Here is a 51479-nt window from a genome sequence, read left to right on the forward strand (position 1 = left end):
CCGATCTTGGTCTTGCTCTGGCTCCTGCTCTGGATCCGGATCTGCGTCCGGAGCCGGGCGTCGCCGACTCAGACGCCCGTCTCCGCCGCTATGCGGCCCGTGCGGATGGCCGACAGGAGGTCGGCGTGGTCCGCGGTCGTGCGGTCCGCGTAGGTGACGGCGAAGGTGGCGACGGCGTCGTCGAGTTCCTCGTTCTTGCCGCAGTAGCCGGCTATCAGGCGCGGGTCCGCGCTGTGGGCATGGGCGCGGGCGAGCAGGGCACCGGTCATGCGGCCGTAGTCGTCGAACTGGTCGGCGGTGAGGGCGGCGGGGTCGACGCTGCCCTTGCGGTTGCGGAACTGCCGTACCTGGAAGGGCCGGCCCTCGACCGTGGTCCAGCCCAGCAGGATGTCGCTGACGACCTGCATCCGCTTCTGTCCGAGCACCACGCGCCGGCCTTCGTGTCCGGTGTCGGGGGTGGTGAAGCCGACGGCCGGCAGGTGGGGCAGGAGTGCGGAGGGTCGGGCCTCCTTGACCTGGAGGACCAGTGGTTCGCCGCGGTGGTCCAGGAGGAGCACCACGTAGGAGCGGGTGCCGACGCTGCCGGTGCCGACGACACGGAAGGCCACGTCGTGGATGGCGTACCGGGCGAGCAGGGGCCGCCGGTCCTCGGAGACGGTGTCCAGGTAGGGGCCGAGGGCGGCGGCGACGGCTGCGGCCTCGGCGTCGCCGACCCGGCGCAGCACGGGGGGCGCGTCGACGAAGCGTCTGCCGCCGCCGTCGGTGTCGGCGACGGCTTCGGTGGAGCGGGCGGCGAACCGTGCGCTGGTGTTGTTGCGGGCCTTGGCCTCGACGCGTTCGAGGGTGCCTATGAGGTCGCGGGCGTCGGTGTGGGAGACGAGTTCCTCGTCGGCGATGGCGTTCCAGGCGTCGAGGGCGGGGAGCTTGGCGAGCAGCCGCATGGTGCGGCGGTAGGCGCCGACGGTGTCGAAGGCGGCGGCGCGGCAGGTGTCCTCGTCGGCTCCGGCCTCGCGTCCGGCGAGGACGAGGGAGGTGGCGAGCCGTTTGAGGTCCCATTCCCAGGGGCCGACGACGGTCTCGTCGAAGTCGTTGAGGTCGATGACGAGTCGTCCTCGGGCGTCGCCGTAGAGGCCGAAGTTGGCGGCGTGGGCGTCTCCGCACAGTTGGGCGGCGATGCCGGTGACGGGGGCGCCGGTGAGGTCGTGGGCCATGAGTCCGGCGGAGCCGCGGAGGAAGGCGAAGGGGCTGGCCGCCATGCGGCCGACCCTGATGGGCGCGAGTTCGGGTACGCGGCCCCGGCTGGACTCCTCGACGGCGGCCACGGCGTCGGGCCTGCCGTGGACGGCGGCGAGGTGGGCGTGTGCGGAGCGGGGGACGCGGTGCCGGAGCTCCTTGCCCCGCTGCCGGGCGGTGGCGGTGGTCCCGTCGGCCGCGGCGGCGCCGGCGGTGCGTCGGGCGAAGCCGGGAACGTGCGGGATACGGGCCGGGCCGGCCGTGCCGCTGCCGCCGCCGCTCGTGACGGCGGCGCCGACCGTGATGACGGCGGCACGGTCCGCGGTGTGCTCGTGCCCGCGCTGCTCCGGTACCGCTGTCGTGGTCTCGTCCATCGGACGCCCTCCCCCGCTGTTCGCGATCGTGCCTGTGCCGGCCGGCTGAGCAACATCAACTCGGTCGACTGGGCATGACGGTACAGCCGGGGCCATCAGGCCGTCTCCCCCTGTGGACAACGGCCTGTGGACAACTTCGGCGGACGGTTCGCAGTGCTCAGACGCCGACCGCTTCCTCCATCTCCTCCTCGGCCTCGGCGGCAGCAGAAGCAGACACAGAAGCAGAAGCAGAAGCAGAAGCAGCGACGGTGGTCTCGGCGCGGGGCGCGGGCACGGCAGCGGCCCGGCGGCGGCTCTCGGTGAGTCCGGCGACGGCGACGAGGACCAGACCGGCGAGGAACCACAGCGCCAGCACGAGGACGTTCCCGCCCAGCGCGTGGCCGTCGAAGTAGACGTGGCCGCGGACGCCCTCCACGAATCCGGCGCCGTTCCAGAACGCGTGCAGCGAACCGAAGAAGCCGGGCTGGAGTTCGGGCCGGTAGATGCCGCCGGAGCTGGTGAAGTTGAGCATCACGAACAGCACCATCACGCCGAGGGTGGTCCACCGCTTCAGGTACGTGTGCAGTCCGACGCCGACGAAGAGGATGCCCGCGCAGTACAGCCAGGACAGCGCCCAGACGCCGCCGAGGCCGTGGTCGACGAGGTGGAAGAGGGGCCCGGCGAAGACGGCGCCGACGAGGCTGACGACGAAGGACATGCCGGCGGCGAGGAGGGCCCGGACGCGCATGGGCAGAACGGCTCCGGCGCCGCCGATGACGGCCACGGAGGCGTAGGAGCCGATGCTCAGGGCGACGAGGAGGAAGAAGACGCCCTGGCCGGTGGGGTCACCGGAGGAGACCGGGGCGACGTCGGTGACCTTGAGGGGTTCGCCCTGGGTGGCGGCGACCTTGGTGAAGACCTTCTCGACGGCCATGGCGCTGGTGTCGGAGGCGGCGGAGGCGACCAGCAGCTCAGGCGAACGGGCGCCCGCACCCGCACCCGCACCAGCACCCACGCCCGCGCCCGCGCCCGCACCCCCGCCCGCGCCCGGGATGTACGCGCCGAAGCTGGACTGGTCGCGCAGGGCGGCGGTGGCGGTGGCGCGGTCGGGGACCGTACGGACGTCGAGGGCGCCGGCGCCCTTGTCCTGGAGCGTCTGGGCGAGGACCTGGGCCCGGGGGCCGGAGCCGACGATGTCGACGCGCAGGTCGTGGGGTTCGGGGGCGTGGAAGGCACCGAGGTAGGCGAGGCCCATGCCGACGCACATCAGCAGCGGGGTGAGCAGATGCCCGAGGACGTGGCGCAATGCTCCCTTGGTGGTGGGTCCTGCGGACACCTGAACCTCCATGGTTGGCTTTTACAACTAAGGAACCGTTGTACTATACAACCGACAGCGTGGACGTCGCGAATGCGCCCGTCCCCACAGTCCACACAGCACCCCACAGCACCCCCCACGGCAGCACCAAGGAGCCACCATGAGCGGCGGCGCGCGGGAGACCTCCCTCGACACCATCCAGCGGGAACTGACGGCCTTCGCCCGCCGGGCCCGGGCCGCAGCGGCCCGGCTCCACCCGGAGCTGCCGCTGGTCTCGTACACGCTCCTGGCCCATATCGACGACCAGAAGGGCTGCCGGGCCACCGACCTCGCGGCCCACTACCTCCTGGACAAGTCGACGGTCAGCCGGCAGATCGCGACCCTGGAGAAGCTCGGCCTGGTGGAGCGACGGCCCGACCCTGACGACCACCGGGTCCAGGTGCTGCACCCCACCGAGGCGGGCACCCAGGTCCTCGCCTCCACGCAGGCCAGCCGGCTCGCCGCGTACGAGGAACGCCTCAAGGACTGGTCGGCAGAGGACCTCGCCGCCTTCGCCGGGTACCTGCTGCGCTACAACGCGGCGGGCGACGCCGGACTTTCCACCCCCGACACCAGGGCCTGACCGCCCAAGGAGTACGCCGGGGCAGCTACAGCCCCGCGTCCCGCGCGAGCAGCGCCGCCTGCACCCGGTTCTCGCAGCCCAGCTTGGCCAGGATCCGGCTCACATAGGTCTTCACCGTCGCCTCGCTCATGTGGAGCCGCCGTCCCGCGTCGGCGTTGGAGAGGCCCTCCCCGAGCAGCGCCAGCACCTCGCGCTCGCGCTCGCTGAGGGCCGTCAGCCGGCCGCGCGCCTCCTCGGCGCGGGCCGCTTCGCGGCCCGAGGCGAGCCGCTCGACGACATGACGGGTGGCGGCCGGCGACAGATAGGCGTCGCCCGCCGCGGCGGCCCGCACGGCCCGGATCAGCTCGGCCGGGGCCGTGTCCTTGAGCAGGAACCCGGCGCCGCCGTGCTCCAGGGCCCGCAGCACGTTCTCCCGCTCGCCGAAGGTGGTCAGCACGATCACCCGGGTCGCGGGCGCCGCACGGCGCAGCTCCGGCAGGGCGGACAGGCCGTCGAGGACGGGCATCTGGATGTCGAGCAGCAGCACGTCCGCCGCGTGCGCGCGTGACAGGTCGACCGCCTCGCGGCCGTTCACGGCCTCCGCGACGACCTCGATCTCCTGGTCCGAGGTGAGGATCATCCGGATCCCCGCCCTGATCAGCGGTTCGTCATCGGCGATCACGACCCTGATCCGCTGCCCCGCCCTTGCCCCAGTCACAGCCACTCCCCACCGGCTACCGGTACGCCCGGCCGCGCCCCGCAGCCGGCCACGGAGTCGGCGATTGCCGCTCGCTCCCGGCGCCGGTCCGCGCTAGCGCACCACGTCGTACGACTTCTTCTCGATCAGCTTGCCGTCCTTGAAGCAGAACCGGAAAACCGGCTCCCCCTCCGGGTCGTCGCCCATCTCGGCGCTCATCAGCACCAGGCACTTGGATCCCTCGGGCTCCTTGGGGCCCTTTCCGTGCAGGCCGGTGGTGGCGATGGTGTCCCCCGAAGGAAGGCTGTCGCGGACGTCCTTCTCGCTCTGGCCGATGGTGACGGCGTCGTACTGCCCCTGGTCGATCATTCCGTCGCTCATCGCGTTCTTCACCCCGAAGAACAGGCCGAAGCCGGCCGCCACGACCAGCAGCACCACCGCGGCGACCGCTATCCCGCATCCGATCGCGATCCCGGCGCCCGTGCTCCGACCCCTGCCTGCCTGCATCGCCATCGCCAGCTCCCGCTCGCTCACCGTCCAGTCGGACGGTCCGACTGCGACCGGACCACGATGGCCGCGCGGGGGCCCCTTCCTCTGCTGCCGGAAGTCGTCGGCCGCATCGACGAAAGGCGCGACGAATGGAGCCGCGTACGGGTTGTCGGAGGGCGCCGCGTACGGGTTGTGGTCCTCCGGGACGGCGAACGGGTCCATGTACGGCGCGGCCTCCACCGCCCCGTACGGCAGCACGCCGGCGACCCGGAAGCCGCCGCCGTCGGCGGGGCCGGCGTGGATCATGCCGCCGACCAGCCGGGCCCGCTCGTGCAGTCCGGTGAGGCCCTGGCCACCGCTGACGACTCCGACGGGCTCCTCGGCCGGGTCCTCGTTGAAGACCTCGACGATGAACGCGTCCGGCTCGTAGCGCACCTCGACGGCGATCGCGGCCCCCGGCGCGTACTTGTACGCGTTCGTCAGGCCCTCCTGCACGATCCGGTACGCGGCGTGGTCGACGGCCGGCGCGAGCGCCCGGGTGTCGCCGTGCCGGGTCAGGCCGATCGTGGTCCCGGCGTGCCGGGCGGCCGTGACGAGCCCCTCGATGCCGGCGGTGCCGCGCGCCGCCTTGCCCGTCTCGTCGCCGGGCGGCAGAACGGGAACGCCCTGGCCGTCGTCGGGGGCCTCCACGCCGTCGCGCAGGATGCCGACGACCTCGCGCAGTTCGTGCATGGCGTCCACCGATGCGTTGCGCAGCACCGCGACGGCCTGCCGCTGACGGTCGGTCAGGTCCGGGTCGACCTCCAGCGCGCCGGTGTGCACGGAGATCAGGGCCAGCTGGTGGCCGAGGCTGTCGTGCATGTCCTGGGCGATGCGCTGCCGTTCCCGCATCCTGGCCTGCCCGACGAGCATGGCCCGCTCGCGCAGCAGCTGCACGTTGCGCTCCTGCAGCGCGTGCAGCAGCGTCCGCCGCTGGGTCCAGTAGCGGTGGGCGAGGCCGGGCGCCAGCGTCGTACCCAGGAAGTACAGCGTCGAGACGAACGACACCGTCAGCATCCGGTGCTGGTCCCACGCCTCGAGCAGCGTGCCCACGACGTTCACCGCGTACGCGGTGGAGAAGGCGGCGAGCGCCCGCCCGGCGCCCGCGATGTAGCGGCCGGCCGACCAGCCGATGAGGATCAGCAGAGCCAGGAAGCCCGGTATGAACGGCGCGAGGAGCGACGTGACGACAAGCACACTCGCGGGCAGCCGGCGTCGCACCAGCGAGAGCACGGCGGAGGCCACCGCGACCACGGCGGTCTTCCAGCCCTCCCCGCCGATCAGTTCCTGTGTGCCGGCGGCCAGCAGCGCCATGACGACGGCGAGCACCAGCTCGCCTGCTGTCCTGCGGCGCGACCAGTGCCCGGGCACCACGAACCAGTGCCACGCGGCGGCCGGCCACGACCTGACGGTCCGGATGTTCACGACATCGCGGATCTTCGTACGAGCTTCCACGCCCGAACGATAGGCACCGGCCCCACCCCTCCGCGTTCCTCTTTCGTCGTTCGCCGCACCGACGAAGGTCGACGAACTTCGCGCGGACGAGAACGCGCGGAACGCACGGGACGCGCGGAACACACGGACCGCGCGGGGCGACAACAACGCGGAAGCCCCGTAGGTCTTGGACCTACGGGGCTTCCGTCTGGTGCGCGAGGGGGGAGTTGAACCCCCACGCCCTTGCGGGCACTGGAACCTGAATCCAGCGCGTCTGCCTATTCCGCCACCCGCGCATTGGGTGGTCTCCCGGCTCCCTCCCCTTTCGGTTCGTTCGCCTGGCGACATCTGAAGATTAGCACGTCGCAGGCCGTGGATTCACATCCGTTGTTTCGGCCCCGCCCCGACCGACCAAGGACAGAGGCAGGGAGAGGGATGGGAGGGCAGGGGAAGGGGAGAGGGATGGGACGGGAGAACGGGGTGAGACGGGGGGGAGACGGGAGGAGAGGGTGAGAGAGGTGACGCATCAGACCCTCCTGCTCCAACGCCCGGTGCGGGACACTGTCCACAGGCCGCCTCTACGATCCGTGGGGAGAGCCTGGCGGAAGGTCTGTGAGAGGTGACACTCGTCCACAGGGCAGAGAAGGGGAACCAGCCGATTTCCCGACGCGTGGATACGATCAGTAAGCAGTACCAGGACGACAACGACGGAGGAGGTGCCCCATGGGAGTCCTGAAGCGGTTCGAGCAGCGGCTCGAAGGTCTCGTGAACGGCACCTTCGCCAAGGTCTTCAAGTCCGAGGTCCAGCCCGTCGAGATCGCCGGCGCGCTCCAGCGCGAGTGCGACAACAACGCGACGATCTGGAACCGCGAGCGGACCGTCGTCCCCAACGACTTCATCGTGGAGCTGAGCGCGCCGGACTACGAGCGCCTCAGCCCCTACTCCGGGCAGCTCGGCGACGAGCTCGCCGGCCTGGTCAGGGACTACGCCAAGCAGCAGCGGTACACCTTCATGGGCCCGATCAAGGTCCATCTGGAGAAGGCCGACGACCTCGACACCGGTCTGTACCGGGTGCGCAGCCGCACGCTCGCGTCGAGTTCGTCACAGCCGCAGCCGCCCACCGGCCAGCCCCAGCACCCCGGCCAGCACCCCGGCCAGGGCCACCCGCAGCAGCCGGCCCGCGGCGGCTACGGCTACCCTCCGGCCGGCGCTCCGCCGATGCCCGCGGCACCACCGCCCGGTGCTCCGGCCATGCCCGCGCACCGTCCGCCCGCGCCCACCGCGGGCGGCGGCGGTCAGGTGCGCCGCTGGATCGAGATCAACGGCACGCGTCACCAGATTTCCCGCCCGACCCTGGTCCTCGGCCGCAGCACCGACGCGGACGTGAGGATCGACGATCCCGGCGTCTCGCGCCGGCACTGCGAGATCCGGACCGGCACGCCCTCGACGATCGCGGATCTCGGGTCCACCAACGGCATCGTGGTGGACGGGCAGCACACCACCCGCGCTACGCTCCGCGACGGCTCGCGGATCGTCGTGGGCAGCACCACCATCGTTTACCGGCAAGCCGAAGGGTGAAGCGGGGGCAATGTCAGAGCTGACCCTGACGGTCATGCGGCTGGGTTTCCTGGCCGTTCTGTGGCTGTTCGTCATCGTGGCCGTCCAGGTCATTCGTAGCGACCTGTTCGGCACGCGGGTCACCCAGCGGGGTTCCCGCCGTGCCGAGGCGCGCCCTCAGCAGGGCGGGCGGCAGCAGGCCGCGCCCCCGCAGCAGCGCGGCGGCCAGCCGAGCGCGGCGGGCGGGCGGCAGCGCCGGGGCGCGCCGACCAAGCTCGTCGTCTCCGAGGGCACCCTCACCGGCACGACGGTCGCCCTGCAGGGCCAGACCATCACGCTGGGCCGGGCCCACGACTCGACGATCGTGCTGGACGACGACTACGCCTCCAGCCGGCACGCCAGGATCTTCCCGGACCGGGACGGTCAGTGGATCGTCGAGGACCTCGGGTCGACCAACGGCACGTATCTCGACCGGACCCGCCTCACCACCGCCACCCCGATTCCGCTGGGCGCGCCGATCCGCATCGGCAAGACCGTCATCGAGCTGCGGAAGTAGTACGACAATGAGCGAGCGGAGCAGGCGCGCCGGGACGGTCCCCACGACGGGCCGCCCCGAGGACCGCGCGGCAGCCCGGGCAGCGGGCCAGGGCGGGTACGGGCTCCCGACCGGAGCGACCGGAGGGTGGGCAGTGTGGCTCGAGACCGGCGGCACCCCCAGGCGGCGCCGACAGGGCAGGTGGGCATGAGTCTTTCACTGCGTTTCGCCGCGGGCTCGCACAAGGGCATGATCCGCGAGGGCAACGAGGACTCCGGCTACGCCGGTCCCCGGCTGCTCGCGATCGCCGACGGCATGGGCGGCCAGGCCGCCGGCGAGGTCGCCTCGTCGGAGGTGATCTCCACGCTGGTGACGCTCGACGACGACGTCCCCGGCTCCGACATCCTGACGTCGCTGGGTACGGCGGTGCAGCGCGCCAACGACCAGCTGCGGATGATGGTCGAGGAGGACCCGCAGCTGGAGGGCATGGGCACCACGCTCACCGCCCTGCTGTGGACCGGCCAGCGCCTCGGCCTGGTCCATGTGGGCGACTCCCGCGCCTATCTGCTGCGCGACGGCGTGCTGACGCAGATCACGCAGGACCACACCTGGGTGCAGCGGCTCGTCGACGAGGGCCGGATCACCGAGGAGGAGGCGACCACCCATCCGCAGCGTTCGCTGCTGATGCGGGCGCTGGGCAGCGGCGACAACGTCGAGCCGGACCTCTCCATCCGCGAGGTGCGGGCGGGCGACCGCTATCTGGTCTGCTCCGACGGCCTGTCGGGTGTCGTCTCGCACCAGACGCTGGAGGAGACCCTCGCCAGCTACCAGGGCCCGCAGGAGACCGTGCAGGAGCTGATCCAGCTCGCGCTGCGCGGCGGCGGCCCGGACAACATCACGGTGATCATCGCCGACGTCCTCGACGTCGACGGCGGTGACACCCTCGCCGGTCACATCAGCGACACCCCGGTGATCGTGGGCGCGGTCGCCGAGAACCAGCCGCAGCTGCACGACGGCGGCGCCATGCACACGCCCGCGGGCCGGGCCTCCGGCCTCGGCCGGCCGGCCCCGCACCAGCAGCCGCCGGCCGGCAGCTTCGGCCCGCCCGGCAGCGGCGAGGACCACGGCTACGGGTACGGCGGGATGCCGCCGCGGGGCTCCTTCGACGCGTACACGGACGACGACTTCGTGAAGCCGCGTTCGGCGGGCCGGAAGTGGCTGAAGCGCTCCTTCTTCCTGGTGCTGGCCCTCGCCGTCGTCGGCGGCGGCTGTTACGGCGGCTACCGCTGGACGCAGACGCAGTACTTCGTGGGCTCGAAGGACGAGCACGTGGCGCTGTACCGGGGCATCAGCCAGGACCTGGCGTGGGTGAAGCTCTCGGAGGTCGAGACCGACCACCCCGAGATCGAACTCAAGTACCTGCCGGCGTACCAGCGCAAGCAGGTCGAGGACACCATCGCGGGCGGCAGCCTCGACAAGGCGCAGACGAAGATCGCCGAGCTGGGGCTGCAGGCGTCGGCGTGCAAGAAGACCGAGGAGCGTCACAAGGCCGCCGCGGAGGCCGCGGACAAGGCAAGCAACCCGCCGCCGACCGACGGCGCCGCCTCGCCCGGCTCGTCGAACAAGAAGCCGACCACGGCCGCGCCGTCGCCCGGACCGACCCTGTCCGCGGAGGAGCAGAAGCTGGCCTCGAACTGCGGCAAGCAGTAAGCAGACCCGTAGGGGGCCTTTCACCACCATGAGCGTTGTCACCAACACGACCACCATCGGCGCCATCGAGGCGCCGAGCCGTCGCAACACCGAGCTGGCGCTGCTCGCGTTCGCCGTCGCCATCCCGGTGTTCGCGTACCTCAACGTCGGTCTGGCGATCGACGGCAAGGTGCCGCCGGGCATGCTCGGGTACGGGGCCGGCCTGACCCTGCTCGCGGGCGTCGCGCATCTCGTGGTGCGCAAGTGGGCGCCGTACGCGGACCCGCTGCTGCTGCCGCTGGCGACGCTGCTCAACGGGCTCGGCCTGGTGCTGATCTGGCGGCTCGACCAGTCGCCGCGGATCATCGCCCGGTCGATGTCGCAGTTCGGCAGCTTCAGCCCGGACGCGCCGAAGCAGATGATGTACTCGGCGATCGGCGTCGCCATGTTCGTGGGTGTGCTGCTGGTCCTGAAGGACCACCGCGTCCTGCAGCGCTACACGTACATCTCCATGGCCGCGGCCCTGGTGCTGCTGCTCCTGCCGCTGGTGCCGGGCCTCGGCTCCGACGTGTTCGGTGCCAAGATCTGGATCCACATCGGCGGCTTCTCCATCCAGCCCGGTGAGTTCGCCAAGCTGGTCCTGGCCGTGTTCTTCTCCGGCTATCTGATGGTGAAGCGGGACGCGCTGGCGCTGGCGAGCCGCCGGTTCATGGGGCTCTACCTGCCGCGCGGCCGTGACCTGGGCCCGATCCTGACGATCTGGGCGATCAGCCTGCTCATCCTGGTCTTCGAGAACGACCTCGGTACGTCGCTGCTGTTCTTCGGCATGTTCGTGATCATGCTGTACGTGGCGACGGAGCGGACCAGCTGGGTCGTCATGGGTCTGCTGATGTCGACCGCGGGCGCGGTCGTCGTCGGTTCCACGGCGAGCCACGTGCAGTCGCGTGTGGCCGCGTGGATCGACCCGTTCGAGTGTCTGAAGACCGCCGGCGAGGGCACGAACATGGCCATGGCCTGCGACCAGATGACGCAGGTGCTGATGTCGTTCGGCTCCGGCGGCATCCTCGGCACCGGCCTCGGGCAGGGCAACTCCGACCTGGTCGGCTTCGCCGCGAACTCCGACTTCATCTTCGCCACCGTCGGCGAGGAGCTCGGCCTGACCGGCGTCATGGTCTTCCTGCTGCTGTACGGCCTGATCATCGAGCGCGGTGTGCGCACCGCGCTCGCGGCCCGCGACCCGTTCGGCAAGCTGCTGGCGATGGGCATGTCCGGCGCGTTCGCGCTGCAGGTCTTCGTCGTGGCCGGCGGTGTGATGGGCCTGATCCCGCTGACCGGTATGACGATGCCGTTCCTCGCCTACGGTGGCTCGTCCGTGATCGCCAACTGGGCGCTGATCGGCATCCTGATCCGCATCAGCGACACCGCGCGCCGCCCCGCGCCCTCCCCCGCCCCGAACCCCGACGCCGAGATGACGCAGGTGGTCCGTCCGTGAACAAGCCGCTGCGCCGGGTCGCGATCTTCTGCGGCCTGCTGGTCCTCGCCCTGCTGCTGCGGGACAACTGGCTGCAGTTCGCCCGCGCCGAAGAGCTCAACGCCAACCCGAAGAACAAGCGGGTGACGATCGAGCGCTACTCCAACGCGCGGGGCAACATCATCGTCGACGGCAAGCCGATCACCGGCTCGGTCGACTCCGGTGACGACTTCTACGCGTTCAAGCGGACGTACGTCGACGGCCCCATGTGGGCCCCGGTGACGGGGTACGCCTCGCAGGCGTTCGACGCCAGCCAGATCGAGAAGATCGAGGACGGCATCCTCACCGGCAACGACGACCGGCTGTTCTTCGACCGCACGCTCGCCATGTTCACGGGCGAGAAGAAGAAGGGCGGCGACGTCGTCACCACCCTGAGCGGGGAGGCGCAGAAGGCCGCGTTCAAGGGGCTCGGCTCGAAGACGGGCGCCGTCGTGGCGATCGAGCCGTCGACGGGCAAGATCCTGGCGCTCGCCTCCACGCCGTCGTACGACCCCGGGTCCTTCGCGGGCTACCACAACAAGGACTCCGAGGCGTGGAACGCCCTGGAGAAGGACAAGAACAAGCCGAAGCTGAACCGCGCGCTGCGCGAGATCTACCCGCCCGGCTCCGTCTTCAAGGTCGTCACGGCCGCGGCGGCGCTGGAGAGCGGCAAGATCACCGACATCAACGCGCCGACGGACACCCCCGAGGGCTGGAAGATCCCGCTCTCGACGGTGCCGATGAAGAACCACGCCAACGGCTGCGCCAACGCCAGCATCAACGAGGCGCTGCGGATCTCCTGCAACTCGGTGTTCGCGAAGCTCGGTGACGACGTCGGCCGCGACAAGATGCTCGACATGGCGCAGAAGTTCGGCTTCAACTCCGAGCAGTTCGTGCCGGTCCGCGCCGTCGCCTCGGTCTACGACAAGAACGCCGACCGCGGTGGCAACGCGCTCTCCTCGATCGGCCAGTTCAACACCGCGACGACGCCGCTGCAGATGGCGATGGTGACGGCCGCGATCGCCAACGACGGCAAGCTGATGAAGCCGTACATGATCGACGAGCTGCGGGCGCCGAACCTCGACGTCATCAAGAAGACCGAGCCGGAGGAGCTCAGCCGCCCGATCTCGCAGAAGACCGCGCAGCAGCTCCAGGCGATGATGGAGAACGTCGTCGAGAACGGCACCGGTCAGAACGCGGCCCTCGGCGGCGGCGTGAAGGTCGGCGGCAAGACGGGTACGGCGCAGCACGGCGAGCGGAACTCGAAGCGTCCGTACGCGTGGTTCATCTCGTACGCGAGGACCGACCAGGGTTCGCCGGTCGCGGTGGCCGTGATCGTCGAGGACTCGGCCGGTGTCGACCGCGAGGACATCACGGGTGGCGGTCTGGCGGCGCCGATCGCCAAGGCCGTGATGAAGGCGGTGCTCAAGAGCCGGAACTGAACCCGGCCGAAATCCGACGGAACCGGGCGGACTGGACGGAAGCGGACGGAACCGTGACCGATACCACGCCCGCGGCCGGAGCCCGGCCCACGACCTGGGAAGGGAGCGTTCCGGAGCGGTTCCGGGCCGCTCGGGGCCGTGTACCGGTCGGGTATCAGGTGGCGGTCGGCGGGCCAAGCGCCTCCGCGCGGCCGGTAGCGTATGCGCGAACAGCACACCGCCGGACCACACACGGGTGCGGTCGGGACAGACGGAGAGGGCTGGAGTAGCTATGGAAGAGCCGCGTCGCCTCGGCGGCCGGTACGAGCTGGGCTCGGTGCTCGGCCGTGGTGGCATGGCCGAGGTCTACCTCGCGCACGACACCCGGCTCGGCCGCACCGTCGCCGTGAAGACGCTGCGGGCCGACCTCGCCCGTGACCCGTCCTTCCAGGCCCGGTTCCGCCGTGAGGCCCAGTCGGCCGCCTCCCTGAACCACCCCGCGATCGTCGCGGTCTACGACACCGGCGAAGACATGGTGTACGACGGCGCCGCCGGAGCGGGCGGCGTCTCCATCCCGTACATCGTGATGGAGTACGTCGACGGGTCCACGCTGCGCGAGCTGCTGCACTCCGGGCGCAAGCTGCTGCCCGAGCGCACGCTGGAGATGACCGTCGGCATCCTCCAGGCGCTGGAGTACTCGCACCGCGCCGGGATCGTGCACCGCGACATCAAGCCGGCGAACGTCATGCTGACCCGCACCGGCCAGGTCAAGGTCATGGACTTCGGCATCGCGCGCGCCATGGGCGACGCGGGCATGACCATGACGCAGACGGCCGCGGTGATCGGCACGGCCCAGTACCTCTCCCCGGAGCAGGCGAAGGGCGAGCAGGTCGACGCCCGCTCCGACCTCTACTCCACCGGCTGTCTGCTCTACGAGCTGCTGACCGTACGGCCGCCGTTCGTCGGCGACTCGCCGGTCGCCGTCGCGTACCAGCACGTGCGCGAGGAGCCGCAGCCGCCGAGCGTCTACGACCCCGAGATCACGCCCGAGATGGACGCCATCGTCCTGAAGGCGCTGGTCAAGGACCCGGACTACCGCTACCAGTCCGCCGACGAGATGCGCGCGGACATCGAGGCGTGCCTGGACGGCCAGCCGGTCGCGGCGACCGCCGCGCTGGGCGCGGTCGGCTACGGCGCCGGCTACGGCGGCTACCCGGACGACCAGCCGACGACGGCGCTGCACCCGGCGGAGCCGGCGGGCGCGCAGACCACGATGCTGCCGCCCATGAACCCGGACCACGGCGGCTACGGCTACGACGACCGCGCGGGCGGCCGCCGCCAGAACCGCCAGAAGAAGTCGAACACCTCGACGATACTGCTGGCCGTCGCCGGCCTTCTGGTCCTCGTCGGCGCGATCCTCATCGGCCGTTCGCTGACCTCCGGCAACGACAACGCGGACCAGGTGCCCGTACCGCTGCTCGTCGGCAAGACGTTCAAGGAGGCCCAGGGCCTGGCGACGAACTCGCAGGTCAAGGTCGAGCAGAGCGGCAGCGAGCGCTGCGACCAGCCCAAGGGCGCGATCTGCAGCCAGAACCCCGCGTACACGGCGGACGCGAAGATGGACGTCGGCGCCACGGTCTCCGTCGTGGTCTCGGAGGGCGCGCCGCAGGTCGAGGTCCCGGACGTCACGGACAAGTTCCAGGACAAGGCCGAGGAGCTGCTCAAGGAGAAGGGCTTCCAGGTCTCCGTCGAGGAGGAGGAGTCCGACCAGGAGCCGGGCCGGGTGCTGAAGCAGAACCCGGCGGGCAACTCGCAGGCGGAGAAGAACTCCAAGGTCACGATCACCGTGGCGAAGAAGCAGAAGTCGAACCTGCCGGACGTCACCACCCGCAGTTACGACGTGGCCGTCCAGCAGCTCCAGACGCTCGGCTTCACCAACATCGCCCGGCAGGACGTCGACTCGGACCAGCCCGCGGGCACCGTCATCGACCAGACCCCCAAGGGCAACACGGGCCAGCCGAAGGACGTCCAGATCACGCTGAAGGTCTCCAAGGGCCCGCAGCAGCCGACGGGGCAGCCGGTCCCGCCGATCACGGGCATGACCCTCGACCAGGCCCGCGCCACGCTCGCCGCGTTCGGCTACCAGCTCGGCACCGTCGACGGCCCCAACGGCGGCGACGCCAAGGTCAAGGAGCAGGACCCGCAGCCCGGCACGCCGGGCCAGCCGAACCAGGCGGTCAACGTGAAGACGGAGAAGAGCGGCGGCGGCTGGTTCGGCCAGTAGGAGCCCCGCTCCGGCTGGAGTACCCCCGTTCGTGAAGTAAGCCCCGGCATCCATGGATGCCGGGGCTTACTTCGTGCCGCGCGGTGGTTACCGCAGCTCGGCCGGCGGCGTGCGCGCCGCGTCGACCTTCTGGGTGCGGACCAGTTCGCCCCACACGATGTAGCGGTAGTCCGAGGTGTACATCGGGGTGCAGGTCGTCAGGGTGATGTAGCGGCCCGGCTTGTGCTTGCCGGACTCCTCCGGGACGGCCTTGAGGACGTCCACGTTGTACTTCGTGGTCTCCGGGAGGATCTTGTAGACCTTGTAGACGTACCAGGTGTCCTTGGACTCGAAGACGATCGGGTCGCCGGTCTTGATCTTGTGTATGTTGTGGAACTTCGCGCCGTGGCCGTCGCGGTGCGCGGCGAGCGTGAAGTTGCCCTGCCTGTCCTGCGGGAGGGCGGCCTTGACCGGATCGGTGTAGTACCCGGCGACACCGCCGTTGAGGACGTCGGTGCCGGTGCCCTTCTTGACGAGGACCTCGCCGTCGCCCATGGCGGGCACGTGCAGGAAGCCGATGCCGTCCTTGGTGTCGAGCGCGCCGGGGCCGGCGGCGGCCCAGTGGTCGCGGACCTGGTCGCCTTCCTTGTCGGCGGCGCGGTCGGCGACGACGTTGGTCCACCACAGCGAGTAGACGACGAAGAGGCCGAGCACCAGGCCCGCGGTGATGAGGAGTTCACCGAAGACGCTGATGATTCCGGCGATCCGGTTGCGCGCACGTGCCACTGCGTCGTCCCGTCCTGAATGACCTGAGCCTGAGCCTGAGTGTGAGGGGTCAGCCGGTGAGCGCGGCCGGTTTCCCCTTGCTGCGCGGGCGTTCCTCGACCATCTTGCCCCACACGATCAAGCGGTAGGTGCTCGTGAACTCGGGCGTGCAGGTGGTGAGCGTGATGTAGCGGCCGGGTCCCTTGAAGCCGGACTGCTTCGGCACGGGCTCGATGACCGTGACGTTCGACGGCGAGGTCTGCGGCAGCATGCTCGTCATCTCGTACGTGTAGTAGGCGTCGCGGGTCTCGACGACGATCGGGTCGCCCGGCTGGAGCCGGTTGATGTAACGGAACGGCTCGCCATGGGTGTTGCGGTGGCCGGCGACGGCGAAGTTGCCCTGCTTGTCGGCGGGCATGGCGGTCTTCAGCCTGCCCTCTCCGTAGTGGCCGACCATGCCCTTGTCGAGGACCTCCGTCTTGCCGATGCCCTCGGCGATGGGGACGACGACGTCCAGCTTGGGGATGTACATGATGGCGAAGCCCTTGCCGGGTTCGAAGGCGCCCGCCTGGTCGCCGCCCTGGTCGAAGGAGTTCTCGATCTGCTTCTTCGCCTCGTCGGTCTCCAGCCCGGCGCGGACGTTCGTCCACCACAACTGGTAGGTGACGAACAGGAGCATGACGACGCCGAAGGTGATGAAGAGCTCGCCGACGCCCCGGCTGAGGACGACGCCGAAGGACTCCTTGGCGGCGCGGGCGGCGCGCCGGGCCTCCACACGGGAGAGCGGCCGGGCGGGCTGCCCGTCCGCGACGGCCGCGGTGGCGGTGGGGACCGGCTCGGGTGCGCCGCGGCCCTTGCGCCGGGCGGCGCGGCGGCGCTCGGCCCGCCCGGGCCCGGGCAGCGGCTCCGGGAGTGGCTCGGGGAGCGAGTCGGTGGCCGGCGCGGGAGGCTCCTCGTCGGCGGCGGGCTCGTACGAAGAGGTCCCGTACGAGGTCTCGTACGGCGTCTCGTACGCGGGTGTCTCGTACGCGGTCTCGTACGCGGGTGTCTCGTACGGGGACGTCTGCTGCTGCGCCTCGTAGGGCGGCGTCTCGTACGAGGGCGACTGGTACGCGGAAGGCTCGTGCGACGCCTCGTACGTCGGGGCCGCGTAGCCCGGGGCCTCGTACGGGGCCTGGTAGCCCTCCTGGGGCGCCAGGGGCGGCTCGGTGGCCCCGTGGTCGCCCGGGGCCGGTATCGCCCCGTAGACGGCCGTCTCCGCCTCGTACGGCGGCTGTGACGGCGGTACCGGGCCGGGCTCGCCTTCCGGTCCGGGCGGGTTCGTCGCCCGGAACCACGGCGACCCGGCCGTCACGCGACGGCCTTGCCCACCACCGGGGCGAGCCCCGCGGACCGCGCGACCGCTCCCTTGTCGCCGCACTCCACCAGCCAGTTGGCGAGCATCAGGTGGCCGTGCTCGGTGAGCACGGACTCGGGGTGGAACTGCACGCCCTCGACCGGCAGTTCACGGTGGCGCAGCCCCATGATGATGCCGTCCTCGGTGCGCGCCGTGACCTCCAGCTCGGCCGGCAGCGCGGCGGGCTCGGCGGCCAGCGAGTGGTAGCGGGTCGCGGTGAACGGCGACGGGAGGCCGGCGAAGACGCCCTTGCCCTCGTGGGTGACCGGAGAGGTCTTGCCGTGCAGCAGCTCGGGGGCGCGGTCGACGACCCCGCCGTACGCGACGGCCATCGACTGCATGCCGAGGCACACGCCGAAGACCGGCACCCCGGTCGCGGCGCAGTGGCGCACCATGTCGATGCACACGCCGGCCTGCTCGGGCGCCCCGGGACCGGGCGACAGCAGCACGCCGTCGAAGCCGTCCTGCGCGTGCGAGAGCTCCACCTCGTCGTTGCGGAGCACTTCGCACTCGGCACCGAGCTGGTAGAGGTACTGAACGAGGTTGAAGACGAAGCTGTCGTAGTTGTCGACGACGAGAATTCGCGCGCTCACTGGCCGTCCACCGTCACATCGTTGAACGGAAGCAGCGGCTCCGCCCAGGGGAACACGTACTGGAAGAGGACGTAGACGACCGCGAGGACCAGCACGACCGAGATCAGCGCCCGCACCCAGGCGTTGCCCGGCAGATGCCGCCAGATCCATCCGTACATGACGTCCGCAGCCCCTTCCGTTCGTTACGGGGACCAGAGTACGGGTCGGAGCGGCGGTCAGGGGTCAGCTGTCCAAACCCTGTGGACGACCGGCCGTGACCGGCCGGGTGGCGTCCAGGTGGCCCCAGACGATCAGCCGGTGGCTGCTGCCCCACTCCGGGTCGCAGGTGGTGAGGGTGAGATAGCGGCCCGGGCTCCGGAAGGGCGACTTGCGCGGTACGGGGTCGATGACGCCGGTGTCGGTGGGGACGGTCCGGTAGGGCGCGCGGTCGATGCGGTACGTGTACCAGGTCGTCCCGTCGTTGAGGACGACGGCGTCGCCGGGGCGCAGCCGGGGGAAGTCCTTGAAGGGGTCGCCATGGGTGCGGCGGTGGCCGGCGACGGAGAAGTTGCCGGTGGCGCCGAGGCGGGCGGTGCCGGCGTAGTGGCCGAGGCCCTTGTTCAGGACGCCCGTTCCGGTGCCTTCCAGGACGGGCCACTCCCAGTCCGCGCCGAGCCGGGGCACGTACATGACGGCGATGCCCTTGCCGGCGGTGTACGGCTCGGGCGCGGCCTGCCGTGCCCGGCCGTCCCGGGGCGGGGCGGGCGCGGGGTCGACGGGGCGGGCCGCCCATTCCTGCTGGAGGGTGTCGAGCTGTCCGGCGACGGCGGCGTCGGCCTGGACGCCGGTCCAGTACATGACGTACGCGACGAAGAGGACGATCAGGGCTCCGGCGGTGATGCACAGCTCGCTGAGGGTCCGTACGACCAGTCGCACCGTCACCGGATCCGGCTCCCCCCGGTCAGCCCACCGGTCAGCTCACCGGCTTCGCGTAGTGGAGGTCCACTGTGCCGGAGTAGCCGGGAAGAGTCACCGCCTTGTGCTCGTCGACTTTCCAGCCGAGCCCGTACGCCTTCACGTAGAGCCGGTAGTTCTGGATCGCGGGGGAGTCGGCGAGGGCCTTGTTCAGCCGGTCGCGGTCACCGACGGCGGTGATCCTGTAGGGCGGCGAGTAGACGCGGCCCTGGAGGATCAGGGTGTTGCCGACGCAGCGCACGGCGCTGGTGGAGATGAGCCGCTGGTCCATGACCCTGATGCCCTTGGCGCCGCCGAGCCACAGGGCGTTGACGACGGCCTGGAGGTCCTGCTGGTGGATGACCAGGTCGTTGGCCTGCGGCTCGGGGTAGCCGGGGGCGGCCTGGGCGTTCGGCGGGGCGTCGTTGAGGGTGACGCTGAGGCCGGGGCCGGAGGTCTCGGTGGTGCCGGCGGCGTTCTCCAGGGCGCGCAGGCGCGCGTCCTGGGCCTTGGTGGAGCCGTCGTCGCGGGCGGCGAGGGCGTCTACCTGGTGGCGCAGGCCGGCGGCGTTCTCGTCGAGCACGGCGTTCTTGTGGCTGCGCTCCTCGATCAGGTCGGAGAGCCGGAGCAGCGAGGCGTCGGTGCGGAGGTTGGTGCCCTTCGCGGCGAGGAAGCTGGTCACGAAGATCAGTCCGGCGAGGGCGAAGACGGCAGCGGTCAGCACCCGGACCGGGCGCCACCTGAGGCTTCGGCCCGGCCGTTCGGGAGAGTCGGCGGAATTGCTCAACGTACCCTGATCCCCTTCGGTGCCGCGGAACCACTACGCTAACGGACGCCCGGGGGGACTCAGCGGTCCGCTTCGTCACGTCCCGCCCCCGTCCCGTCCCGGCGCCAGCCACAGTTCCCTGCGCGGTCACGCAGCGCATCGACAGGAGAGTCCCTCGTGCCGAAGTCACGGATCCGCAAGAAGGCCGACTACACGCCGCCGCCCGCGACGAAGCAGGCCGCGTCCATCAAGCTGACGAACCGCAGCTGGGTGGCGCCGGTGATGCTGGCGATGTTCGCCATCGGGCTGGTGTGGATCGTGGTCTTCTACGTCACCGACGGCACTCTGCCGGTCAAGGCCATCAACAACTGGAACATCGTGGTGGGCTTCGGTTTCATCGCGGCCGGGTTCGGCGTCTCCACGCAGTGGAAGTGACTCCGTAAAGCTCTGCCCTGAGTTATCCACAGTGTTGTGCACAGCACTGGATAACTTACGACGATCTGTGGATAACTCGCACCAGGTTGACGCCGGTACGACCGCGAGCTCACTGATCGAACGTGTTCGTACACGCACTTCGCCCTCCGTTTCTGACCGATAATCGCTGGTCAGAGGCGGAGGGCTTGGTCATGTCCAGACCAGGGTGACCCGATCGGCACACACTGTGGATAACTCTGGGGAAAGCTTTCGCGGAAGCTCGTCCACAGCCCTCCACGCTCAGGTGAGCGCGGCGGTCCGGCCGAGCACGATCCCCAGGTCGATCAGCAGCATCAGGGCGCAGACCCCGTACTGCACGAGGTCCCGCCTGCCCCGCGGCGCGTGCACCAGCCCGTACGTCACCAGCGCACCCGCCACCAGCCCGCCGATGTGCGCCTCCCAGGAGACCGCGGGCCGGGCGAAGGTGAAGACGAGCGAGATCGCCACGAAGAGGAAGACCGGCCGCATGTCGTAGCGCCGGCGCCGGGCGAGCACCACCCAGGAGCCGATCAGTCCGAAGACGATCCCGGAGGCGCCGAGCGACGCCTGGTTCGGGGCGTCGAGCAGATAGACCAGGGCCGAGCCGGAGAGCCCGGAGATCAGGCACACGGCGGCGTAGCGGATCCGGCCGAGCTCCGGCTCGACGATCCCGCCGATCACCCACAGACCCAGCATGTTGAAGACGAAGTGGGGGATCTCCTGGTGCAGGAAGGCCGAGGTGATCAGCCGGTACCACTCGCCGTCCGCGACGCCGACCACCTCGCCGAGCGCCGGGTTGTAGGCGTAGCCGATCATGACCAGCTGGTCCACGAAGCGGTTGCCCGCCGCCTGCACCGCGATGAACAGCGCCAGGTTGACCGCGATGATGATCTTGGTGACGAGCCGCCCGTCCGCCGCCACCCGGCCCCCCGCGATGGTCCGCGGCTGGTTGGCGTGCGGCGCGTGGCCGGTACCGGAACCGTTCCTGACGCAGTCCGGGCACTGGAAGCCGACGGAGGCCGGAACCATGCACTCCGGGCAGATCGGCCTCTCGCAGCGGGTGCAGCGGATGCCGGTCTCGCGGTCCGGATGGTTGGAGCAGTGCATCGAGGTCCTCCGAGGACGGACGGGTCTGCGGGCGGCGGGCGCGGTCAGCACGTCGCCCCGCCCTCCTTACGGACGGGCGGGGCGCGAAGGTTCCCGGAAGGCGGCCGGAACGTGCCCGGAAAGCCGGAGCGGTGCCGGCGTCAGCGGCTCTCGACGACGACGGTCTCGATGACGACGTCGTCCACCGGACGCTCCGTGCGCGGGTTGGTCTCGGTCGCGGCGATGGCGTCCACGACCGCCTTGCTGTCCTTGCCGACGACCTCACCGAAGATCGTGTGCTTCCGGGTGAGCCAGTTCGTCGGGGCGACCGTGATGAAGAACTGCGAGCCGTTGGTGCCCGGGCCGGCGTTGGCCATCGCGAGCAGGTACGGCTTGTCGAAGAAGAGCTCGGGGTGGAACTCGTCGGCGAACTCGTAGCCCGGGCCGCCCGTGCCGTTCCCCAGCGGGTCGCCGCCCTGGATCATGAAGCCCTTGATCACCCGGTGGAAGACCGTGCCGTCGTAGAGCGGGGCCGAGGACTTCTCGCCGGTCGCCGGGTGGGTCCACTCGCGCTCGCCGCGGGCGAGTTCGACGAAGTTCCGGACCGTCTTGGGAGCGTGGAACGGCAGCAGCCGAATCTCGATGTCCCCCTTGTTGGTCTTCAGGGTCGCGTACAGCTGCTCAGCCACGTTCTGCCTTCCTCCACCACTGCGGGCACTACACGTTCGTGCGCATCCTCGCATGGCCGCATGCCCCGGATGCCCGCCCCGCATGCCGGGGAGCGGCCGGGCAGGCATGATTCCGAAAAGGATGGAAAGGTGAAAAACCGACATCGCCACCGAGGAGGAGGAATCCCGTGACCCGCATGGAGAGCGTGCGCGCCGCGACAGGTTCGGCGAAGGAGAGCGTTCTGCACGCCGCGGAAGTGGTGGCGCCGTACGCCGGCACGGCCAGGGACCAGGCCGTTCAGTACGCACACGAGGCGCGCTGCTACCTCGCGCCGAAGGTCTCGAAGGCCGCGTCGCAGGCCCGTAGGCAGGCACGACTGCAATACGGCGCGTACGTCGCGCCACACGTGCCGCCGCGGGTCGACGAAGCCGCGCAACGCGCCGCGGCCGTGACCCGCAAGGCCGCCCGTCAGGCGACCGACTACACCGTTCCGCGTGTCGAGCACGCGGTCGCCGCGACCGGTCCCGTCCTCGAGGAGCTCTACGAGGAGGCCGGGTCGCGTTCGGCTGCCGCCTGGGCCGCGCTGCGCGGTCAGGTGACGCCGAAGGACGTTCAGAAGATCATCAGGAAGCGGGAGCGCCGGACGAGGGCCGGACGCGTCGCCAAGGGTCTGCTGATCCTCGGCGTACTGGTCGGCGGCGCGTTCGCCGCCTGGAAGTGGTGGGACAAGCAGGCCAACCCCGACTGGCTGGTCGAGCCGCCCGCACCCACCGAGGTGGACGAGGGGAGTTCACCGTCGTCGGTCGACGGGGACGCGTCCCTCGATCCCGAGGTGGAGGCCAAGGAGGCCGAGGCGAAAGCCGATACGGAAGGGGCCGGGGACCGCGACGAGGGCCGGCGCTGAGCCGACGTCACCGTCGCTGAACCGGAGGGCCGGAGGGCCGGAGGGCCGGAGGGCCGTGCGAGGCCGGAAGGCCGGAAGGCCGTGCGACACCGATGAGGCCGATGAGGCCGACGAGCCGTAGGGCGTGGCGGAGCTTCCGCCACGCCCTACGCGGCCGCGGAGCCGGCGGCCGACCGGGCGGTCGCGCCGGCCGGAGAACCGGCCGAGGAGTCGGCCGTCGAACCGGCCGAAGAACCAGCCGTGGCACCGGCCGTCGAACCGGCCGTGGCGGCCAGCGCCAGGCCGGTCAGGTCGACGCCTTCGGCCGCGGCGTCCGCACGCAGGTGGCGGACGGCGGGGGAGGAACCGTGCGCCTCGGCGCGGATGCGCTGCTTCATCGTGGGCGGCAGGGCGCGGCCCTGGGCCCGGTGCCAGTCGGGGGACCGCTGTGCGGGTACGGAGACGGCGGGGCGCGCTGCGGCGGCCGCGGCGGCACCGGCGAGTGCCGGCTCCTCGCCCTGGGCGAGCGCGGGCTGGGCGGCGGCGGTGGCGGGAGTCGCGAGGCCGAGGGAGGCGAGAAGGGCGAAGAGGACGGAGACGAGGGCGGTCCAGAACTGCTTGGCGGCGGCCATGACCCCTCACTTTCTTTCGGGTTCCGGTGTGGGCGTTCCGAGAGCCTCAGGAGTTCCGGGTGTTCCGGGCGTTCTCGGATGGTTCATTTCGGATTGCGCGCTTTTCGTACATTCCTCATGATGGGGAAGCGCGACCGGAATGCCCGGAGCGACGCCGTCGTCGTGCAGTTCTTCCGATGAACACCACTCGTCCGGCGCAGTACGGCTTGCGCTGCGCTCGGCCCACCGCACCGCGGGGCCCGTGGCGAGCGCCGCCACCAGGAAGATCCCGCCCAGGACCAGCCAGCCCACGGCGCCCTGCCCGATGAGCAGCGTGGTGACGAGCAGCGGGCCCAGCGTCCTGGCGACCGGCACGCCCGTGCCGTAGAAGCCCTGGTACTGGCCCATCCGGTCGGCCGGGGCGAGCCCGAAGCCGATCTGCCACGAGCCCGCCGAGTGGCGCATCTCGGCGACGACCTGGAGGACCGCGCCCAGGACGAGCACCCCGACCACCGGCCAGGTGCCGAGGCCGGCCGCCGCCGTCACCGCGAACACCGCGCACGAGGCGAGCATCACGAAGCCGGAGCTCCGCACCGCCCGTACGGCCTCCGGCAGCCCGGTCACCGAGCGGGCGGCGCGCACCTGAAAGAGCATCACCGCGCCCGTGTTGACGACGAAGAGGGCCGAGACCGTCCAGCCGGGCGCCGCCGTGCGCTCCGCGATCCACAGCGGCAGGGCGAGGCTGAGCAGCGGCAGCCGGAGCAGCAGGGCCGCGTTGAGGAGGGTGAGCAGGGCGTACGGACGGTCCCGCAGCACCACGAGCCGCGGCCCGTCGCCCTGACCGGTCGCCTCGGGGCCGCCCTGGACCGGCGGCAGGCCGCGCAGCAGCACGGCGCAGAGCAGGAAGCCGAGCGCGTCGAGGGTGAAGACGGCGAGATAGGCGGAGCGGGTCCCGGCGCTCAGTGCGAAGCCGCCGAGCGCGGCGCCGACGGCGAGGCCGGCGTTGAGCGTGGCCTGGAGCCGGGCCAGCATCGCGACCCGGGCGCCGGGTTCGACCAGGCCGGCGAGCAGGGCCTGGCGGGCGGCGGCGAGGCCGCTCTGCGCGGTGGCGTAGGCGACGGCGGCGAGCAGGAAGGGCAGGAAGGAGCGGATGACGAGGAAGGAGGCGACGGCCGCCGAGGTCGCCAGGGCGAGCAGTACGGCGCTGCCGCGCGGTCCGCGCCGGTCGGCGAGGGCTCCGAGCGGCACCCCGGCGAGCGAGCCGACGCCCCAGGCGACGGCGAGGCCGGCGCCGATCTGCGGGGCGGAGAGGCCGATGATCTTGGAGAAGTAGAGCGCCGAGGTGGTGTAGAAGGCTCCGTCGCCGACGGAGTTGCTGAGCTGGGCCAGGAGCAGGACCCGGTGCGTGGCCCGGGGAGTCGCCTGAGGAGTCGCCCGAGGAGTCGCCTCTTGAGTTTTCGCCATGGACACGACTTTATGGGCCAGTGGCCCAGGAATTCTGGTCCATTGAGCCCTTGATCCCGCGGGCCACTTTGCCCGCCCGTAGGCCGTTTCTTTCGGATCGGGCCGGAGACACCCCCTAGGTCCCGCCGAGCCCTGGCGCGCCCCACACCGGGAACCACCGCTCCAGCTCCGGCTCCATCGCCAGATCACCCGCGAGCAGCGCCCTGACCTGGAGTTCCAGGGTGTTGTCGCGGTTCTCGGAGCCGTCCGAGCGGGGCGCGAAGGGGTAGAAGGTACCGCGCTTGTAGAGGTAGACGAGCGCCAGGTCGTGTGCGGCCCCCGCGTCGCGGAAGGCGGTCAGGGAGCACAGCAGGTGCGGGCCGAACCCGGCCTCCTCGAGCAGCGTGTTGACCGCGTGGAGATCGTTGACCAGCGCCGCGAGGTCGTCGGCCGGGCGGTGGGCGGCGAGCCAGGTGTAGCCGTACGCGTCCTGCGTGAACGCCACCCGGGAGCCCGCGTCCCTCTTGTCCACGTCGAGCAGCTCCCGTACCTCCTCCTTCAACTGTGTGAACGCGCCGCCCTCCACCCCCGCGAAGCAGACCGACCCGGCGCCCGTGGGCGCGTAGCCGGTGCCGGCCTGGAGGGTGAGCGCGGCGGCCGGCAGCGCGAACAGCCGGTCGAGGTCGGGCCGTACCGGCCTGCTCCGTCCGAGGATGCTGTCGAGGAGTCCCATCGGCCCTGGTCCCCGGCCCTCAGCCCTCAGCCCTCGCCCAGCTGGGCCGAGATCCGGGCCAGCTGGTCGAGCCGCTGCTCCAGGGTGGGGTGGCTGGAGAGCAGCCGGCTCAGGCTCTCCTTCGAGGAGAAGGCGGGCGCGAACCAGAAGGCGTTGTACGGCTCCGCCTTGCGCAGGTCCTGGGTCGGGATCCGGGCCATCTGGCCGGTCACCTTGGTGAGCGCGGAGGCGAGCGCCGACGGGCGGCCGGTGAGCAGCGCGGCGGCCCGGTCGGCGGCGAGCTCGCGGTAGCGGGAGAGCACCCGGGTCAGCAGGAAGCTGATCACGTACACGAAGCCGCTGACGACCGGGATCAGGATCACCGCGATGGCCGTGTTGCTGTCCCGGCTGCGGCCGAGGCCGCTGTAGAGGGCGACGCGGGTCATCATCCCGGCAAGGACGCCGAGGAACGAGGCGATGGTCATCACCGCGACGTCGCGGTGTGCCACATGGGACATCTCGTGGGCGAGGACGCCCTCCAGCTCCTCCGGCTCCAGGCGGCGCAGCAGCCCGGTCGTGACGCAGACCAGCGCCGTCTTCTCGCCGCGGCCGGTCGCGAAGGCGTTGGGCACGTCGCTGTCGGCGATCGCGACCTTGGGTTTCGGCATGTCGGCGAGCGCGCAGATGCGGTCCACGGTGCCGTGCAGGTCCGGGGCCTGTTCCCGGGTGACCTCGCGCGCCCCCATGCCCAGGGCGGCGATCTTGTCGCTGAACCAGAACTGCGCGACGAACAGGGCGCCCGCGAGCAGCAGGATGACGGGCCAGGATCCGCGCAGCAGCACCATCAGGACCCCGACGAACACCACGTACAGCAGTCCGATCAGGAACATCGTCGTCGCCATGCGCGTGGCGAGCCCCCGGTCCGGGGCGTAGCGCGACCCTGATCGCGTTCTGGCCATCCGAGCACCCTCTTCCGAAGCTGCCCCCTCCTGCCAGTGTGCCCCCACCCTCGCGGAAGTGATCCGGGTCACAGCATGTCACGCCGGGAGGTCCCCCGGTGTCTTGAGGCCGACCCCCCGGAAACGGACGGGGAGACGGAGGAGACAGACCATGAGCGACATCGAGCAGGGCACCACCGAGGTGGTCGTGATCGGCGGCGGTTACGCGGGCGTCATGGCCGCCAACCGCCTCACCCAGCGGCCCGACGTGCACGTCACGCTGGTCAACCCGCGCGCGGTCTTCGTCCCGCGGCTCCGGCTGCACCAGCTGGTGGGCGGGACGCACGACGCGGTCGTCGCGTACGACGAGGTCCTCGCCACCGGCGTACGGCTCGTCGTCGACGAGGTGACCCGGATCGACGCGGCCGCCCGCCGGGTGAACCTGTGGAGCGGCGGGACGCTCGGCTACGACTACCTGGTCTACGGGGTCGGCAGCCACGGCGCCGAGCCGCGCGTCCCCGGCGCCGCCGAGTTCGCCCACCAGCCGGTCACCCTGGAGACGGCCCGGGAGCTGCGCGCGGCCTTGGACGCCACGCCGGCCGAGGCCCCGGTGACCGTCGTCGGAGGCGGGCCGACCGGCGTCGAGACGGCCGCCGAGCTCAGCGAGCAGGGCCGGCACGTCACCCTGGTGTCCGGCGGGGTGCTCGCCCCGTATCTGCACCCGAAGGCGCGGGCCGCGGTCGCGGGGCGGCTGGCCGCGCTCGGCACGACCGTGCTCGACGGTCCCGGCACCAGGGTGACCGCCGTGACCCGCGACACCGTCACGCTCGCCGACGGGCGCGAGCTGCGCAGCGCGGTCACCGTCTGGACGACCGGCTTCGCCGTCCCCGACCTCGCGACCAACAGCGGCCTGCGCACCGACCCGGCCGGGCGGCTGCTCACCGACGAGACGCTGACCAGCGTCGACGACGAGCGGATCGTCGCCGCCGGCGACGCGGCGGCCCCCTCCGACCTGCCGTTCCGGATGAGCGCCTACGGGGCGGGCTGCCTCGGCGCGCACGCCGCCGACACCGTGCTGCACCGCATCGCGGGCGAGCGGCCGGAGCCCGTCGACCTGTCGTACCCGGCCATGTGCATCAGCCTGGGGCGGCGGGCCGGGGTCTTCCAGCTCGCGAACAAGGACGACACCGCGAAGCGGCTCTACGTCGGCGGCCGCCCCGGCGCCAAACTCAAGGAGGTCTCCTGCGAGTTCAGCGTCAAGCACCTGGTGAACGAGGCCCGCAAGCCCGGCTCGCACCACTGGCCGAAGGGCCCGCACCGGCGCGAACTGCTGCGCGGCCGGGAGGAGATGGCGGAGCCCGCCGCCGAGCGGGCAGTCTGACCCGGTCAACAGCCTCTGACGGAAAGGACCTTGCCGTGGACGCCTCCGCCGCACCCCACGAGGCCGCTGGAGCCCCCGACCAGACCGCCGACGCCGCAGCCCCGGACCAGGCCGCCGAAGCCGCCGCCGCAGCCCCGGACCAGACCGCCGAACCCCACGAACCGGCCGCCGAAGCCCCGGACGCGGCGACCGAGACCTTCGTCGCGCACCGGAATCTGCTCTTCACCGTCGCGTACGAGATGCTCGGCTCCGCCGCCGACGCCGAGGACGTGCTCCAGGAGACCTGGCTGCGCTGGGCCGGCGTCGACCTCGACCAGGTGCGCGACCCGCGCGCGTACCTGGTCCGGATCACCACCCGGCAGGCGCTCAACCGGCTGCGCGTGGTCAAGCGTCGCCGGGAGGCGTACGTCGGCCAGTGGCTGCCGGAGCCGCTGCTCACCGCGCCCGACGTGGCGGAGGACGTCGAGCTCGCCGAGAGCATGTCCATGGCGATGATGCTGGTCCTGGAGACGCTCACCCCGACCGAGCGGGCCGTCTTCGTGCTGCGCGAGGTCTTCGACGTCGGATACGAGGAGATCGCGGCCGCCGTCGGCAAGACGCCGGCGACCGTCCGGCAGATCGCCCACCGCGCCCGGCAGCACGTCGACGCCCGCCGCCCCCGCAAGACGGCCTCCGTGCGCGAGGCCCGGGCGGCCATGGAGTCCTTCCGCCGCGCGGTCGAGACCGGCGACCCGCAGGGCCTCCTCGACGTGCTCGCCCCCGACGTGGTCCTGCTCGCCGACGGCGGCGGGCTCAAGCGGGCCGCGCTGCGCCCGGTCGTCGGCGCCGAGAAGTTCGTCCGCTTCTACCTCGGCCGCTCGCGCAAGGTCGGCGCCACGTTCACCTGCGAGCCCACCTTCGTCAACGGCAGCCCCGCCCTCGCCGTCCACCTCGACGGCGCATTCGACGGCGTCATGGCGCTGCGCGTCGAGGACGGCCTCATCACCGGCATCTACTTCGTCCGCAATCCCGAGAAGCTCACCGCGGTCACCTCCGGGACCCCGCTCACCCTCCGCTGACCGCGGCGCCCCCACCAGGGCCGCCGTCAGAGCCGCCATCAGAGCCGCCATCAGAGCCACCACCGGACCCACCGTCGGAAAGGACGCCACATGACCGGAAAGACGGAGACCTTCCTCAAGGTCTCGATCGCCCTGCAGACCCTGACCCTCTTCCTCCAGGCCACCAGCGCCGGACTGCTGCTCTCCACCTCGTACGGAGAGACGCTGCACGGCGTCGGAGCCCGGGTGATGTACGGCGCGACGATGCTCTACGTCCTCGCCGCGGTCCTCGCCTGGCGGCCGGGCGGCGGCTCGCCCCGCCCGATCCTCCACTCCACCGGCTTCCTGGTCCTCGCCTCCGCCCAGGTCGTCCTCGGCATCGCCCACAAGCCCGCGCTGCACGTCCCGCTGGGCGTCCTGATGTTCGGCCTCAGCGTCCTCGACCTCGGCCGGGTCCTGACCTCGAAAAACGCCCCCTCCGACCGCGTTTCCGCAGGTCAGAGAGGGCGTCTCGGAGTGGAGCCTAGGGGAGTCGAACCCCTGACATCTGCCATGCAAAGACAGCGCTCTACCAACTGAGCTAAGGCCCCGGAACGAGACCAGAGTACCGGGTCACCCCCCGTATCCCGCAAAAGGATTGGGACTCCCCCGAGACGACCACGCTCCGTAAGATGCTGACCGGGGTTCGCAGTGGCGAACCCAGGGATGGGGAGAAGTGGTAATGGATACAGCGCAGCAGGAAGCCACGGCCAGAGCCCGGGAGCTTCAGCGCAGTTGGTACGGGGAGCCGTTGGGGGCGCTCTTCCGCCGGCTGATCGACGATCTCGGGCTGAACCAGGCCAGGCTGGCGGCCGTGCTCGGGCTCTCGGCGCCCATGCTCTCCCAGCTGATGAGCGGCCAGCGGGCCAAGATCGGCAACCCCGCCGTCGTACAGCGGGTGCAGGCCCTGCAGGAGCTGGCCGGCCAGGTCGCCGACGGCAGCGTCAGCGCCGCCGAGGCCACCGACCGGATGGACGAGATCAAGAAGTCCCAGGGAGGCTCGGTGCTCACCGCCAACAGCACGACCACGGGCACCAGCGGCGCGCCCACCGTGCGCCGCGTGGTCCGGGAGATCCAGTCCCTGCTGCGCTCCGTGGCCGCGGCCGGCGACATCCTCGACGCGGCCGACACTCTCGCGCCCGCCCACCCCGAACTGGCAGAGTTCCTCCGGGTGTACGGCGCCGGGCGCACGGCGGACGCGGTCGCCCACTACGAGTCGCACCAGAACTGACACCGGAACTGACGCCGTAGTACGGGGCGGGGGGCGGGCGCAGCACGATGGGTGAGGTGTTCGCGGGCCGGTACGAGCTGGTCGATCCGGTCGGCCGTGGCGGCATAGGCGCGGTGTGGCGGGCCTGGGACCACCGGCGCCGCCGCTACGTGGCGGCGAAGGTGCTCCAGCAGAGCGACGCCCACACCCTGCTGCGCTTCGTCCGCGAGCAGGCGCTCAGGATCGACCACCCCCACGTCCTCGCCCCGGCCAGCTGGGCCGCGGACGACGACAAGGTCCTGTTCACCATGGACCTGGTGGCGGGTGGTTCCCTGGCGCACGTCATCGGGGACTACGGCGCGCTGCCGCCCCGGCTGGTGTGCGTGCTGCTCGACCAGCTGCTGGCCGGGCTGGCCGCGGTGCACGCGGAGGGGGTCGTGCACCGGGACATCAAGCCGGCCAACATCCTCATGGAGGCCACCGGCACCGGGCGGCCGCATCTGCGGCTCTCCGACTTCGGCATCTCCATGCGCAAGGGCGAGCCCCGGCTCACCGAGACCCACCACGTGATGGGGACGCCCGGCTACTTCGCGCCCGAGCAACTGACGGGCTCCGAGCCCGACTTCACGGCCGACCTGTTCGCGGTGGGCCTGGTCGGGCTCTATCTGCTGGAGGGCCGCAAGCCGGACTCCCAGGCCCTCGTGCGGCTCTTCCTGGCCCACGGGACCCCAGGAGCCCCTCAGGGCGTCCCCGAGCCCCTCTGGCAGGTTCTGGCGGGCCTGCTCCAGCCGGACCCGCGGAACCGGTTCCGTACGGCCACGGGGGCGCGCAAGGCGCTGCAGGCGGCGGCCGAGCTGCTGCCCGAGCCGGCGGCCGGCGAGGAACCGGTCGAGATCTTCGACCAGATCGGCCCGCTGCCGCCCGGCTTCGGCCCCGACGGTCCGCAGACGGCGGGCCCGCGGGCCGCGGGCCCACAGGCTGCCGGTCCGCAGGCTGCCGCTCGACAGGCTGCCGGTCCTGTCGGTCCGGAGGCTGCCAATCCGCAGGCTGCCGGACCGAAGCCCGTACGGGAGCCGGCGCCCGCGCCCGTACAGGGGCCCGCGCCCGCGCCCGTAACGCGGCCCGTACCGGAGCCCGCACCCGTACCGGAACCCGGGCCGGCGCCCACACCCGTACCGCCGCCTCCGTCGTACGCGCCGACCGTGACCGCGTACGCCACCCTGACCGCGCCGACGGTCCCCGCGCGCCGCTCCGGTCCTCCCGCGAAGGTGGCGGTGCCGGTGTTGGTCACCGCGCTGGTGTGCTTCGCGGTGGGGATCTGGGCGCTCATCCAGGCGTAGACGGAGACACGGCATTCACAAAAGCAAGGAATTCGTTCGCTTGCGCGAACAAGGCGAGGCCCCGGCCGCGAGAAGCGGCCGGGGCCTCGCCCAGACGGTTTCGTCTCACACACCCGAACCTGCGGGCACGGAGTCGGTCGCCTCCGTCCACAGATCCTGCTCGGCGCGATCCGCCTGGATCTGGCGGTACACGAGGAGCCCGCCGATGGCGGCCAGTGCGACCAGGAGAAGCTTCTTCACCGCGCGACCTCGTCTTTCATTGACGTAGGAGACTTCTGACGCCCACTCTACACATGGGTCGTGATCAACAAAGCAATCGGCCCGGACGGGTGAACCGTCCGGGCCGATCTTCTGTGTGGGGCTAACAGGATTTGAACCTGTGGCCTCATCCTTATCAGGGATGCGCTCTAACCAACTGAGCTATAGCCCCGCCGTGCTTCGCGGTGTGTGTCCCGCTCGCTGACTCCTGAAGATTAGCGCACGTGGGGGCCAGTCCCAAAATCCGATCCCTGGACCGGCCCCTCAGGCGTCATGCGCGGGTCACCCGCGGGTCACCCGCCCTCGTCACTCGTCTCGTCACTCGTCCTCGGCGAGCGTGAGCTCGACACCGCCCACGAACCCGGCGGAGAGGTTGTAGATGAACGCGCCCAGCGTGGCCAGCGCGGTCATCAGGACGACGTCGATCACCGCGATCACCGACGTGAAGATCAGGACGCGCGGCAGCGACAGGAAGGACTGCAGGTCGAAGCCGTTCGACTCGTTGGAGCCGGTCGCCTCGCTGATCGTGCCGCCGACGGTCGAGAAGACGCCCATGGCGTCCATGACCATCCACAGCACGGCCGCGGCCACCACCGTGCAGACGCCGAGCGCGATGGAGAGCAGGAAGCTCACCTTCATCACCGACCACGGATCGGCCTTGGCCACCCGCAGCCGCGCCTTGCGCGTCCGCGGGGTCGTGCGCGCCCCGGTGCGGGGCTTGCGCGCGGCGGAGGCGCCGTTCTGCCCGCCCGCCGTGTGACCGGCCGCGGAGCCGCCCGTGGGCGTGCCCTGCGCCGGGGTGCCGTACGCCTGCGGCGGGTGGTACGGGCCCTGGGGCTGCGTCCCACCGCGCTCGCCGGGCAGCGGCCCGTTGTACGTGTCGTACGGGGGCCGCTGCCCCCGAGTGTCCGTCACCGAAACCCCCTGGGAGTCCGTGGCGGAGCCACGGGCACCGCTCGATCCTGTGGACCGTCCGTCAACCGGATCGGTGCCCGTGGCTCCACTCACGCTCTGCTCCTCGTCACTCCCCGGCCGCGGGCTCCGTGCCCTCGGCCGACTCAGCCGTCACGGCCGTCTCGGCCGTTTCCACAGCGTCGGCAGCGTCGACGCCGTCGGCGGCGCCCTCGACGTACTCGTCCTCGCTGCCGGCCTCGGCGTTGCGAGCGATACCGACGACGGCGTCGCGCTTGCCCAGGTTGATCAGCTGGACGCCCATCGTGTCACGGCCGGTCTCCCTGACTTCGTTGACTCGCGTACGAATCACACCGCCGGACAGGGTGATGGCGAGGATCTCGTCCGTCTCCTCGACCACCAGCGCGCCCACGAGCGAACCGCGGTCCTCCACGATCTTGGCGGCCTTGATGCCGAGGCCGCCGCGGCCCTGGACGCGGTACTCGTCGACCGGGGTGCGCTTGGCGTAGCCACCGTCGGTCGCGGTGAAGACGAAGGTACCCGGGCGGACGACATTCATCGAGAGAAGCTCGTCGTCCTCGCGGAAACTCATCCCCTTGACGCCGGACGTGGCCCGGCCCATCGGGCGCAGCGCCTCGTCCGTGGCGGTGAAGCGGATCGACTGCGCCTTCTTGGAGACGAGCAGCAGGTCGTCCTCGGCGGACACCAGCTCGGCGCCGATCAGCTCGTCGTCGCTGCCGTCCTCCCGCTCGCGCAGGTTGATCGCGATGACGCCGCCGGAGCGCGGCGAGTCGTAGTCCTTCAGGGCGGTCTTCTTCACCAGACCGGCCTTGGTGGCGAGCACCAGGTAGGGCGCGGCCTCGTAGTCGCGGATCGCGAGGATCTGGGCGATCTGCTCGTCCGGCTGGAAGGCGAGCAGGTTGGCCACGTGCTGGCCGCGGGCGTCCCGGCCGGCGTCCGGCAGCTCGTACGCCTTGGCCCGGTAGACCCGGCCCTTGTTGGTGAAGAACAGCAGCCAGTGGTGCGTGGTGGAGACGAAGAAGTGGTCGACGATGTCGTCCTGCTTCAGCTTCGTGCCGCGCACACCCTTGCCGCCGCGCTTCTGCGAGCGGTAGTCCTCGGTCTTCGTCCGCTTGACGTAGCCGCCACGCGTGATGGTGACGACGATGTCCTCCTCGGCGATGAGGTCCTCGATGGACATGTCACCGTCGAAGGGCACCAGCTGGGAGCGGCGGTCGTCGCCGAACTTGGCGACGAGGGCGGCGAGTTCCTCGCTGACGATCGCCCGCTGCTTCTCGGGCGAGGCCAGGATCGCGTTGTACTCGTTGATCTTCGCCTGGAGCTCGTCGTGCTCGGCGACGATCTTCTGGCGCTCCAGGGCGGCGAGCCGGCGCAGCTGCATCTCGAGGATGGCGTTGGCCTGGATCTCGTCGATCTGGAGGAGGCCCATGAGGCCCTCGCGGGCCACCTCGACCGTCTCGCTGCGCCGGATGAGCGCGATGACCTCGTCGATCGCGTCGAGCGCCTTGAGCAGACCGCGCAGGATGTGGGCGCGCTCCTCGGCCTTGCGCAGCCGGAACTTCGTCCGGCGGACGATGACCTCGATCTGGTGCGTCACCCAGTGGCGGATGAACGCGTCGATCGAGAGGGTGCGCGGCACGCCGTCGACGAGGGCCAGCATGTTGGCGCCGAAGTTCGTCTGCAGGTCGGTGTGCTTGTAGAGGTTGTTGAGGACGACCTTGGCGACCGCGTCCCGCTTGAGCACGATGACCAGGCGCTGGCCGGTGCGCGAGGAGGTCTCGTCGCGGACGTCGGCGATGCCGCCGATCTTGCCGTCCTTGACCAGGTCGGCGATCTTCTGCGCGAGGTTGTCCGGGTTGACCTGGTAGGGCAGCTCGGTGACCACCAGGCACTGGCGGTTCTGGATCTCCTCGACCTCGACGACCGCGCGCATGGTGATGGAGCCGCGGCCGGTGCGGTACGCCTCCTCGATGCCCTTGCGGCCGACGACGAGCGCGCCGGTGGGGAAGTCGGGGCCCTTGATGCGCTCGATGAGCGCGTCGAGCAGCTCCTCGTGGCTGGCCTCGGGGTTCTCCAGGTACCACTGGGCGCCGGCGGCGACCTCGCGCAGGTTGTGCGGCGGGATGTTGGTCGCCATGCCGACCGCGATGCCGGCGGAGCCGTTGATCAGCAGGTTCGGGAAGCGGGAGGGCAGGACGGTCGGCTCCTGGGAGCGGCCGTCGTAGTTGTCCGTGAAGTCGACGGTCTCCTCGTCGATGTCGCGGACCATCTCCATCGACAGCGGCGCCATCTTGCACTCGGTGTAGCGCATGGCGGCCGCCGGGTCGTTGCCCGGGGAGCCGAAGTTGCCGTTGGAGTCGACGAGCGGCATCCGCATGGCCCAGGGCTGGGCGAGACGGACGAGGGCGTCGTAGATCGAGGTGTCGCCGTGCGGGTGGTAGTTGCCCATCACGTCGCCGACGACGCGGGCGCACTTGTAGAAGCCCTTCTCGGGCCGGTAGCCGCCGTCGTACATCGCGTACAGGACGCGGCGGTGCACCGGCTTGAGACCGTCGCGGACGTCGGGCAGCGCGCGGGACACGATGACGGACATCGCGTAGTCGAGGTACGAGCGCTGCATCTCGGTCTCGAGCCCGACCGGCTCGATCCGCAGCTGCGGCTCTTCCTCTTCCGCGGTCTCGGTGTTCACGGGAGTGTTTTCGTCGGCCATTGCTGGTCGTCAGTCCTTTCGTACGGTCAGCTGAGACCGACTCAGATGTCGAGGAAACGAACGTCCTTGGCGTTGCGCTGGATGAACGAGCGCCGTGCCTCGACGTCCTCGCCCATCAGCACCGAGAACAGGTCGTCGGCCTGCGCGGCGTCGTCCAGGGTGACCTGGCCGAGCACACGGTGCTCGACGTCCATGGTGGTGACGCGCAGCTCCTCGGCGTTCATCTCGCCGAGACCCTTGAAGCGCTGGATCGAGTCCTCGCGGATCCGCTTGCCGTTCTGCTTGCCCAGCTCGACGAGCGCGTCGCGCTCGCGGTCCGAGTAGGCGTACTCGAAGTCGTCCCGGCCCCACTTGATCTTGTAGAGCGGCGGGCGGGAGAGGTAGACGTGACCGGCCTCGACCAGCGGACGCATGAAGCGGAAGAGGAAGGTCAGCAGCAGGGTGTTGATGTGCTGGCCGTCGACGTCGGCGTCCGCCATCAGGATGATCTTGTGATAGCGGAGCTTCTCGATGTCGAAGTCCTCGTGCACACCGGTGCCGAAGGCGGAGATCAGCGCCTGGACCTCGGTGTTCTGCAGGATCTTGTCGATCCGGGCCTTCTCGACGTTCAGGATCTTGCCGCGGATCGGCAGGATGGCCTGGTACATCGGGTTGCGGCCGGACTTGGCCGAGCCGCCGGCGGAGTCACCCTCGACGATGAAGATCTCGCACTTGGTGGGGTCGTTCGACTGGCAGTCGGAGAGCTTGCCCGGCAGCGACGCCGACTCCAGGAGACCCTTGCGGCGGGTCAGGTCACGGGCCTTGCGGGCGGCCACGCGCGCGGTGGCGGCGGTGATGCCCTTGCGGATGATGTCCGCGGCCTCGTTGGGGTTGCGGTCGAACCAGTCCGTGAGGTGCTCGAAGACGACCTTCTGGACGAAGGTCTTCGCCTCGGTGTTGCCGAGCTTGGTCTTGGTCTGGCCCTCGAACTGCGGCTCGCCGATCTTGACCGAGATGATCGCGGTCAGACCCTCGCGGATGTCGTCACCCGTGAGGTTGTCGTCCTTCTCGCGGAGCAGCTTCTTCTCGCGCGCGTACTTGTTGACGAGCGTCGTCAGCGCGGCGCGGAAGCCCTCCTCGTGCGTACCGCCCTCGTGGGTGTGGATCGTGTTCGCGAACGAGTACACGCCCTCGCTGTACGAGGAGTTCCACTGCATCGCGATCTCGACCGAGAGCAGGCGCTCCTTGTCCTCGGCCTCGACGTCGATGACGGTCGGGTGGACCAGCTCGCCCTTGCGCGAGTTGAGGTACTTCACGAAGTCGACGATGCCGCCCTCGTAGTGGTACTTCACCGTACGGGCCGTGGGCTCGGCGGCCGCCTCCGCGTCCGGGTCGTCGGCGCCGACCGTGGCCTTCGCGGACTCGCGCTCGTCGGTGAGCGCGATCGTCAGGCCCTTGTTGAGGAAGGCCATCTCCTGGAAGCGGCGCGAGAGCGTCTCGAAGGAGTACTCGGTCGTCTCGAAGATGTCCGGGTCGGCCCAGAAGGTGACCGAGGTGCCCGTCTCGTCGGTCTCCTCGTGCTTCGCGAGGGGCGCGGTCGGGACGCCCATCTTGTAGTCCTGCGTCCAGCGGTGGCCGTCGGTCTTGATCTCCACCGAGACCTTGGTGGAGAGGGCGTTGACGACGGAGACGCCGACGCCGTGCAGACCGCCGGAGACCGCGTAACCGCCGCCGCCGAACTTGCCGCCGGCGTGCAGCACGGTCAGCACGACCTCGACCGCCGGCCGGCCCTCGGACTCGACGATGCCGACCGGGATGCCACGGCCGTTGTCGACGACGCGCACGCCGCCGTCGGCGAGGATCGTCACGTCGATGGTGTCCGCGTGCCCGGCCAGGGCTTCGTCGACCGAGTTGTCGACGACCTCCTGCACCATGTGGTGCAGACCGCGCTCACCGGTCGAGCCGATGTACATGCCAGGGCGCTTGCGCACGGCATCCAGGCCCTCGAGGACCTGGATGTTGCTGGCGGTGTACTGGTTGTTCTCGTTGGGGTTGCCGGAATCGGCCACGAAGCGCCCTTTCTGGCACAGCACAGGCCGTTCTCCGGACGTACGGGAGCGGCTGCGTCGTTCGACATGTTCCGCAGGGTGGCGGGATTGTCTTCCAGTCTACCGGTACCACTGACAGTCATGGGGGTTTGCCGGTCCCTGAATGCTCATGTGCCGCCCTAGCCGGGCCCGAGACGACTCCCCATATCCGGAGAGGGGCTCCAGACGCCCCTGACGGCCACCTAGCGCTTCGGGTCGTAGCGCGTAGTGGCGACCCGTTTCGTGGCCCACGGTTTGTGGGCATCCGTCCCGCTGGGGCCGGGGGTCCCCCCGGACGGAGTCCGGGGGGGGGACGGTGGGCACAAACCCCCGCGCAGGCGCCCTTCGCTTGGACCCGCGCCCCGGCGGACCTGCGCCGCCGGCGGACCCGCGCCCCGGCGGGCCTGCGCCGCCGGCTCGGCCCGGCTCAGCCGTACGTGTCGCCCGGCCCCGTGGACCCGGGCGCGCGCAGGGGGCCGTACCCCCGCCGCGGCCCACCCGGCCCCAGCACCTTGATCATCCGCACGGTCCCGTGCCCCAGGTCCTCGTTCAGCCGCGCCACCAGCCTCGGCGCCAGCAACCGCAATTGCGTCGCCCATGCCGTCGAGTCGCACTGCACGGTGAGCACCCGCTCCTCCGGGTCCTCGTCGTACTTCAGCGGTACGCAGTGTTTCGCGAGGTCCTCGCCCACGATCTGCGGCCACCGCCCCATGACGCCGCCCACCGCCGCCGGCGTCTCCCAGCCGCGCTCGGTGATCAGCCGGTTGATCGCGGCGCCGAGCGCCATCGGGTCGCGCCCGTCGGCGCGCGCGCCGGAGCGCAGGCCGCCGCCGCGCCGGGCCTGCTTCTTCTGCGCCGCGGCCGCGCCCCGGGCCCTCGCCTGCTCCTTGGCGGCGCGCAGCGCGACCCGCGCGAGGTCGACGCCGGAGGGCTCGGGGACCGCCGGGGTCGCCGGGACCGCGGAGCTCGCGGACTTGTCCACAGGCTGTGGGGAAATCTCGTCGCTCATCCCTGCACCACCCGCTCCACCTCGCCGCCGGAGACCGCGTACCGCGTCCCCGTCAGCACCCCCGGCACGTCGTCGTCCACCGCCGCCGTGACGAGCACCTGCTCCCCCGGCGCCACCAGCTCCGCGAGCCGTTCCCGGCGCCGCGCGTCCAGCTCCGCGAAGACGTCGTCGAGCACGAGCACCGGCTCGTTGCCCTCCGCGCGCAGCAGGTCGTACGAGGCGAGCCGCAGCGCCAGCGCGTACGACCAGGACTCGCCGTGGCTCGCGTACCCCTTGGCCGGCAGGTCGCCGAGCTTGAGCAGCAGGTCGTCGCGGTGCGGACCGACGAGCGTGACGCCGCGCTCGATCTCCTGCTTGCGTACGTCGGCGAGGGCGGCGATCAGCTGCCCGTACAGCTCCTCGCGGGTGTGCCCGTCGCCGGGCGCGGACGGCTTGTACTCCAGCTGGACCGGCCCGCCGCCCGGCGCCAGCTGCTCGTACGCCTTGTCGGCGAGCGGCCGCAGCATGCCGATGAGGTCGAGCCGCTGGGCGAGCAGCTCGGCGCCGGCCCGGGCCAGGTGCTGGTCCCAGACGTCCAAGGTGGACATGTCCATGGAGCGGCCGCCGTGCCGCCGGGCCATGGCGGCGGACTTGAGGAGCGTGTTGCGCTGCTTGAGCACCCGCTCGTAGTCGGAGCGCACGCCCGCCATGCGCGGCGCGCGCGCCGTGATCAGTTCGTCGAGGAAGCGCCGGCGCTCGCCGGGGTCGCCCTTGATCAGCGCCAGGTCCTCCGGTGCGAACAGCACGGTCCGGACGATGCCCAGCACGTCCCGCGGCCTGACCTGCGAGGACCGGTTGATGCGGGCGCGGTTGGCCCGGCCCGGGTTGAGCTCCAGCTCGACCAGCTGGGAGCGCTCGCCCTGGGTGACGGCGGCCCGGATGACCGCCCGCTCCGCGCCCATCCGCACCAGCGGGGCGTCGGAGGCGACGCGATGGCTGCCGAGGGTGGCGAGATAGCCGACGGCCTCGACGAGATTGGTCTTGCCCTGGCCGTTCGCGCCGACGAAAGCGGTGACGCCCGGGTCGAGCGGGACCTCGACCCGGGCGTACGAGCGGAAGTCGGCCAGCGACAGATGCGTGACGTGCATGGTGGGCGCCGACCTTCCCCGCGGCTGCTGTGCACCGCGGGGTGCACAGCCTGTGGATTACTTCTTCGTCTCGACCGCGTGGCCGCCGAACTGGTTGCGCAGCGCGGCGATCATCTTCATCTGCGGCGAGTCGTCCTGCCGCGAGGCGAACCGCGCGAAGAGCGACGCGGTGATCGCCGGCAGCGGCACGGCGTTGTCGATGGCGGCCTCGACGGTCCACCGGCCCTCGCCGGAGTCCTCCGCGTAGCCGCGCAGCTTGTCCAGGTGCTCGTCCTCGTCGAGGGCGTTGACCGCGAGGTCCAGCAGCCACGAGCGGATGACGGTGCCCTCCTGCCAGGAGCGGAAGACCTCGCGGACGTCGGTGACGGAGTCGACCTTCTCCAGGAGCTCCCAGCCCTCGGCGTACGCCTGCATCATCGCGTACTCGATGCCGTTGTGGACCATCTTCGCGAAGTGGCCGGCGCCGACCTTGCCCGCGTGGACCGAGCCGAACTCGCCCTCGGGCTTGAGCGCGTCGAAGATCGGCTGGACCCGGGCCACGTGCTCGGCGTCGCCGCCGTACATCAGCGCGTAGCCGTTCTCCAGGCCCCAGACGCCGCCGGAGACGCCGCAGTCGACGAACCCGATGCCCTTGGCGGCCAGCTCCTCGGCGTGCTTCTCGTCGTCGGTCCAGCGGGAGTTGCCGCCGTCCACGACGATGTCGCCGGGGGAGAGCAGCTCGGCCAGCTCGTCGATGGTCGACTGGGTCGCCGCACCGGCGGGGACCATGACCCACACGACGCGCGGACCCTTGAGCTTGCCCACAAGCTCTTCCAGGCTGTGGACATCGGCGAGGTCCGGGTTGCGGTCGTATCCGATGACGGTGTGGCCGCCGCGGCGAATGCGCTCGCGCATGTTGCCGCCCATCTTGCCGAGACCGACGAGACCGAGCTCCATCAGAGATTCCTTAAGCGTCGTGTGCGGTTTACCCGGGTCCGAGCCTACGCCCGGACCCGCGTGCACACCTGTGGGGTCAGCCGCTCAGTCGACGACCGTGTCCCGGCGTCAGCCGCTCAGGCGCACCGGCATGATCAGGTACTTGTACGCCTCGTCCGCCTCGGCGTCGACCGCCGGCTTGCCGCTCAGGAGGGCCGGCTTGGTGGAGGTCGTGAAGGAGAGCTGGGCGACCGGGGAGTCGATCGCGCTCAGACCGTCCAGGAGGAAGGTCGGGTTGAAGGCGATCGAGATGTCGTCGCCGTCGAGCTGTGCGTCGACGCGCTCCACAGCCTGTGCGTCGTCGCTGGAGCCGGCCTCCAGGATGAGCACGCCCTGCTCGAAGCTGAGCCGGACCGGGGTGTTGCGCTCGGCCACCAGGGCGACGCGCTTGACGGCCTCGACGAAGGGGGCGGTCTCGATCACCGCGACCGAGTTGAACTCGGTGGGGAAGAGCGTCCGGTACTTCGGCAGGTCGCCTTCGAGGAGGCGGGTGGTGGTGCGGCGGCCCGCGCCCTCGAAACCGATCAGGCCCTCGCCCTTGCCGGAGCCGGAGAGCGCCAGGGTCACCGTGTCACCGCTGGTCAGCGCCTTGGCGGTGTCCAGGAGGGTCTTCGCGGGCACCAGGGCCACGGCGGAGGCGTCCGGGGACTCCGGCTTCCACAGGAACTCGCGGACCGCGAAGCGGTAGCGGTCGGTGGAGGCCAGGGTGACGGTGTCGCCCTCGATCTCGATGCGCACACCGGTGAGGACGGGCAGCGTGTCGTCACGGCCGGCGGCGATGGCCACCTGCGCGGCGGCGGAGGCGAAGACCTCACCGGGGACCGTGCCGGTCGCGGTGGGCATCTCGGGCAGCGCCGGGTACTCCTCCACAGGCAGGGTGTGGAGGGTGAAGCGGGAGGAGCCGCAGACCACGGTCGCCCGTACACCGTCTGTGGAGATCTCCACCGGACGGTTGGGGAGGGCGCGGCAGATGTCGGCGAGCAGGCGGCCGGAGACCAGGACGGTGCCGTCCTCCTCGACCTCCGCCTCGACGGAGACGCGGGCCGAGACCTCGTAGTCGAAGCTGGAGAAGCTCAGCGCGCCGTCCTCGGCCTTCAGCAGAAGGCCCGCGAGAACGGGCGCCGGCGGACGGGCCGGAAGGCTGCGGGCCACCCACGCCACCGCCTCCGCGAGTACATCGCGCTCCACCCGGATCTTCACCGGAACCGCCTCCTGCTTGTTGCTGGCTCTTCGTCGACTGCGGGATCCAGTCTGACGTACGCCACCGACACTCGGTGCGGCTCGGGGTCAAGTCGCGACAAGAGGTCGCCGAGGCTCCGGGCTCGAGTTGTCCACACACCCCACTTCGAAGCGGATTCCGAGCTAACTATGAGTGGGAGTAGTAGTAGGGCCTGTGGAAACCGTGGATAACGTCGTCTGCGCAGGTCAAGGCCGGTTTTTTGTCCACTGCGCCTGTGCATGGGACCGGTGGACAACCGGGGTGCGCTGTGGACACAGCAAAGTTCTGCACACCCGATTCACAGGGCATGGGGAGTTCTCCCCAGTGCTGTCCCCAGCTTTCCCCAGGTTCCCCACAGCCCAAACGTCTCCCTTGGTGTGACGGCTTTCACTCGCCCCAGTGAGCGCGGGTGTTTCGTTGCCGAACAGTGGACAGCGGTGTGGAGAAGCTGTGGGCAACCGCCGTCGCCCTGTGGGTTGCCGGTGGACAACCGAGTGGGGCCCCTGTGGACGGATCTTTCGTCCACAGGCTGTGGAGATCGGTTGCCAACAATTCCACAAGGCTCTGAGCTGGGATGATGCTGTGTCACCAGGGCTGCCTGTGGATGCAATCCGGATAACTCGGAAGTCCCCACCCTGTGGACGGGAGATCATCCCCCAATCTGTGGAGAACCCGCCACCGGAACGGAGTAATCGAACAGCGGCCTTGCGCCGGCGGCCCGCCGGGAACGCCGAAGGGCCCTCCGGGAACGCCGAAGGGCGCCCCGGGAGGTGTCCGGAGCGCCCTTCTGAGCCCTGTGAGGGGCCGTCGTCAGCCGTTCTTGATGCGGTTGGTCAGCTCGGTGACCTGGTTGTAGATGGAGCGCCGCTCCGCCATCAGCGCGCGGATCTTGCGGTCCGCGTGCATCACCGTAGTGTGGTCGCGGCCGCCGAACTGCGCGCCGATCTTCGGCAGCGACAGGTCCGTGAGCTCGCGGCACAGGTACATGGCGATCTGCCGGGCGGTGACCAGGACCCGGCTGCGGGACGAGCCGCACAGGTCCTCCACCGTCAGACCGAAGTAGTCGGCGGTCGCCGCCATGATCGCGCCTGCGGTGATCTCCGGGGCCGTGTCCTCGCCGCCCGGGATCAGGTCCTTGAGGACGATCTCGGTGAGCCCCAGGTCCACCGGCTGCCGGTTGAGGCTCGCGAACGCCGTCACCCGGATCAGCGCCCCCTCCAGCTCGCGGATGTTCCGCGAGATCCGGGACGCGATGAACTCCAGCACCTCCGGCGGCGCGTTCAGCTGCTCCTGCACCGCCTTCTTGCGGAGGATCGCGATGCGCGTCTCCAGCTCCGGCGGCTGCACGTCCGTGGTCAGGCCCCACTCGAAGCGGTTGCGGAGCCGGTCCTCCAGGGTCACCAGCTGCTTGGGCGGCCGGTCCGAGGACAGCACGATCTGCTTGTTGGCGTTGTGGAGCGTGTTGAAGGTGTGGAAGAACTCCTCCTGCGTCGACTCCTTGCTCGCGAGGAACTGGATGTCGTCGACCAGCAGGATGTCCACGTCCCGGTAGCGCTTGCGGAACGCGTCGCCCTTGCCGTCACGGATCGAGTTGATGAACTCGTTGGTGAACTCCTCCGAGCTCACGTACCGCACCCGGGTGCCCGGGTAGAGGCTCCGCGCGTAGTGACCGATCGCGTGCAGCAGATGGGTCTTGCCGAGCCCGGACTCGCCGTAGATGAAGAGGGGGTTGTACGCCTTCGCCGGCGCCTCCGCGACGGCGACCGCCGCCGCGTGCGCGAAGCGGTTCGAGGAACCGATGACGAAGGTGTCGAAGAGGTACTTGGGGTTCAGCCGGGCGTGCTGCTCACCGGGTGCGCCGGTGCCGCCGCCCTGGCCGGACGAGCCGGAGCCGGACGGCCCGGACACGCCGCCGCCGGGGACGCCGGGACGCGGCCCGCGGCCCGGGACCGGTCCCTCCGTGTCCGGCAGCTCCGTCCGCTCGGGGCGCTGCGGCTGCTCGTACGCGGGGCGCTCGTCGTACCGCGTCGGCTGGGGCTGCTGCGGGCGGGGCGTCGCGTACGGATCGCGCTCCTGGAAGCCGCCGAGCCGCTGCTGCTGCCAGGTGACATCCTCCTGGGCGCGCGGCCAGACGCCCGGGTCGGGGCGCTGCTGCTGGTACTCGGGGTAGGCGGGGCGGGCCGTCGGCAGCCCGTCCTCCGGCATCGGCCGGCCGTAGTCGTCGTACTTCTCGTATGTGTCGTACGTCTCGCGCTTGCCGTACGGCTGCGGGGCCGGCCGCATGGGCTGGGCCGGCGGCGCGGGCGGCGTCGGCTCGCCGACGGAGTCGTCGACGGTGATCGCGATCCGGATCGGGCGGCCGCAGGCGCGGCTGAGCGCGTCGCTGATCAGTGGGGCGAGACGGCCTTCGAGGACCTGCTTGCCGTACTCGTTGGGCACGGCAAGCAGCGCCGTGTCGGCCACCAGTGCGAGCGGCTGGCAGCGCTCGATCCACTGTTTGTCCTTGGACTCGATGCCCTGTTGGCCTTCGCCGAGGAGCTGTTCGAGTACACGCGGCCACACTGCGGCAAGATCGGCAGGTACGTCAGCCACGGGGCACGCTTCCTCGCAGGTCCACCGATGGTGTGGTTCTCGGGGACGGTCGGTCGAAGTCCGTAAGGACAGGTAAGGACAGATCGGAAAAGATTGTGGAGTTCAGCCACGGTAGTCGGGGCGGCTGACGTGGTTCAAGTTGTTGTCCACAGCCTGTGCACAAGGGTGCCCCGACGACGGGCCGGTTTGACCGGATGGCGTAGCCGCGCGTACCGTAACCAGGTCGAGTTGTCGATGGCTGCTGCCGCCTGCCTACCGATGGGCGAAGATCACCCTATGTGATCGCGAAGCGGTGCACTCGAGCGTATGCGAGCTAATCGTGGGCGCACGGTGACAGCCAGGCGATGTCCCGCCACCAACGATTCATTTCTGGAGTCCCCGAGTGAGCAAGCGCACCTTCCAGCCGAACAACCGTCGTCGCGCCAAGACCCACGGCTTCCGCCTGCGCATGCGCACCCGTGCCGGCCGCGCCATCCTGGCGAACCGCCGTGCCAAGGGTCGCGCGAGCCTGTCCGCCTGATCTGTCTAAACAGGTCATGACGTGCTGCCTACCGAGAATCGGCTGAGGCGGCGCGAGGACTTCGCGACCGCGGTACGCCGAGGACGCCGGGCCGGACGCCCGCTCCTCGTCGTCCACCTACGCAACAGCGGTGCAACGGACCCGCACGCGCCTGGGGAGAGCGCTCCCCCGACGCGTGCGGGTTTCGTCGTGAGCAAGGCCGTTGGCGGCGCGGTCGTCCGCAACCAGGTCAAGCGTCGTCTCCGCCATCTCGTGCGCGACCGCATCACCGAGCTGCCCCCCGGTAGCCTGGTGGTCGTACGGGCGTTGCCCGGAGCCGGTGACGCCGACCACGCACAGCTGGCCCGAGACCTGGATGCCGCTCTCCAGCGGTTGCTGGGAGGGGGCACGCGATGAAGTACCCGCTGCTGGCTCTCATCAAGCTGTACCAGTGGACGATCAGCCCGCTTCTGGGCCCCGTCTGCCGGTACTACCCGTCGTGTTCCCACTACGGATTCACGGCCATCGACCGGCATGGTGCGATCAAGGGCACAGCCCTGACCGCCTGGCGCATCCTGCGGTGCAATCCGTGGTCGCCGGGCGGCGTGGACCATGTTCCCCCGCGCAAGCGGCCGCGCTGGCACGAGATGCTGCGCGCCGCCCTTCGTGGCGAAAAGGGCGGGTTCTCCGGCGAGACGAGCCCTGCCGCAGAGACCTCGCCCAATGCTCAAGGAGCCTGATTAGTGGACACGATTGCCAGTCTGTTCAGCTTCATCACCACACCCGTCTCCTGGGTGATCGTCCAGTTCCACAGTATGTACGGGGCGATCTTCGGCCCTGACACCGGCTGGGCCTGGGGTCTGTCCATCGTGTCCCTGGTGGTGCTGATCCGCATCTGCCTGATCCCGCTCTTCGTGAAGCAGATCAAGTCGACGCGGAACATGCAGGCGCTCCAGCCGAAGATGAAGGCGATCCAGGAGCGCTACAAGAGCGACAAGCAGCGTCAGTCCGAAGAGATGATGAAGCTGTACAAGGAGACGGGCACCAACCCGCTCTCCTCGTGCCTTCCCATCCTGGCGCAGTCGCCGTTCTTCTTCGCCCTGTACCGCGTGCTCTCCAGCATCGCCAACGGCCAGACGATCGGCGTCATCAACGAGGACCTGCTGGCCAGCGCCCGTAAGGCCCACATCTTCGGTGCCCCGCTGGCCGCGAAGTTCACGGACAGCGCCGAGAAGGTCGCTTCCCTCGGCGCCTCGCTGACCGATGTGCGCGTCGTCACCGCGATCATGATCGTGATGATGTCGGCCTCGCAGTTCTTCACCCAGCGCCAGCTGATGATGAAGAACGTCGACCTGTCGGTGAAGACCCCGTACATGCAGCAGCAGAAGATGCTGATGTACATCTTCCCGCTGATCTTCGCGGGCATGGGCATCAACTTCCCCGTCGGTGTCCTCGTCTACTGGCTGACCACCAACGTGTGGACCATGGGCCAGCAGATGTACGTGATCAACCAGAACCCGACCCCGGGCAGCAAGGCCCAGGACGCCTACCTGCAGCGCCTGCTCAAGAGCATCGGGCACCACGGTGAGGTCCGCGGCCGCCGCCGGAAGAACATCGTCAAGGCGATCGTCGCCAAGGGCGCCGACCGCAACGACAACGAGCGCCGCTTCTTCGCCGGCCTGGCCAAGGCCGGCTTCGCCGCCCAGGCCGACGGCACCGTGATCAAGAGCGACAGCGTCTCCGTCGAGGCGGAGGGCGGTGCCGCCACCCGGCGCCAGCAGCCCAAGCGCCAGACCAAGGCCCAGCGCCAGGCCGCCGGCGGCCAGCAGACCGAGTCGAAGTCCTCGGACGAGCGGGCTTCGGACGCGCAGGCCGAGGACGTGCAGGCCGCGGACGGGAAGACCCAGCCGGCCGCTCCCTCGCTGGAGAAGAAGCCGCAGGCGTCGGCCAAGGGCGCCAAGGCCGGCAACCAGGCCGCGGGCGACAAGCCGGCCCGGCCGAGCCGCGCCAACTCCGGCCAGCGCAAGGGCCAGCAGCGGCCCAAGCACCCCTCCTCCAAGAAGTAAGCCTCCACGAAGCTAGAAGGAGTCCATCCGTGACGGAAGGCACCACCTCCGCCGCCGAGGGTGGCGACACCCTGACCCGCCTGGAGCAGGAGGGTGAGATCGCGGCCGACTACCTCGAGGGCCTGCTCGACATCGCCGATCTCGACGGCGACATCGACATGGACGTCGAGGCGGACCGGGCGTCGGTCTCGATCGTCAGCGACTCCGGCAGCCGCGACCTGCAGAAGCTCGTCGGCCGTGACGGCGAGGTGCTGGAGGCTCTTCAGGAGCTGACCCGGCTTGCCGTACACCGGGAGACCGGTGACCGCAGCCGTCTGATGCTGGACATCGCGGGCTTCCGCGCCAAGAAGCGCGAGGAGCTCGCCCGGCTGGGTGCCAAGGCCGCCGACGAGGTCAAGGCCACCGGCGAGCCGGTCAAGCTGGACCCGATGACGCCGTTCGAGCGCAAGGTCGTGCACGACGCGGTCGCCGCAGCCGGTCTGCGCAGCGAGTCCGAGGGCGAGGAGCCGCAGCGCTTCGTCGTCGTGCTCCCTGCCTGAACCCCCATCTGACGTCGGCCCCGTCTGTTCGCAGACGGGGCCGCGTTTTGTCAGCCTGATAGTCAGCACCCAGTGCGCTCGGACGGTACGCGCGCGGTACGGAAGGACGGTTCCCCGTGACGGAGGCAACGGAGCTTCCCCAGGCGCCGGAGCAGGCGCGGACAGTCTTCGGCGAGTACTTCCCGGAGGCGGTCCGGTACGCCGAACTCCTGGCGGACGCCGGGGTCAAGCGCGGCCTCATCGGCCCGCGTGAGGTCCCCCGTCTGTGGGAGCGCCACCTGCTGAACTGCGCCGTGCTCTCCGAGGTCGTCCCCGAGGGCGTCACGGTCTGCGACGTCGGCTCCGGTGCCGGCCTGCCGGGCATCCCGCTGGCCCTGGTCCGCCGGGACCTGAAGATCACGCTGCTTGAGCCGCTGCTCCGTCGGACGACCTTCCTTCAGGAGGCCGTCGAGCTGCTCGGTCTCGACCATGTGACCGTGGTCCGCGGCCGTGCCGAGGAGATGCTGGGCAAGCTCGGCCCCGTTCACGTCGTGACGGCCCGGGCCGTGGCGCCGCTCGACCGGCTGGCCGGCTGGGGCGTTCCGCTGCTCCGTCCCTACGGCGAGATGCTGGCCCTCAAGGGCGACACCGCCGAGGAGGAGATCGCCGGTGCCCGCGCCGCGCTCTCCAAGCTCGGTGTGGTGGAGGCGTCCGTGCTGTACGCGGGCGAGGGGATCGTGGACCCGCTGACCACCGTGGTCCGGGTCGAGGTCGGCGAGAGCCCCGGCGGTGTGCGCTTCGCGGCCAAGCGGGCCAAGGCGGCCCGGACCAGCCGGCCCCGTCGCCGCAGCCGCTGATCCGGTACTGCTGCTCTCCTTGCTGAGCCCGGCACCGCTGATCATTGCGAGCGGCTGCTGCGATATGGGCTGATTTCGGAGTGTCGGGCGGTCCCGGCTCTGCGGCGCGTGCATCGTGTTTCACGTGAAACGTCGCTCACTGCTGCAGGGGATCATCAGCCGCGGCCGCGCGGCCGCCACGCCCCGGGACCGCAAACCTCCGACGAAACCCCCCGTGAGGGTTACGGGGTTGTCCACAGAGGTGGATTCATCCACAGAACCACGGGCCTCGCTGGTTCCGGACCCCGAAGGCATGGCAGTCTCTCTCCATCGCGAGTCTGAAGCCGAGGAGAGTGAGTCCTTGCGGTCCGACGCCAACATCGCGGGACCGATGACCGAACCGGTCCCCGGTCCCCGAACCGAATCGGTAGGGGCGGATGTTTCACGTGAAACACCGCCTCCGATGGACGACACCCCCATCGGCCGTGCGGCCCAACTGGCCGTGGAGGCCCTGGGCCGTGCCGGAGAAGGACTTCCCCGGCCCGCCCAGACCCGTGTGATGGTGGTCGCCAACCAGAAGGGCGGCGTGGGCAAGACCACCACGACCGTGAATCTGGCCGCCTCTCTCGCGCTGCACGGCGCCCGGGTCCTGGTCATCGACCTCGACCCGCAGGGCAACGCCTCCACCGCGCTCGGCATCGACCATCACGCCGAGGTCCCCTCGATCTACGACGTCCTCGTGGAGAGCAAGCCGCTCTCCGAGGTCGTGCAGCCCGTCCGGGACGTCGAAGGACTCTTCTGCGCCCCCGCCACCATCGACCTCGCGGGTGCGGAGATCGAGCTGGTGTCGCTGGTGGCGCGCGAGAGCCGCCTGCAGCGGGCGATCCAGGCGTACGAGCAGCCGCTCGACTACATCCTCATCGACTGCCCGCCCTCGCTCGGCCTGCTGACGGTCAACGCCATGGTGGCCGGAGCCGAGGTGCTGATCCCCATCCAGTGCGAGTACTACGCGCTGGAGGGCCTCGGTCAGCTGCTGCGGAACGTCGATCTGGTGCGGGGTCACCTCAACCCCGCGCTGCATGTGTCGACGATCCTCCTCACCATGTACGACGGCCGCACGAGGCTCGCCTCGCAGGTCGCCGACGAGGTGCGCACCCACTTCGGCAACGAGGTGCTGCGGACCAGCATCCCGAGGTCCGTCCGCATCTCGGAGGCCCCGAGCTACGGGCAGACCGTGCTCACCTACGACCCGGGTTCCAGTGGTGCCCTGTCGTATCTCGAAGCGGCGCGCGAGATCGCGCTGCGTGGCGTCGACATCGCCTATGACGCCAGTCAGGCCCATGGGGGACACCCGCACGTGGGCCACCAGAACAACCAGCGAATGTCGGAGGGGATCCAGTGAGCGAGCGACGTAGGGGATTGGGGCGTGGGCTCGGTGCGCTGATTCCGGCTGCTCCCCAGGAGCGACAGGTGCCGACCGCCGGAGCTGGCGCCGCCACGGTGACCAGCTCCCCCGGCGCCATTCCGGCACTCGGCTCGGACCGGGGGGTGGCCGCGGCCAAGCTGGCGACGCTTCCCGCGAGCCCGCAGTCCCCGGACTCCGTGGTGCCGGTGGCCGAGCCCGAGCCGGAGTCCCCTGCCGGGGCGCACTTCGCCGAGCTGCCGCTGGACTCCATCACGCCGAACCCGCGCCAGCCGCGCGAGGTCTTCGACGAGGACGCCCTGGCCGAGCTGATCACCTCCATCAAGGAGGTCGGTCTGCTCCAGCCCGTCGTCGTTCGCCAGATCGGTCCCGAGCGCTATGAGCTCATCATGGGTGAGCGCCGCTGGCGGGCCTGCCGCGAGGCCGGCCTGGAGCGGATCCCGGCGATCGTGCGGGCCACCGAGGACGAGAAGCTGCTTCTCGACGCCCTCCTGGAGAACCTGCACCGGGCGCAGCTGAACCCGCTGGAAGAGGCCGCCGCCTACGACCAGCTCCTCAAGGACTTCAACTGCACCCATGACCAGCTGGCCGACCGCATCGGGCGTTCGCGTCCTCAGGTCTCCAACACGCTGCGTCTGCTGAGGCTTTCCCCGCCGGTGCAGCGCCGGGTCGCCGCCGGTGTCCTCTCTGCGGGTCACGCCCGTGCCCTGCTGTCCGTGGAGGATCCGGAGGCCCAGGACAAGCTCGCCTACCGCATCGTCGCCGAGGGACTCTCGGTGCGGGCGGTGGAGGAGATCGTGACGCTCATGGGCTCCGAGCCCTCCTCGCCGGTCAAGCCCAAGGGGCCGCGGGCCGGCGCCCGGGTCTCCCCGGCACTGCGTGATCTCGCGACCCGGCTGTCCGACCGCTTCGAGACCCGGGTGAAGGTCGACCTGGGGCAGAAGAAGGGAAAGATCGTCGTCGAGTTCGCCTCGATGGAGGATCTGGAGCGGATCCTCTCGACGCTGGCCCCGGGCGAGGGGCGCGTCATGGACCAGGGCAGGGCCGAGCAGGACGAGTAAGTCGGGTGGCCATCCGGTGGGTTGTCGTTACGATTCTTTGAGGCATATGCGTACAGCGAAGGCCGAGAGAAGCGAGGAGCAGCCGTGGGGCGTCGGCTCGTACCGCTCACGCTGGACAACCTTCCGGATCTTCCCAAGCGATGTCGCTCCTGTGTGTTCTGGGAGCTCGATCCGGTGAGTGGGGAGGCCGCCGTCAAGGCCGGCCGACCGGAGCTGGAGAAGGAGTCCTGGATCTCCGCCGTGCTCCTGGAGTGGGGGTCCTGCGGCCGGGTGGTCTATGTCGACGACGTGCCCGTCGGCTTCGTGCTCTACGCGCCTCCGGCCTATGTGCCCCGTTCCACCGCCTTCCCCACGAGCCCGGTCGCCGCGGACGCCGTGCAGCTGATGACGTCCTGGATCATGCCGGGCTACCAGGGGCAGGGGCTCGGGCGGGTGATGGTGCAGACCGTGGCGAAGGATCTGCTGCGGCGCGGCTTCAAGGCGATCGAGGCGTTCGGGGACGCCCGCTGGAAGGAGCCCGCCTGCGTCCTCCCGGCCGACCATCTGCTGGCCGTGGGCTTCAAGACGGTGCGCCCGCACCCGAGGTATCCGCGGCTGCGGCTGGAGTTGAGGACGACGCTCTCCTGGAAGGAGGACGTCGAGATGGCCCTGGACCGGCTTCTCGGCGCCGTGCAGAAGGAGCCGGCGCTGCGGCCGCTCTGACTGAGCCGGATACGATCGTCGGTACGGCGTTGACCGTCCTGGTGGTGATTCCCGCCCTCGCCCCTGACGGCCGGTACGGCTATCTGAGCCAGCC

General features: G+C 70.5%; 47 protein-coding genes, 3 tRNA genes and 1 pseudogene. 23 read left to right on the top strand and 28 right to left on the bottom strand.

Going from position 1 to position 51479, the window contains the following annotated elements:
• Positions 1-68: 68 nt before the first annotated feature.
• On the bottom strand, positions 69-1607 hold the full coding sequence (locus ACWEJX_RS23280; RefSeq protein WP_451609346.1) for a DUF2252 domain-containing protein: 1539 nt from the start codon (positions 1605-1607) through the stop codon (positions 69-71).
• Between the two features lie 157 nt (positions 1608-1764).
• Complete coding sequence (locus ACWEJX_RS23285; RefSeq protein WP_451609347.1) at positions 1765-2922, bottom strand: hypothetical protein; 1158 nt, start codon at positions 2920-2922, stop codon at positions 1765-1767.
• A gap of 139 nt (positions 2923-3061) precedes the next feature.
• Between ACWEJX_RS23285 and ACWEJX_RS23290 the strand changes: the two genes are divergently transcribed.
• Complete coding sequence (locus ACWEJX_RS23290) at positions 3062-3523, top strand: MarR family winged helix-turn-helix transcriptional regulator (RefSeq protein WP_451609348.1); 462 nt, start codon at positions 3062-3064, stop codon at positions 3521-3523.
• A gap of 25 nt (positions 3524-3548) precedes the next feature.
• Here the strand turns inward: ACWEJX_RS23290 and ACWEJX_RS23295 are convergent, their stop codons facing one another.
• From ACWEJX_RS23295 to ACWEJX_RS23305, 3 genes are all read right to left on the bottom strand, one after another.
• Entirely contained in the window at positions 3549-4184 is a 636-nt protein-coding gene (locus tag ACWEJX_RS23295) for a response regulator transcription factor (RefSeq protein ID WP_403794257.1), read from the bottom strand.
• 129 nt (positions 4185-4313) lie between these two features.
• Positions 4314-6152, bottom strand: coding sequence for a sensor histidine kinase (locus tag ACWEJX_RS23300; RefSeq protein ID WP_451609380.1), 1839 nt, complete (start codon positions 6150-6152; stop codon positions 4314-4316).
• A 218-nt stretch (positions 6153-6370) separates the two neighbouring features.
• A tRNA-Leu gene (locus tag ACWEJX_RS23305) sits at positions 6371-6457 on the bottom strand.
• Positions 6458-6884: 427 nt separating this feature from the next.
• Between ACWEJX_RS23305 and ACWEJX_RS23310 the strand changes: the two genes are divergently transcribed.
• From ACWEJX_RS23310 to pknB, 6 genes are all read left to right on the top strand, one after another.
• Positions 6885-7739 carry an FhaA domain-containing protein gene (locus tag ACWEJX_RS23310; RefSeq protein WP_403794259.1) on the top strand — a complete coding sequence of 285 codons (855 nt, stop codon included), beginning with the start codon at positions 6885-6887 and terminating at the stop codon, positions 7737-7739.
• A 10-nt stretch (positions 7740-7749) separates the two neighbouring features.
• Positions 7750-8274 (top strand): FHA domain-containing protein FhaB/FipA, encoded by a 525-nt coding sequence (locus ACWEJX_RS23315; protein WP_403794262.1) that lies wholly within the window; start codon positions 7750-7752, stop codon positions 8272-8274.
• A 186-nt stretch (positions 8275-8460) separates the two neighbouring features.
• Positions 8461-9963, top strand: coding sequence for a Stp1/IreP family PP2C-type Ser/Thr phosphatase (locus tag ACWEJX_RS23320; RefSeq protein WP_451609349.1), 1503 nt, complete (start codon positions 8461-8463; stop codon positions 9961-9963).
• Positions 9964-9991: 28 nt separating this feature from the next.
• Positions 9992-11434, top strand: coding sequence for an FtsW/RodA/SpoVE family cell cycle protein (locus ACWEJX_RS23325; protein ID WP_451609350.1), 1443 nt, complete (start codon positions 9992-9994; stop codon positions 11432-11434).
• Positions 11431-12894, top strand: a complete 1464-nt coding sequence (locus tag ACWEJX_RS23330; RefSeq protein ID WP_451609351.1) for a penicillin-binding transpeptidase domain-containing protein — start codon at positions 11431-11433, stop codon at positions 12892-12894. The genes ACWEJX_RS23325 and ACWEJX_RS23330 overlap by 4 nt, the downstream gene beginning before the upstream one ends.
• A gap of 271 nt (positions 12895-13165) precedes the next feature.
• Positions 13166-15157 (top strand): Stk1 family PASTA domain-containing Ser/Thr kinase, encoded by a 1992-nt coding sequence (gene pknB, locus ACWEJX_RS23335; protein ID WP_451609352.1) that lies wholly within the window; start codon positions 13166-13168, stop codon positions 15155-15157.
• Positions 15158-15244: 87 nt separating this feature from the next.
• Here pknB and ACWEJX_RS23340 read toward each other — a convergent pair whose 3' ends face one another.
• The 6 genes from ACWEJX_RS23340 to ACWEJX_RS23365 form a co-directional block, all read right to left on the bottom strand.
• Positions 15245-15922, bottom strand: coding sequence for a class E sortase (locus tag ACWEJX_RS23340; protein WP_451609353.1), 678 nt, complete (start codon positions 15920-15922; stop codon positions 15245-15247).
• Positions 15923-15971: 49 nt separating this feature from the next.
• Positions 15972-17255, bottom strand: coding sequence for a class E sortase (locus ACWEJX_RS23345; protein WP_451609354.1), 1284 nt, complete (start codon positions 17253-17255; stop codon positions 15972-15974).
• Positions 17252-17890: an aminodeoxychorismate/anthranilate synthase component II gene (locus tag ACWEJX_RS23350; RefSeq protein WP_451609355.1), complete on the bottom strand. Its 639-nt coding sequence runs from the start codon at positions 17888-17890 to the stop codon at positions 17252-17254. Before ACWEJX_RS23350 ends, ACWEJX_RS23345 begins: the two co-directional genes overlap by 4 nt.
• On the bottom strand, positions 17887-18048 hold the full coding sequence (locus ACWEJX_RS23355) for a hypothetical protein (RefSeq protein WP_030685828.1): 162 nt from the start codon (positions 18046-18048) through the stop codon (positions 17887-17889). Before ACWEJX_RS23355 ends, ACWEJX_RS23350 begins: the two co-directional genes overlap by 4 nt.
• Before the next feature lie 64 nt (positions 18049-18112).
• Complete coding sequence (locus tag ACWEJX_RS23360; protein WP_451609356.1) at positions 18113-18811, bottom strand: class E sortase; 699 nt, start codon at positions 18809-18811, stop codon at positions 18113-18115.
• A 31-nt stretch (positions 18812-18842) separates the two neighbouring features.
• Positions 18843-19610 (bottom strand): DUF881 domain-containing protein, encoded by a 768-nt coding sequence (locus ACWEJX_RS23365; protein ID WP_451609357.1) that lies wholly within the window; start codon positions 19608-19610, stop codon positions 18843-18845.
• Positions 19611-19766: 156 nt separating this feature from the next.
• Here ACWEJX_RS23365 and crgA point away from each other — a divergent pair, with 156 nt between their 5' ends.
• The gene (gene crgA, locus ACWEJX_RS23370; protein ID WP_389210809.1) at positions 19767-20024 is read left to right on the top strand and encodes a cell division protein CrgA; all 258 of its coding nucleotides are present in this window, start codon (positions 19767-19769) and stop codon (positions 20022-20024) included.
• Between the two features lie 279 nt (positions 20025-20303).
• Here the strand turns inward: crgA and ACWEJX_RS23375 are convergent, their stop codons facing one another.
• Both ACWEJX_RS23375 and ACWEJX_RS23380 read right to left on the bottom strand, forming a co-directional pair.
• Complete coding sequence (locus ACWEJX_RS23375) at positions 20304-21149, bottom strand: rhomboid family intramembrane serine protease (protein WP_451609381.1); 846 nt, start codon at positions 21147-21149, stop codon at positions 20304-20306.
• 140 nt (positions 21150-21289) lie between these two features.
• A complete protein-coding gene (locus ACWEJX_RS23380; RefSeq protein ID WP_451609358.1) occupies positions 21290-21817 on the bottom strand; it encodes a peptidylprolyl isomerase in 528 nt (175 codons plus the stop codon).
• A 167-nt stretch (positions 21818-21984) separates the two neighbouring features.
• Here ACWEJX_RS23380 and ACWEJX_RS23385 point away from each other — a divergent pair, with 167 nt between their 5' ends.
• Positions 21985-22701 carry a DUF5324 family protein gene (locus ACWEJX_RS23385; RefSeq protein ID WP_451609359.1) on the top strand — a complete coding sequence of 239 codons (717 nt, stop codon included), beginning with the start codon at positions 21985-21987 and terminating at the stop codon, positions 22699-22701.
• Between the two features lie 146 nt (positions 22702-22847).
• Here the strand turns inward: ACWEJX_RS23385 and ACWEJX_RS23390 are convergent, their stop codons facing one another.
• The 4 genes from ACWEJX_RS23390 to htpX form a co-directional block, all read right to left on the bottom strand.
• The gene (locus ACWEJX_RS23390; protein ID WP_451609360.1) at positions 22848-23312 is read right to left on the bottom strand and encodes a DUF6344 domain-containing protein; all 465 of its coding nucleotides are present in this window, start codon (positions 23310-23312) and stop codon (positions 22848-22850) included.
• A 6-nt stretch (positions 23313-23318) separates the two neighbouring features.
• Positions 23319-24755, bottom strand: coding sequence for an MFS transporter (locus tag ACWEJX_RS23395; RefSeq protein WP_451609361.1), 1437 nt, complete (start codon positions 24753-24755; stop codon positions 23319-23321).
• Between the two features lie 115 nt (positions 24756-24870).
• Positions 24871-25467, bottom strand: a complete 597-nt coding sequence (gene pspAB, locus ACWEJX_RS23400; protein ID WP_451609362.1) for a PspA-associated protein PspAB — start codon at positions 25465-25467, stop codon at positions 24871-24873.
• 26 nt (positions 25468-25493) lie between these two features.
• Positions 25494-26405, bottom strand: coding sequence for a zinc metalloprotease HtpX (gene htpX / locus ACWEJX_RS23405; protein ID WP_451609363.1), 912 nt, complete (start codon positions 26403-26405; stop codon positions 25494-25496).
• Between the two features lie 151 nt (positions 26406-26556).
• Between htpX and ACWEJX_RS23410 the strand changes: the two genes are divergently transcribed.
• From ACWEJX_RS23410 to ACWEJX_RS23420, 3 genes and pseudogenes are all read left to right on the top strand, one after another.
• Positions 26557-27765: an NAD(P)/FAD-dependent oxidoreductase gene (locus tag ACWEJX_RS23410; RefSeq protein WP_451609364.1), complete on the top strand. Its 1209-nt coding sequence runs from the start codon at positions 26557-26559 to the stop codon at positions 27763-27765.
• A gap of 215 nt (positions 27766-27980) precedes the next feature.
• Positions 27981-28823 (top strand): RNA polymerase sigma-70 factor, encoded by an 843-nt coding sequence (locus tag ACWEJX_RS23415; RefSeq protein WP_451609382.1) that lies wholly within the window; start codon positions 27981-27983, stop codon positions 28821-28823.
• A 90-nt stretch (positions 28824-28913) separates the two neighbouring features.
• A pseudogene (locus tag ACWEJX_RS23420) lies at positions 28914-29255 on the top strand (hypothetical protein); the annotation flags it as partial.
• A gap of 64 nt (positions 29256-29319) precedes the next feature.
• Here the strand turns inward: ACWEJX_RS23420 and ACWEJX_RS23425 are convergent.
• Positions 29320-29392 (bottom strand) — tRNA-Ala (locus tag ACWEJX_RS23425).
• A gap of 131 nt (positions 29393-29523) precedes the next feature.
• Between ACWEJX_RS23425 and ACWEJX_RS23430 the strand changes: the two genes are divergently transcribed.
• A complete protein-coding gene (locus tag ACWEJX_RS23430; protein ID WP_451609365.1) occupies positions 29524-30072 on the top strand; it encodes a helix-turn-helix domain-containing protein in 549 nt (182 codons plus the stop codon).
• 47 nt (positions 30073-30119) lie between these two features.
• A complete protein-coding gene (locus ACWEJX_RS23435) occupies positions 30120-31391 on the top strand; it encodes a serine/threonine-protein kinase (protein ID WP_451609366.1) in 1272 nt (423 codons plus the stop codon).
• 105 nt (positions 31392-31496) lie between these two features.
• Here ACWEJX_RS23435 and ACWEJX_RS23440 read toward each other — a convergent pair whose 3' ends face one another.
• From ACWEJX_RS23440 to dnaA, 10 genes are all read right to left on the bottom strand, one after another.
• Complete coding sequence (locus tag ACWEJX_RS23440) at positions 31497-31631, bottom strand: DLW-39 family protein (RefSeq protein ID WP_003958712.1); 135 nt, start codon at positions 31629-31631, stop codon at positions 31497-31499.
• Between the two features lie 116 nt (positions 31632-31747).
• Positions 31748-31821 (bottom strand) — tRNA-Ile (locus ACWEJX_RS23445).
• A gap of 146 nt (positions 31822-31967) precedes the next feature.
• Positions 31968-32564, bottom strand: a complete 597-nt coding sequence (locus ACWEJX_RS23450; RefSeq protein WP_451609367.1) for a DUF3566 domain-containing protein — start codon at positions 32562-32564, stop codon at positions 31968-31970.
• 106 nt (positions 32565-32670) lie between these two features.
• The gene (gene gyrA / locus ACWEJX_RS23455) at positions 32671-35292 is read right to left on the bottom strand and encodes a DNA gyrase subunit A (protein WP_451609368.1); all 2622 of its coding nucleotides are present in this window, start codon (positions 35290-35292) and stop codon (positions 32671-32673) included.
• 41 nt (positions 35293-35333) lie between these two features.
• The gene (gene gyrB, locus ACWEJX_RS23460) at positions 35334-37364 is read right to left on the bottom strand and encodes a DNA topoisomerase (ATP-hydrolyzing) subunit B (protein WP_451609369.1); all 2031 of its coding nucleotides are present in this window, start codon (positions 37362-37364) and stop codon (positions 35334-35336) included.
• A 421-nt stretch (positions 37365-37785) separates the two neighbouring features.
• The gene (locus ACWEJX_RS23465; RefSeq protein WP_451609370.1) at positions 37786-38367 is read right to left on the bottom strand and encodes a DUF721 domain-containing protein; all 582 of its coding nucleotides are present in this window, start codon (positions 38365-38367) and stop codon (positions 37786-37788) included.
• On the bottom strand, positions 38364-39494 hold the full coding sequence (gene recF / locus ACWEJX_RS23470) for a DNA replication/repair protein RecF (RefSeq protein WP_451609371.1): 1131 nt from the start codon (positions 39492-39494) through the stop codon (positions 38364-38366). The genes ACWEJX_RS23465 and recF overlap by 4 nt, the downstream gene beginning before the upstream one ends.
• A gap of 57 nt (positions 39495-39551) precedes the next feature.
• A complete protein-coding gene (gene gnd / locus ACWEJX_RS23475) occupies positions 39552-40430 on the bottom strand; it encodes a phosphogluconate dehydrogenase (NAD(+)-dependent, decarboxylating) (RefSeq protein ID WP_403794327.1) in 879 nt (292 codons plus the stop codon).
• A 108-nt stretch (positions 40431-40538) separates the two neighbouring features.
• The gene (dnaN, locus tag ACWEJX_RS23480; protein WP_318208253.1) at positions 40539-41669 is read right to left on the bottom strand and encodes a DNA polymerase III subunit beta; all 1131 of its coding nucleotides are present in this window, start codon (positions 41667-41669) and stop codon (positions 40539-40541) included.
• An 829-nt stretch (positions 41670-42498) separates the two neighbouring features.
• Positions 42499-44280 (bottom strand): chromosomal replication initiator protein DnaA, encoded by a 1782-nt coding sequence (gene dnaA / locus ACWEJX_RS23485; RefSeq protein WP_451609372.1) that lies wholly within the window; start codon positions 44278-44280, stop codon positions 42499-42501.
• Positions 44281-44662: 382 nt separating this feature from the next.
• On the opposite strand from dnaA, the gene rpmH reads away from it, so the two are divergent.
• The 9 genes from rpmH (at position 44663) to ACWEJX_RS23530 (ending at position 51385) form a co-directional block, all read left to right on the top strand.
• Entirely contained in the window at positions 44663-44800 is a 138-nt protein-coding gene (rpmH, locus tag ACWEJX_RS23490) for a 50S ribosomal protein L34 (RefSeq protein ID WP_015659252.1), read from the top strand.
• A gap of 21 nt (positions 44801-44821) precedes the next feature.
• A complete protein-coding gene (gene rnpA, locus ACWEJX_RS23495) occupies positions 44822-45196 on the top strand; it encodes a ribonuclease P protein component (RefSeq protein WP_403794333.1) in 375 nt (124 codons plus the stop codon).
• On the top strand, positions 45193-45519 hold the full coding sequence (gene yidD, locus ACWEJX_RS23500) for a membrane protein insertion efficiency factor YidD (protein WP_451609373.1): 327 nt from the start codon (positions 45193-45195) through the stop codon (positions 45517-45519). Before rnpA ends, yidD begins: the two co-directional genes overlap by 4 nt.
• Positions 45520-45522: 3 nt before the next feature.
• Positions 45523-46845: a membrane protein insertase YidC gene (gene yidC / locus ACWEJX_RS23505; RefSeq protein WP_451609374.1), complete on the top strand. Its 1323-nt coding sequence runs from the start codon at positions 45523-45525 to the stop codon at positions 46843-46845.
• 29 nt (positions 46846-46874) lie between these two features.
• The gene (locus tag ACWEJX_RS23510; RefSeq protein ID WP_451609375.1) at positions 46875-47384 is read left to right on the top strand and encodes a Jag family protein; all 510 of its coding nucleotides are present in this window, start codon (positions 46875-46877) and stop codon (positions 47382-47384) included.
• 116 nt (positions 47385-47500) lie between these two features.
• Positions 47501-48220 carry a 16S rRNA (guanine(527)-N(7))-methyltransferase RsmG gene (gene rsmG / locus ACWEJX_RS23515; protein ID WP_451609376.1) on the top strand — a complete coding sequence of 240 codons (720 nt, stop codon included), beginning with the start codon at positions 47501-47503 and terminating at the stop codon, positions 48218-48220.
• A 292-nt stretch (positions 48221-48512) separates the two neighbouring features.
• The gene (locus tag ACWEJX_RS23520; protein ID WP_451609377.1) at positions 48513-49601 is read left to right on the top strand and encodes a ParA family protein; all 1089 of its coding nucleotides are present in this window, start codon (positions 48513-48515) and stop codon (positions 49599-49601) included.
• The gene (locus tag ACWEJX_RS23525) at positions 49598-50683 is read left to right on the top strand and encodes a ParB/RepB/Spo0J family partition protein (protein WP_451609378.1); all 1086 of its coding nucleotides are present in this window, start codon (positions 49598-49600) and stop codon (positions 50681-50683) included. Before ACWEJX_RS23520 ends, ACWEJX_RS23525 begins: the two co-directional genes overlap by 4 nt.
• Before the next feature lie 84 nt (positions 50684-50767).
• Positions 50768-51385: a GNAT family N-acetyltransferase gene (locus ACWEJX_RS23530; protein WP_451609379.1), complete on the top strand. Its 618-nt coding sequence runs from the start codon at positions 50768-50770 to the stop codon at positions 51383-51385.
• Positions 51386-51479 lie beyond the last annotated feature (94 nt).

The organism is Streptomyces sp. NPDC004788, from assembly GCF_053601115.1.

Coding starts and splice junctions, on each gene's coding strand:
- ACWEJX_RS23280 (WP_451609346.1), bottom strand. CDS start 1,607: ATGGACGAGACCACGACAGCGGTACCGGAGCAGCGCGGGCACGAGCAC.
- ACWEJX_RS23290 (WP_451609348.1), top strand. CDS start 3,062: ATGAGCGGCGGCGCGCGGGAGACCTCCCTCGACACCATCCAGCGGGAA.
- ACWEJX_RS23310 (WP_403794259.1), top strand. CDS start 6,885: ATGGGAGTCCTGAAGCGGTTCGAGCAGCGGCTCGAAGGTCTCGTGAAC.
- ACWEJX_RS23315 (WP_403794262.1), top strand. CDS start 7,750: ATGTCAGAGCTGACCCTGACGGTCATGCGGCTGGGTTTCCTGGCCGTT.
- ACWEJX_RS23320 (WP_451609349.1), top strand. CDS start 8,461: ATGAGTCTTTCACTGCGTTTCGCCGCGGGCTCGCACAAGGGCATGATC.
- ACWEJX_RS23325 (WP_451609350.1), top strand. CDS start 9,992: ATGAGCGTTGTCACCAACACGACCACCATCGGCGCCATCGAGGCGCCG.
- pknB (WP_451609352.1), top strand. CDS start 13,166: ATGGAAGAGCCGCGTCGCCTCGGCGGCCGGTACGAGCTGGGCTCGGTG.
- ACWEJX_RS23355 (WP_030685828.1), bottom strand. CDS start 18,048: ATGTACGGATGGATCTGGCGGCATCTGCCGGGCAACGCCTGGGTGCGG.
- ACWEJX_RS23375 (WP_451609381.1), bottom strand. CDS start 21,149: ATGCACTGCTCCAACCATCCGGACCGCGAGACCGGCATCCGCTGCACC.
- ACWEJX_RS23390 (WP_451609360.1), bottom strand. CDS start 23,312: ATGGCCGCCGCCAAGCAGTTCTGGACCGCCCTCGTCTCCGTCCTCTTC.
- ACWEJX_RS23395 (WP_451609361.1), bottom strand. CDS start 24,755: ATGGCGAAAACTCAAGAGGCGACTCCTCGGGCGACTCCTCAGGCGACT.
- pspAB (WP_451609362.1), bottom strand. CDS start 25,467: ATGGGACTCCTCGACAGCATCCTCGGACGGAGCAGGCCGGTACGGCCC.
- htpX (WP_451609363.1), bottom strand. CDS start 26,405: ATGGCCAGAACGCGATCAGGGTCGCGCTACGCCCCGGACCGGGGGCTC.
- ACWEJX_RS23410 (WP_451609364.1), top strand. CDS start 26,557: ATGAGCGACATCGAGCAGGGCACCACCGAGGTGGTCGTGATCGGCGGC.
- ACWEJX_RS23430 (WP_451609365.1), top strand. CDS start 29,524: ATGGATACAGCGCAGCAGGAAGCCACGGCCAGAGCCCGGGAGCTTCAG.
- ACWEJX_RS23435 (WP_451609366.1), top strand. CDS start 30,120: ATGGGTGAGGTGTTCGCGGGCCGGTACGAGCTGGTCGATCCGGTCGGC.
- gyrA (WP_451609368.1), bottom strand. CDS start 35,292: ATGGCCGACGAAAACACTCCCGTGAACACCGAGACCGCGGAAGAGGAA.
- ACWEJX_RS23465 (WP_451609370.1), bottom strand. CDS start 38,367: ATGAGCGACGAGATTTCCCCACAGCCTGTGGACAAGTCCGCGAGCTCC.
- recF (WP_451609371.1), bottom strand. CDS start 39,494: ATGCACGTCACGCATCTGTCGCTGGCCGACTTCCGCTCGTACGCCCGG.
- gnd (WP_403794327.1), bottom strand. CDS start 40,430: ATGGAGCTCGGTCTCGTCGGTCTCGGCAAGATGGGCGGCAACATGCGC.
- yidD (WP_451609373.1), top strand. CDS start 45,193: ATGAAGTACCCGCTGCTGGCTCTCATCAAGCTGTACCAGTGGACGATC.
- ACWEJX_RS23520 (WP_451609377.1), top strand. CDS start 48,513: ATGGCAGTCTCTCTCCATCGCGAGTCTGAAGCCGAGGAGAGTGAGTCC.